General features: G+C 28.5%; 43 protein-coding genes, 3 tRNA genes, 1 pseudogene and 1 riboswitch. Of the genes and pseudogenes, 5 read left to right on the top strand and 42 right to left on the bottom strand.

Annotated features, from left to right (window positions below):
• From tig to BHW04_RS02090, 5 genes are all read right to left on the bottom strand, one after another.
• Window positions 1-822: trigger factor (gene tig, locus BHW04_RS02110; RefSeq protein ID WP_302698699.1), on the bottom strand; the 822-nt coding region annotated here is incomplete at its 3' end.
• A 107-nt stretch (window positions 823-929) separates the two neighbouring features.
• Window positions 930-1724: a hypothetical protein gene (locus BHW04_RS02105; RefSeq protein ID WP_022211185.1), complete on the bottom strand. Its 795-nt coding sequence runs from the start codon at window positions 1722-1724 to the stop codon at window positions 930-932.
• Between the two features lie 20 nt (window positions 1725-1744).
• A complete protein-coding gene (locus tag BHW04_RS02100; RefSeq protein ID WP_186835245.1) occupies window positions 1745-1945 on the bottom strand; it encodes a hypothetical protein in 201 nt (66 codons plus the stop codon).
• Between the two features lie 48 nt (window positions 1946-1993).
• On the bottom strand, window positions 1994-3223 hold the full coding sequence (locus BHW04_RS02095; protein WP_302698697.1) for a TcaA 3rd/4th domain-containing protein: 1230 nt from the start codon (window positions 3221-3223) through the stop codon (window positions 1994-1996).
• Complete coding sequence (locus BHW04_RS02090; protein WP_022211183.1) at window positions 3213-3557, bottom strand: hypothetical protein; 345 nt, start codon at window positions 3555-3557, stop codon at window positions 3213-3215. The genes BHW04_RS02095 and BHW04_RS02090 overlap by 11 nt, the downstream gene beginning before the upstream one ends.
• 200 nt (window positions 3558-3757) lie before the next feature.
• Between BHW04_RS02090 and BHW04_RS02085 the strand changes: the two genes are divergently transcribed.
• Entirely contained in the window at window positions 3758-4351 is a 594-nt protein-coding gene (locus tag BHW04_RS02085) for an ECF transporter S component (RefSeq protein ID WP_302630749.1), read from the top strand.
• A 106-nt stretch (window positions 4352-4457) separates the two neighbouring features.
• Here the strand turns inward: BHW04_RS02085 and BHW04_RS02080 are convergent, their stop codons facing one another.
• The 7 genes and pseudogenes from BHW04_RS02080 to BHW04_RS02050 form a co-directional block, all read right to left on the bottom strand.
• Entirely contained in the window at window positions 4458-4736 is a 279-nt protein-coding gene (locus tag BHW04_RS02080) for a hypothetical protein (protein ID WP_302630750.1), read from the bottom strand.
• Between the two features lie 34 nt (window positions 4737-4770).
• Window positions 4771-5657, bottom strand: a pseudogene (locus tag BHW04_RS02075) (PTS transporter subunit EIIC); the annotation flags it as partial.
• A gap of 25 nt (window positions 5658-5682) precedes the next feature.
• Window positions 5683-7344: a glycoside hydrolase family 13 protein gene (locus BHW04_RS02070; protein ID WP_302631957.1), complete on the bottom strand. Its 1662-nt coding sequence runs from the start codon at window positions 7342-7344 to the stop codon at window positions 5683-5685.
• Window positions 7345-7557: 213 nt separating this feature from the next.
• Complete coding sequence (locus BHW04_RS02065; protein ID WP_302698694.1) at window positions 7558-8565, bottom strand: LacI family DNA-binding transcriptional regulator; 1008 nt, start codon at window positions 8563-8565, stop codon at window positions 7558-7560.
• A 152-nt stretch (window positions 8566-8717) separates the two neighbouring features.
• Window positions 8718-8793, bottom strand: a tRNA-Lys gene (locus tag BHW04_RS02060).
• Between the two features lie 52 nt (window positions 8794-8845).
• Window positions 8846-8918, bottom strand: a tRNA-His gene (locus tag BHW04_RS02055).
• Between the two features lie 6 nt (window positions 8919-8924).
• Window positions 8925-9001 (bottom strand) — tRNA-Arg (locus BHW04_RS02050).
• A 472-nt stretch (window positions 9002-9473) separates the two neighbouring features.
• Here BHW04_RS02050 and BHW04_RS02045 point away from each other — a divergent pair.
• The gene (locus tag BHW04_RS02045; protein WP_302698692.1) at window positions 9474-10649 is read left to right on the top strand and encodes an MFS transporter; all 1176 of its coding nucleotides are present in this window, start codon (window positions 9474-9476) and stop codon (window positions 10647-10649) included.
• Between the two features lie 44 nt (window positions 10650-10693).
• Here BHW04_RS02045 and clpB read toward each other — a convergent pair whose 3' ends face one another.
• A complete protein-coding gene (gene clpB / locus BHW04_RS02040) occupies window positions 10694-13294 on the bottom strand; it encodes an ATP-dependent chaperone ClpB (protein WP_186835225.1) in 2601 nt (866 codons plus the stop codon).
• 196 nt (window positions 13295-13490) lie between these two features.
• On the opposite strand from clpB, the gene BHW04_RS02035 reads away from it, so the two are divergent.
• The gene (locus BHW04_RS02035; protein WP_302698690.1) at window positions 13491-15557 is read left to right on the top strand and encodes a helix-turn-helix domain-containing protein; all 2067 of its coding nucleotides are present in this window, start codon (window positions 13491-13493) and stop codon (window positions 15555-15557) included.
• 38 nt (window positions 15558-15595) lie between these two features.
• On the opposite strand, the gene BHW04_RS02030 is transcribed toward BHW04_RS02035, so the two are convergent.
• The 5 genes from BHW04_RS02030 to BHW04_RS02010 all read right to left on the bottom strand — a co-directional run bounded on the left by BHW04_RS02030 (window position 15596) and on the right by BHW04_RS02010 (window position 20564).
• Window positions 15596-16858: a helix-turn-helix domain-containing protein gene (locus BHW04_RS02030; protein ID WP_302698689.1), complete on the bottom strand. Its 1263-nt coding sequence runs from the start codon at window positions 16856-16858 to the stop codon at window positions 15596-15598.
• A gap of 17 nt (window positions 16859-16875) precedes the next feature.
• Entirely contained in the window at window positions 16876-18177 is a 1302-nt protein-coding gene (locus BHW04_RS02025) for a helix-turn-helix domain-containing protein (protein ID WP_022212957.1), read from the bottom strand.
• A 235-nt stretch (window positions 18178-18412) separates the two neighbouring features.
• Window positions 18413-18583: a hypothetical protein gene (locus BHW04_RS02020; RefSeq protein WP_022212958.1), complete on the bottom strand. Its 171-nt coding sequence runs from the start codon at window positions 18581-18583 to the stop codon at window positions 18413-18415.
• 82 nt (window positions 18584-18665) lie between these two features.
• Entirely contained in the window at window positions 18666-19580 is a 915-nt protein-coding gene (locus tag BHW04_RS02015; protein ID WP_302698687.1) for a ribonuclease H family protein, read from the bottom strand.
• Window positions 19581-19607: 27 nt separating this feature from the next.
• Window positions 19608-20564, bottom strand: a complete 957-nt coding sequence (locus BHW04_RS02010) for a YkvA family protein (RefSeq protein WP_022212960.1) — start codon at window positions 20562-20564, stop codon at window positions 19608-19610.
• Between the two features lie 218 nt (window positions 20565-20782).
• Between BHW04_RS02010 and BHW04_RS02005 the strand changes: the two genes are divergently transcribed.
• Complete coding sequence (locus tag BHW04_RS02005; RefSeq protein WP_302698685.1) at window positions 20783-22534, top strand: ATP-dependent metallopeptidase FtsH/Yme1/Tma family protein; 1752 nt, start codon at window positions 20783-20785, stop codon at window positions 22532-22534.
• Window positions 22535-22575: 41 nt separating this feature from the next.
• Here the strand turns inward: BHW04_RS02005 and BHW04_RS02000 are convergent, their stop codons facing one another.
• From BHW04_RS02000 to BHW04_RS01905, 20 genes are all read right to left on the bottom strand, one after another.
• Window positions 22576-23259 carry an N-acetylmuramoyl-L-alanine amidase family protein gene (locus BHW04_RS02000; RefSeq protein WP_186835231.1) on the bottom strand — a complete coding sequence of 228 codons (684 nt, stop codon included), beginning with the start codon at window positions 23257-23259 and terminating at the stop codon, window positions 22576-22578.
• A gap of 282 nt (window positions 23260-23541) precedes the next feature.
• Complete coding sequence (locus tag BHW04_RS01995) at window positions 23542-24354, bottom strand: MetQ/NlpA family ABC transporter substrate-binding protein (protein ID WP_186835232.1); 813 nt, start codon at window positions 24352-24354, stop codon at window positions 23542-23544.
• Between the two features lie 16 nt (window positions 24355-24370).
• Window positions 24371-25009, bottom strand: coding sequence for a methionine ABC transporter permease (locus tag BHW04_RS01990; RefSeq protein WP_302632094.1), 639 nt, complete (start codon window positions 25007-25009; stop codon window positions 24371-24373).
• Window positions 25009-25974: a methionine ABC transporter ATP-binding protein gene (locus BHW04_RS01985; RefSeq protein ID WP_022212965.1), complete on the bottom strand. Its 966-nt coding sequence runs from the start codon at window positions 25972-25974 to the stop codon at window positions 25009-25011. The genes BHW04_RS01990 and BHW04_RS01985 overlap by 1 nt, the downstream gene beginning before the upstream one ends.
• A gap of 94 nt (window positions 25975-26068) precedes the next feature.
• Window positions 26069-26274: riboswitch (SAM riboswitch) on the bottom strand.
• Between the two features lie 90 nt (window positions 26275-26364).
• Window positions 26365-26793 carry an RrF2 family transcriptional regulator gene (locus BHW04_RS01980; protein WP_302698682.1) on the bottom strand — a complete coding sequence of 143 codons (429 nt, stop codon included), beginning with the start codon at window positions 26791-26793 and terminating at the stop codon, window positions 26365-26367.
• 64 nt (window positions 26794-26857) lie between these two features.
• Window positions 26858-28231: a cation:dicarboxylate symporter family transporter gene (locus tag BHW04_RS01975; RefSeq protein ID WP_022212967.1), complete on the bottom strand. Its 1374-nt coding sequence runs from the start codon at window positions 28229-28231 to the stop codon at window positions 26858-26860.
• Between the two features lie 115 nt (window positions 28232-28346).
• Window positions 28347-29498 carry a putative lipid II flippase FtsW gene (ftsW, locus tag BHW04_RS01970; protein WP_186835244.1) on the bottom strand — a complete coding sequence of 384 codons (1152 nt, stop codon included), beginning with the start codon at window positions 29496-29498 and terminating at the stop codon, window positions 28347-28349.
• A gap of 48 nt (window positions 29499-29546) precedes the next feature.
• Window positions 29547-31763 carry a stage V sporulation protein D gene (locus BHW04_RS01965; protein ID WP_302631284.1) on the bottom strand — a complete coding sequence of 739 codons (2217 nt, stop codon included), beginning with the start codon at window positions 31761-31763 and terminating at the stop codon, window positions 29547-29549.
• A 129-nt stretch (window positions 31764-31892) separates the two neighbouring features.
• Complete coding sequence (locus tag BHW04_RS01960) at window positions 31893-32543, bottom strand: HAD family hydrolase (RefSeq protein WP_022212970.1); 651 nt, start codon at window positions 32541-32543, stop codon at window positions 31893-31895.
• Between the two features lie 147 nt (window positions 32544-32690).
• A complete protein-coding gene (locus BHW04_RS01955) occupies window positions 32691-33638 on the bottom strand; it encodes a siderophore ABC transporter substrate-binding protein (protein ID WP_022212971.1) in 948 nt (315 codons plus the stop codon).
• A gap of 87 nt (window positions 33639-33725) precedes the next feature.
• Window positions 33726-34481, bottom strand: a complete 756-nt coding sequence (locus BHW04_RS01950) for an iron ABC transporter ATP-binding protein (protein ID WP_186835234.1) — start codon at window positions 34479-34481, stop codon at window positions 33726-33728.
• A 37-nt stretch (window positions 34482-34518) separates the two neighbouring features.
• Window positions 34519-35487, bottom strand: a complete 969-nt coding sequence (locus BHW04_RS01945; RefSeq protein WP_302631342.1) for an iron chelate uptake ABC transporter family permease subunit — start codon at window positions 35485-35487, stop codon at window positions 34519-34521.
• The gene (locus BHW04_RS01940) at window positions 35487-36431 is read right to left on the bottom strand and encodes an ABC transporter permease (protein ID WP_302698679.1); all 945 of its coding nucleotides are present in this window, start codon (window positions 36429-36431) and stop codon (window positions 35487-35489) included. Before BHW04_RS01940 ends, BHW04_RS01945 begins: the two co-directional genes overlap by 1 nt.
• A gap of 94 nt (window positions 36432-36525) precedes the next feature.
• Window positions 36526-36969, bottom strand: coding sequence for an ATP-binding protein (locus BHW04_RS01935; RefSeq protein WP_302698677.1), 444 nt, complete (start codon window positions 36967-36969; stop codon window positions 36526-36528).
• 360 nt (window positions 36970-37329) lie between these two features.
• Window positions 37330-37851, bottom strand: a complete 522-nt coding sequence (locus BHW04_RS01930) for a phosphatase PAP2 family protein (RefSeq protein ID WP_022212976.1) — start codon at window positions 37849-37851, stop codon at window positions 37330-37332.
• Between the two features lie 120 nt (window positions 37852-37971).
• The gene (locus BHW04_RS01925; protein WP_022212977.1) at window positions 37972-38541 is read right to left on the bottom strand and encodes a hypothetical protein; all 570 of its coding nucleotides are present in this window, start codon (window positions 38539-38541) and stop codon (window positions 37972-37974) included.
• A 166-nt stretch (window positions 38542-38707) separates the two neighbouring features.
• Complete coding sequence (locus BHW04_RS01920; protein ID WP_022212978.1) at window positions 38708-39910, bottom strand: alanyl-tRNA editing protein; 1203 nt, start codon at window positions 39908-39910, stop codon at window positions 38708-38710.
• A complete protein-coding gene (locus BHW04_RS01915; protein WP_022212979.1) occupies window positions 39891-40628 on the bottom strand; it encodes a DUF975 family protein in 738 nt (245 codons plus the stop codon). The genes BHW04_RS01920 and BHW04_RS01915 overlap by 20 nt, the downstream gene beginning before the upstream one ends.
• A gap of 120 nt (window positions 40629-40748) precedes the next feature.
• Entirely contained in the window at window positions 40749-41102 is a 354-nt protein-coding gene (locus BHW04_RS01910) for an arsenate reductase family protein (RefSeq protein ID WP_022212980.1), read from the bottom strand.
• A 150-nt stretch (window positions 41103-41252) separates the two neighbouring features.
• Window positions 41253-41459, bottom strand: coding sequence for a hypothetical protein (locus tag BHW04_RS01905; protein ID WP_022212981.1), 207 nt, complete (start codon window positions 41457-41459; stop codon window positions 41253-41255).
• Between the two features lie 233 nt (window positions 41460-41692).
• On the opposite strand from BHW04_RS01905, the gene BHW04_RS01900 reads away from it, so the two are divergent.
• On the top strand, window positions 41693-42502 hold the full coding sequence (locus BHW04_RS01900; RefSeq protein WP_022212982.1) for a tetratricopeptide repeat protein: 810 nt from the start codon (window positions 41693-41695) through the stop codon (window positions 42500-42502).
• Between the two features lie 38 nt (window positions 42503-42540).
• Here BHW04_RS01900 and BHW04_RS01895 read toward each other — a convergent pair whose 3' ends face one another.
• The 4 genes from BHW04_RS01895 to BHW04_RS01880 all read right to left on the bottom strand — a co-directional run bounded on the left by BHW04_RS01895 (window position 42541) and on the right by BHW04_RS01880 (window position 47896).
• The gene (locus BHW04_RS01895; RefSeq protein WP_022212983.1) at window positions 42541-43704 is read right to left on the bottom strand and encodes an AI-2E family transporter; all 1164 of its coding nucleotides are present in this window, start codon (window positions 43702-43704) and stop codon (window positions 42541-42543) included.
• A gap of 237 nt (window positions 43705-43941) precedes the next feature.
• Window positions 43942-45369, bottom strand: coding sequence for a glycoside hydrolase family 32 protein (locus tag BHW04_RS01890; RefSeq protein ID WP_022212984.1), 1428 nt, complete (start codon window positions 45367-45369; stop codon window positions 43942-43944).
• Between the two features lie 4 nt (window positions 45370-45373).
• Entirely contained in the window at window positions 45374-46345 is a 972-nt protein-coding gene (locus BHW04_RS01885; protein ID WP_022212985.1) for a carbohydrate kinase family protein, read from the bottom strand.
• Window positions 46346-46564: 219 nt separating this feature from the next.
• On the bottom strand, window positions 46565-47896 hold the full coding sequence (locus BHW04_RS01880; protein WP_022212986.1) for an FAD-dependent oxidoreductase: 1332 nt from the start codon (window positions 47894-47896) through the stop codon (window positions 46565-46567).
• Window positions 47897-48248 lie beyond the last annotated feature (352 nt).

Genomic DNA, 48248 nt, shown 5'->3' with positions numbered 1-48248 from the left:
TAATTTCTTAGTAGTATCTTCTTTTAAAGCTTCTAAAGTTTCGAATTCTGAAACTTCTTTAGCAAATTCATCATCAAGTACTGGTAATTCTTTTGCTTTAACTTCTTTAACTTCTACTTCAAATTTAGCTGGCTTTCCGTTTAATTCTTCTTTTCCATAGCTTTCTGGGAAAGTAACATTAACTTCTACTTTATCTCCAGCTTTAGCTCCTACTAATTGTTCTTCAAAGTTATCTATAAATGAACCTGAACCTATTTCTAATGAATAGTCATGTCCTTCTCCACCTTCAAATGCAACTCCATCAATGAATCCTTTGAAATCTATAACAGCTATATTTCCATTTTCTATAGCACCTTCTTTAACTTCAACTCTTGCATTCTTTTCTTGCATTTCTTTTAACTTAGCAGAAACTTCTTCCTCAGTTACTTCGTAAGTTTTCTTTTCAACATTTAACCCTTTGTATTCTCCAAGTTCTACTTCTGGGTAAACAATTACTTCAGCAGTATATATTAAATCTTTTCCCTCTTCAGCTTGAACTACTTCAACTTTTGGGAAATCTACAGGTCTTACATTATTTTCTTTTAGTGCCTCTGCATAGCTTCCTTCTATTGAAAAGTTAACTGCATCTTCTAAAAGAACTTCTACTCCATAGTATTTCTTTACAACGTTCATTGGCACTTTACCTTTTCTAAATCCTGGCACATTGAATTTCTTAATATTCTTCTTATATGCTCTTGTTAAAGCTTCTTTAAATTTATCTGCTTCAACCTTTACTTCAAATTTAACAACGTTAACGTCGATTTTTTCCATTTTAGCTTCCATTGTATATTCCTCCTACAATTAGTATCTCTTGTTACATAATACAACTTAGTCATTATAACATATCTAAGCTAATATTTTCAAATATTTGTTCAATAAAATTCCTGTATCTATTGTACTAACTCTCCGTTTGAAGTAATATATCGTACATTGCCGTCAATATTTACCTCTAAACCTTTTTCCTGCATCTGTCCAAAAGTAATTTCTGTAGATTTAGAAGCCCATATAGTAAAGTGTGTATTCATATTTATGTCTATTATGGATATATATTTATTTAAATTGTAGCCAAAATACGGAATATTAGTAATATATGCAATTTTATTTTCACTTATTTGTACAGGTGTACTATGCCATATATATCCTTGATATAAAGCTCTTATATTGTCTTTAATATATATTTCTCCATCAGGCCCAACATATTGTGCTAATGTTACATTCTTAATCTCTCCGTTAGCATATACTATGTTAATATTTTGATTTGGATCTAATACCACTGCATCTTTACCATTGTTGCCTATATAAATATAATAATTTTCTGGAACTTCCTTAACAGATTCAATTAGTGTTTCTGAATTTTCTTCCTTTAACTTAAAACTTATAGGGGTATCTGAAATAGTTACATCTAAATACTTTTCTACAGGTGTTTCTTCTACCATTGGTTCTTGTACTTCTGAACTTTCATTAGTTTCATCCGTCTGCACCAACTGTTCCTTATCATCCGTTTCCTTATCTTCGTCAACCCATGCCTGAAGTCTATCCTTTAATTTAGAAAAATCATAATTAGCAACTTCTGTTACCAATATGCCTATAATACATATAGAAAGAATTCCAATAATAATTTTCTTTCTCTTTCTTTTCCTCATTATTTTTTCATAATCCTTACTAAATATGCTAGGCTTCTTCATAATACCTCTCCTCTAAATGATTACTTCTTAATTTCTAGTTTTGTGCTCTTCTTACAACATCCAGTTGAACAATTACATGTAGCACATTTTCCACTGCTTTTGCATCCTCCACATTTTATTATACCTAATTCTCTTAATTCTTGAACAGATAATTTAGCTTCATTTACATCATAATCTTCATATTCTGGTGTTTCTTTTAAAATTCCTTGTTTTTTTTCCATTTCCTCCTCCTGTTTTTTAATATTATCCTATTTGGTATTAATATATACTTATTGCTCATCTAATTCCAATTCTATTCTTTGGCTACTTTCAACTAACCATTTTCCTTCATCATATATTAAAACAATTAAAAAACGTTCTTCTTTTTCTTCCTTTATGAAAGGAAGTATTTTTTTAGCAACACTATAATTGATATCTACTAAGATATTTGCTACATACCTTTCATTCTCATATTTAAACTCACTATTGGCAATTTTTAATTCTAAATCATCTATGGTATAGTTATTAGAAAAAATCATGGTCTTTTCATAAATGGAATTGAAAATTTCTTCTCTTGAATTTTCTTCAACATTTTCCATTAATGATATATCTTTATTATTTAAAGCGTCAAATAAACTGTTATAAAATCCTCTTAATGTGTTTTCTATAGTTGCTAAAAGCTTATCATTAGCCATATTTATATCAAGTTTTAAAATATTATCTTCTTGAATCTTCACCTCTGGACTTTTAACCACTCCCCAAGGAAATTCTTTGGTAAGATAAATAATTATATCTTTATTATTTGGTATAGGTCCATATGTCTTAATTTCACTGACAGTTTTTTCAGTGTCTTTTCCATTAATATAAACTTTTGCATCATTGAAATTAGAATATAATGTAATATATTCTGCTGCTACTTCAACATTTATGTCTCCATCCTCTAAAAACTCCATGTCCTTACTTTCTGCAATATCACCATAATCTGTTTTTAATTTATATGAAACTTCATATCTTCCAGGTATTAAAGTAACAATTTCTTCATTCACTTCTTTTCCATTTATATATATAATGGCTTCTTTTATATCTGAAGCAATACTTATGCTTATAGTACTTATATTTAAATAATAATTTTCCCCAAAAAGCCCTTTTTCACTTTCAATGGTGAAAATTACACTTTTATTATTCTTTTTAAGATTATCAACTACTCTCTCAACATCTTCGTCATTAAGTAAAAAATAATCAATTAATGGTTTTAATTCATCATCATCTGCTTTTACTCCATCAATCTTTATATTTTTTTCTGCCCAGTTTTCTTTTCCTTTTAGTAAAGCCATTTCCAGCTGATTAATTAATTCTTTTTTACTCATAGGCTTAATTAGATTAAAAACACTGACCCCTATAGCTATAATCAAGACAACAATATATACTTTAACTCTTATAGTTTTTTCTTCACTCTTTATCTTATTAAGTATACTATAGAAAAACTCTTTTATAGTTTCCTTCATTTTGCTATATTTCATCCTCTAAAATTCCTAGTACCCATTTTCCACAATTTACACACATATGAATTGTAATTATAAATGTATCTAACATATCTTCATCAATATTGCCTAATGTCATTAACTCTTCCTTTGTAATAAACTCATCATTTGAATCTATAAATCCTTGTATCTCAACAACATAATTCTTATTTGTTTCATTACAACAATCATTTACTCCAACACATTCTATTTCTTCATATGACAATCCATCTTGTAATTCCTTTATTATAGGTAATATATCTTCAAATTCACTGATATCATCTAAGAAATCCTCTTTTCTAAATACTAAATCCTTTATTTTAAATAATTCCATATCCAGCTACTCCTTTGTTTATTATCAAGCTATATTTTATATTATATATATTATACTATTCAAGATATATCTGTTAAATAGTATTCAATAAATATTTTTCATTGTTTATTGACAGTTTTACAAAAAATATTGTTATTATTTACATTTAAAAATATAATTATATTGATTAAATCTAATACTAATAATCGTAGGAGGTAACTATGGACAATACTTTAAAAAATTATAGATCAAAAACTCGAAAACTAGTTATTATTGGAATGCTTGGTGGTATATCTATTTTCCTTGGACTTACCCCCTTAGGAATCATCCATCTTCCAGTAATGAATTTAACTATAATGCACATCCCTGTAATTATTGGAGCTATTTTAGAAGGTCCATTAGTTGGTGGTTCCATTGGTCTTATATTTGGATTATTTTCAATGTATCAAAATATAACTGCACCTAATTTAACATCTTTCATATTTATGAATCCTATGATTGCATTACTTCCAAGAATATTAATTGGTATAGTTACTTATTATGTATATGATTTTATTAAAAATAAATTTAAGAACAAAAGTATTTCAATAGGTGTAGCTTCAATTGCTGGAACATTAACAAATACCATTGGAGTACTTGGACTTACTTATATCTTATACCTTGATAGGTACGCTGCTGCAAAACAAATTTCAACTGATATGGTAGCTGGAGCCTTGCTTACAGTTGTGGGTACCAATGGAATAGCAGAAGCTATAGCATCTGCCGTTATTGCCATACCAGTGATAACAGCACTATCTAAAATTAGAAAATTCTAATAAATTATGAATTGTGGAATAAAATCCTTAATTCATAATAAAAAAAAGAGTTATCATATTGAAAAATTTCAATATGATAGCTCTTTTTTTGTGTGATGCTATATTTTTATAAATTTATATTTATTTCAACTCCAAAGTGATCTGATACAATGTAATTTTCTCTATTAAATATCACCTTTGAGTCTTTAACTTCTATCTTTTTATTACTTAATATTAAATCAAGTCTCTTATCTTCACTGCACTCCCTCCAGCCATCTATTGTGCCTTTAACAGTGATTCCAGAATCCTTTTCTTGTGCCATTATATACGTATCTATCATTCCTTTTGCAATAATATAATCATATCCTTCATTTCTTAACAATGCATTATTATTAAAATCTCCCATAAGGAATGAAAACTTATTATCATCAATATGATTAAGTTAAGAACATGAATAAAAATTCAATTGGTTCACTTACACCTGTTAAAAACACCGCTATTGCAGTTGAAATAAACATTGATTTATATTTGCTCTTTTTATCTGCATCAACATTTTTATACATTGCTAAAGCAACACCCATTAAGGAAGCTGTTGATAAAACAACTTGTCCTGCTTTAAATCTTGCTGGAACTACTGTTGAAATTATATTATTATAAGTTGTCATATTTCCTGCGCCTTTTAAGTTTATTAAGTCTGTAATCCACGCAAACCATAACGGATCTTGACCAGCAATTGTAACTCCTGCTGAAGCTCCAGTTAATGCTGTATAAACTCCACCAAGTTCTGTATAGTTTACTGGTATTGTAAGCATATGATGAAGACCAAATGGTAATAGTAAACGTTCTAAACAGCCATAAATAAAAGGTGCTAATACTGGTGCTGTATCTTTTGAATTAGCAAGCCACATACCAAAGCTATTTAAAGCTCCTTGTGCAAATGGCCATATAACAGATAACACAAGTGCTGTAACTGTAGACCATAAAATAACTACGAAAGGTACAAATCTCTTACCATTAAAAAAGTTTAATGCTTGTGGTAGCTTATTGTAATTATAATATTTATTATATATTACAGCTCCTAAAAACCCTGAAATTATACCAACAAATACACCCATATTAAGTGCTGGAGCTCCTAAAATATCAATAAAATAATCTGAAACTACTAACGTGCTACCAAAAAGTGATGTGAATACATCCCAATTAATTTCCCTAAAGAAATCATTAAACCTGCAGCAGGCATTACTGCAATAACCACCATTAAAGTTTTACCAAATTTTTGCCAAAAATCAAATGAAAATAACTTATCCTTGTTGTTCTCTCTTCCCATTTTATATTCCCCCTCAATAACTCTTTTATACCTTGTATAATCTAGCCTCATAAGGCTTTAATACCAACTCATTTAACATTCCATGCTCTCTTATCTTATAATTTGCAAGCATTAAGTTTTCATAATTAAGATTTAAATCATCATACTTATATAGTGCTTTTTCATCTGATAAATTTACTATCACAACATATTTATCATTATTTAAAGTCCTTGTATATGCATAAATATTTTCATCTTCATCAAGAATCATATCATATTTTCCATATACTAAAGAAAGATTTTCCTTTCTAATCTTTATTAAATCTTTATAGAAATTTAATACTGAATCTTTATTAGCCAGTTGTTTCTCAACATTTATTGTTTTATAGTTTTCATTTACATCAATCCATGGTGTATTTTCACTAAACCCTGCATAATCTGATGCATCCCATTGCATAGGCGTACGTGCATTATCTCTTGAAATACTTGAAACTGCTTTTAAAGCTTCATGGACACTAGCTCCTTCATTAATCTTTTCTTCATAAATATTTATACTCTTCACATCATTATATTTTTCAATAGAATCAAATCTAACATTTGTCATTCCAATTTCTTGTCCTTGATAAATAAATGGAGTACCTTTTTGCATGAAATACATTAATGCAAATGCCTTAGCTGATGCTTGTAAGTATTCGTTATCATTTCCCCATGAAGAAACCACTCTTGGAATATCATGATTTTCAATAAATAATGCATTCCATCTTTTTCCTTCTAAAGCATTTTGCCATTTTGTAAGGACATTCTTATACTCTTTAACATTAAATTTATTTTCTCCTACTTCTCCCCATAAATTCAAATGTTCAAATTGAAAAATCATATTGAATTTACCATTTTCTTCACCAACCCACATTTCTGACTCACTGGCATCTACACCATTTGCTTCACCAACAGTCATAATATCATATTTAGCAAAAGTATTTTTATTTAATTCTTCAAGATACTCATGTATTCCATCAACATTCATATGTTTTTCAAAGGATGATACATAATTTAAATTATGAGGATTTTCCATATCTATTAATCCTGGTTCCTTTTTTATATGACTAATGGCATCTACTCTAAACCCATCAATGCCTTTATCAAGCCACCAGTTTATCATCTTATATATCTCTTGTCTTACTTCCTCATTATCCCAATTTAAATCTGGTTGTCTTTTACTAAATAAATGTAAAAAATATTGTTCTGTATTTTCATCATACTGCCATGCTGATCCTTTAAATATACTTTCCCAATTATTAGGTTCAACACCATCTTTTCCATCTCTCCAAATATACCAATCTCTCTTTTTGCTATCTTTTGAAAGTTTTGACTCCATAAACCAAGGATGTTCATCGCTTGTATGATTAATAACTAAGTCAATGATAAGTTTCATCCCTCTTTTATGTACTTCATCAAGCAACAAATCAAAATCTTCCATATTTCCAAAGTCATCCATAATATCTTGATAGTCACTTATATCATATCCATTATCATCATTAGGTGATTTATACATAGGACAAACCCATATTACATCTATACCTAATTCCTTTAAATAATCTAGCTTAGAAATAATACCTATTATATCTCCTATACCATCATTATTTGAATCTTTAAAACTTCTTGGATAAATCTGATAACCTACAGCTTCTTTCCACCATACTCTCTCCATTTATATCTCCCTCCTGTGCAACCGTTTGCTTTTTCTTTAAAATATATATACAGTTTTTCAACTGTATATATTTAAGATTTTATATTACATTAATAATGTAACATTATTTGAAATTGTTTACAAGTACCAAATTCGCTGATTTTTAAAATCTATTCTCATTTCCCTCTATTTTTCTTTAATTTTTATCATTTGGCAACCGTTTGCACTAACATTTCACAAATCTACAAATAATGATTTTCTCTCCACTAGTTCTGTATCAATTATATAGAAGTTCTTTCCTATAGTTTTTCTTTCAAGCTTATCTATTAAAAGTTTTGCCCCGTAATAACCTAACTCTTCCGCCTTTACATCCACTGATGCCAAAGGAGTACTTCTATATTCTGCTAGAGGAGTATTATTAAATCCTACCACTGCTATTTGTTCCTTACCGCTGTCCTTCATCTTATCTTGTGCACCAAATGCTAGCAAATCATCAGTTGTTAGTATTGCTGTCACATCATCATTTTTTATAATATCCTCCATAGCAATATAACCACATTTTTCAGTAAAATCAGCGCATTCTATTATCAATTCTTCCCTAGCTTCAACACCTCTACTCCTAAGTGCTTGCTTATATCCCTCTAATCTATCCTTGGACATATTTAAATTTCCTTTTGCACCTATAAAGCCAATTGTTTCGTGACCCATCTCTATTAATTTTTGTGTCAGCAAATACATAGCTTGAAAATTATCATTATCAGCCCATAAAACTCCCTTCACTTCTTCAGGACGCCCTATTATAACAAAAGGAAAGTTTATTTTTTTTAAATACTCTATATCTTCATCATTATCTTTTGCATTAAAAAGACATAATCCATCTACTAAATTACTTTGAGTAAATTTTTTTATCCACCCATCACCACTACAATCTTCTTTAAAGCCATACATGATATAATAATTTTCCTTTTGTGCACAAACGCTTATCCCCTTTAAAGCTTGTGCAAAGAATGGATTAGAAAACATCTTTTCAGCTCCATCTGGCAGTACTACCGCTAGTATCCTTGTTCTATTATTAGCCAAACCTCTAGCCACCACATTGGGAGTATAATTTAATTTTTTTATAGCAGCGTTTACTTTCTTCTTAGTTTCTTCACTTATTCTCGGACTATTAGATAAAACTCTCGAGACGGTAGAAGTAGCAACATTAGCCTCTTTAGCAACATCTTTAATTGTAACTTTCATGTTATAACCCTCACTTATGTTAAAATAGCTTACTTATATCTCCAACTTTTAAGCATTTTCTTTATTTATATTCATAATATTACACTAATTTTATAAAAAAAAGAAGTACATATACGCATGTACTTCTTTTTATATAATCTCAGCATTGAATTTGGTGGCTTACCGGGGAATCGAACCCCGGACACCTTGATTAAAAGTCAAGTGCTCTACCGACTGAGCTAGTAAACCACATATGGCAGGGATAGCAGGATTCGAACCTACGAATACCACAGTCAAAGTGGGTGGACGATGGGACTCGAACCCACGACAACCAGAACCACAATCTGGCGCTCTACCAACTGAACTACGTCCACCATACATGGTGCGTGTTAAGAGATTAGAACTCCTGGCCCACGCCTTAGAAGGGCGTTGCTCTATCCAGCTGAGCTAAACACGCATGTGTCTGTCGACTACTTTTAATATTATATAGACAAGTTCGACACATGTCAACAGTTTTTTTAAAACTTTCCTCAAAGTTTTAAAAAGTTAACCAGTGAATATAGCTCCGCTAATTCACTTAATTAAGTCGTAACAAGTTACTAGTGAAACGCTTATATTGCTACGCTCATAAGCTAGTTAAATTTTCAAATGTAAGCATATGAAAAAATTAAGGATAGAATTTCTACGAAATTCTTTTAAATATACATTTTAGAAATTCCCTAAGGAATCTCATCCTTAATTCATCATTCATAATTCATAATTCATAATTCTAAAAAGGAATTCCCTTAGGAGTTTCATCCTCAATTCTTCATTTTTCATTCTTAATTTTTTAACTAGCCGAAGGCGACTTAACTAATTAGCATTTTCAATTGCCTCTCCATTATGGTAATATATCTCCATAAAATATATTCATTACACAGGAGGAAAAAATGAAAAACAAATCTTTAATATTTATATTATTACTTACCCTATTTAGTTCATTAACTTTCAGCATGGCACATCCAGTAACACCTATGCTTATGAAATCATTAAGTTTACCATCTTTTATGTTTGGTATTTTATTTGCAGTAATGGCTATTGGAAACTTTATTGGTTCTCCACTATGGGGAACATTATCCGATAATAAGGGAAGAATTAAATTTTTAATATTAGGTGCTTTAGGATATGGTTTTAGTCAATTGGGATTTGGATATGTAACTAACCCGTTAATAATTCTTCTTTTTAGATTTACAGGTGGTTTTTTTGTAGTAAGCTATCTAACTACTTCTATGGCTTATATTACTGATATAACCACTAAAGAAACAAGAGTTAAGTATATAACTTACTATTCAGCAACTAGTACAATTGGTTCTGCTCTTGGTTCTCTTTTGGGTGGTACTATTGGACGTAATAACTATAAAATTACATTTATTGTACAATTTATTTTCTGTATGATATTAGCTATATCTGTATACTTTTTATTGAGTGAAACTATAACACCTTCAAGTGAAAAAATATACTTTAAGAAAAATAAATCTAATACTAATTCAACTTTTACTAATAAAAACTTAATGTCAGTTTTTATCGTAATAATATTATTTTTCTTTGCTTCCACAAGTTATAATTCGACAATAAATTATTATATAGAAGATGTATTAAATTTATCATCAACATTTATAGGTGCTTTCTTAGCTATAGCTGGTATAGTTGGATTTACAGTGAACTTATTTTTCACACCACTACTTACAAAATACTTTAAAGAAATTAATGTTTTTAAAATAATTACTTTACTTTTAAGCTTAACATTATTACTTATGGTTTATTGCAATAATTTAACAATATTCTTTTGTGCAGCAATACTTTTTGCTTCATTAGCAAGTATGCATATTCCTCTTCAACAAACTTTAATAACCAAACTATCTAATGGAAACTATGGCTCATTGATGGGTATTCTTAATTCTTGTAAAGCTATAGGTATGGTTGCTGGTTCACTTTCTGCAGGATTTATATTTGAACTTGGAAATAAATTACCTTTCTTTATTTCAGCTATAATTATTGCCACTGGACTTATTATATTAGCTTTATCAACAAAAAAAAGTTTGTCAAATAAAATTAAATCATATTAATTACAAAAACAAGGATATGACTTATTCCATATCCTTGATATTTATTATTCACTTTTTATTACTATTTCATCATCATGGCCATCAACAATTACATGTGAACCATAATGTACATCTCCAGAGATTATCTTTCTAGCAAGGTTATTTTCTAGAGTATTTTGAATAAATCTCTTAAGTGGCCTTGCTCCATAAACTGGATCGTAACCTTCAACAGCCAAGATATGCTTAGCTGCTGGTGTAATTTCTAAAGTTATATTTCTATCTTTTAATCTATTGGCAACTTCACCAACAAATATATCAATAATCTTTGTGATACCTGATTCAGATAATGGTTTAAACATAATTATATCGTCAACCCTATTTAAGAATTCCGGCTTAAATCTCATCTTTAATTCATCCATAACGGAAGCTCTTATGCTAGGATCTATACTTTCTTCAGAAGTATTTTCAAGCAAATAGTTACTTCCTATATTAGATGTCATAATAATTATTGTATTTTTAAAATCTACAGTCTTACCTTTATTATCAGTAAGTCTTCCATCATCTAATATTTGTAGGAAGATATTAAAGACATCTTCATGGGCCTTTTCAATTTCATCAAAAAGAATTACACTATATGGTTTTCTTCTAACTGCCTCAGTAAGCTGCCCACCTTCTTCATAGCCAACATATCCTGGAGGAGCTCCAACTAATCTAGATACTGTATGCTTTTCCATATATTCAGACATATCAATTCTGATGATATTTTCCTCTGAATCAAAAAGATTTCTAGCAAGTGTTTTAGCAAGTTCTGTTTTACCTACACCTGTTGGACCTAAAAAGATGAATGATCCTATTGGTCTATTTATGTCCTTTAATCCTGCTCTAGCTCTTAAAATAGCTGATGTAACTGCGGTAACTGCTTCACTTTGACCAATAACCCTCTTTTCCATTTCATCTTCTAGTCTTAATAATTTTTCTCTTTCACCTTCTAGAAGATTAGATACTGGAATTCCTGTCCATTTTGAAAGTATTTGAGAAACTTCTTCCTCAGTTACTTCTTCCTTAAGAAGTGCACCTTCATAATTCTCCTTTACCTCTACTTCCATCTGCTTAATAGCTTCTTCTAATGATGGAATTTCACTATATTGTATTTCAGCTGCCTTATTATAGTCATAATTTCTTTGAGCTTGCTCTAAGTTTCCTCTAGCATCATCAAGCCTACTCTTCAACTCTTTAAGTTTATCTATGGCACCTTTTTCTCTTTCAAATTTGGCAGTCATTTCATCATTTTTACCCTTAAGCTCTGCATATTCCTTTTCAAGAGCTTCTAACTTCTTTTTAGAACCTTCATCCTTTTCCTTAGTCAATGCTTCTTTTTCAATTTCAAGTTGCATAAGCTTTCTTCTTACAACATCAAGCTCTGATGGTAGAGAATCTATTTCTGTTCTTATCATAGCACCTGCTTCATCAATAAGATCTATAGCCTTATCTGGTAAATATCTATCTGATATATACCTATCTGATAATTTTGCTGCTGCAACTAATGCTGAGTCATGAATTCTAACACCATGATGAATTTCAAATCTTTCTTTTAACCCTCTTAAAATAGAAATTGCATCTTCTACTGATGGTTCATCAACAATTACTGGTTGGAACCTTCTCTCTAGAGCCTTATCCTTTTCTATATATTGTCTATATTCATCAAAGGTTGTTGCACCTATACAGTGAAGTTCTCCTCTAGCTAAAAGTGGCTTAATTAAATTACCAGCATCCATTGCCCCATCTGTTTTACCAGCACCAACAATAGTATGGATCTCGTCAATAAATAAAATAATTCTTCCTTCACTATTTTGAACTTCTTTCAATACAGCTTTTAATCTTTCTTCAAACTCACCTCTATACTTTGCTCCAGCAATCAATGAACCCATATCTAATGAAAAGATAATCTTATCCTTTAGACCTTCTGGTACATCTCCTCGAACAATTCTTTCAGCAAGCCCTTCTACAATAGCAGTTTTACCTACACCTGGCTCACCAATAAGCACTGGATTATTCTTAGTTCTTCTAGAAAGTATTCTTACTGTTCTTCTTATTTCATCATCTCTTCCTATAACTGGATCAAGCTTATGCTTCTTAGCTAGCTCCACAAGATTCGTACCGTATTTAGCAAGAGCATCATATGTTCCTTCTGGATCTTGTGTATCAACTCTTTGGCTTCCTCTTACTTCCTGAAGTACTTTCATAAAGCTCTTCTTATTAACACCATATTTATTTAAAATCTCTTTAGTTGATCCTTTTTTATCTACATCTAATATAGCAAGCATAAGATGTTCTACACTTATATATGAATCTTTAAATTCTTTTGCTATTTCATCTGCTGCAATAAGCACCCTATCAATATCCCTTGTTATATATGGTCCTGCACCTTCAGAACCACTGCCTGATACCTTTGGCATTCTTTCTAAAGCTGATGCAACATCTAATTTCATCATTTTTATATTAATGCCCATCTTTGTGAAAATATTAGGTACCAATCCATCTTCTTGTTCTAATAAAGCAGAAAATAAGTGAATTATATCAATTTGTTGATGACTATATTTTACTGCTGTTAAATTGGCGTCATTTAATGCTTGTTGTACTCTTAATGTCATTTTTTCAACGTTCATTTATTTCACCTCGTTTATTTTTTCTTACTATATTATTATAGTAATATAAAAGTCAAAGAAAGTCAAAGTATATTTTTATCTTTTTTCTTTTTATATTATTACCAGTATTTTTGTTTTATAATAAATTAATTGATATAATATTTACCATAAGCTTAAGATAGTAAAAAAGATAATTTTAGATAAAAGAGGTGAAATTTTGAGAAAGCAATATATAAACTATCCTTTAAATCTACCAGTGAATATTTCGTATTATAATATTCATAATTATCCCACTCACTGGCATAGTTCCACCGAGATCATTTATGTACTGGAGGGAACTATCAATATTTCCATAGATACAGATAGTTTTATTTTAAAAGAAAATGAAGTTGAAATAATTAACCCTGATGAATGTCATTCATTCTCCAGCGAAAGTGATAATAAAGTGTTGATATTTCAAATCGATCCTGATTTCTTCGAAAAATATTATAAGGATATTAGAAATGTTTTCTTTTATACTAATTCTAACGATGAAGAGGATCAAAGTGGCGAAAAATATGATGAGCTTAAATCTCTTCTTTGCAAAATATTATGTGAATTTGTTCAGACTCTAGATGATTTCGACGAACAAATAGAAGATATTCTAATCAACTTGCTTTATCATTTAATAAATAATTTTCACTACCTTACTACCGATAAAGAGGAGCTTAAAGAAAAATCAGAACAACTAGATAGATATCATCGAATCTCTAAGTATATCTTTAATAATTATAACAATAATATAACCTTACAGGAAATAGCTAAAAAGGAATTTCTTAGTCCACATTATTTATCTCATGAAATTAAATATGCTACTGGCCACAGTTTTACTCATTTAATAAATCTTACTCGTATAGAGGAATCAATTAAACTTCTTTTAGATACTTCTATGAGTATAACTGAAATATCTGAAGAAATAGGTTTTTCCCATGTACGTTATTATAATAAAAACTTTAAATTATATTTTGGTTGTACCCCCCTTCAATACAGAAAGAAATATTATTTAAACGAAAAGGATTTTGATAATTCCAAAAATATTACTTCCTTAGATTTAAATAATGCTCTTAATTTATTATCATATAATTTAGAAAACTATGATAGGTTTAATTTTGAAAATAAACTTTGGAATATACATATAAACATGAATGAATCATTAAATATATTTGATAATAATTTCAAAGATATTTTAAATCTCGGTGAAGCTTTCGACCTGTTAATTGAAGATAATAAAGATATTTTAGAAGAGGTGCAAGAAGAAATACACTTTACTTATGGTAGACTGGAAAAGATGTTCCATAACGATATGGGGGTCTTCATAGATTCTGACTTTTATAATTGGAATAGAGCTAAATCTGTATTAGAATTTCTTTATGATATTGACATAAAACCATTAATAGTTATTGATAATTTAACCTTTACCACCGAAAAATATAGAAATGTTTTAAAAAGCTTTATTGAATATTTTTCAGCATTAGATTTTTCACCTATAGAACACTTAAAATTTCAATTTTCTTCTACCATAAACAAAGAAATTAAAAATAATCTTTTAGATTTTCTAAATAGTGAATTTAATTTCAAAATTTTGGATAATGATTTTATCATTGAAAACACTTTAAATCAAATATATGACACTTCTTACATGCTTCCTTATATAATACACAGTACTATCTTTAAAAAGGATAACCTTTCATTTTTAAGAAATTTTGATGTGTTAGAAAAAGCTACCAACATCACTAACGAAGTATTTATTGGAGCCTCTGGAATTGTTAATGATATGGGGATACGTAAACCATCTTATTATGCTTTTTATCTTTTAAGCAAGCTGGCTGATGAAATAGTATCCATTGATGATGGTTGTATCGTAACTAAATCTGATGACCTATGTGCTATACTTCTATATTGTCATAATAACGATATGGACTCTTTAGCTAAATATGAAACTATCTATAAAAATGGTATATTAAAAAAATCCTTTAAAAAGAAATACTCTTTAAATATAGCTAATTTAAAAAGTTCAACAAGGATAATCACTTATACCATCGATGAAAGCACTGGTTCTTCCTATAACTATTGGCTTTCTATGGGCTCTCCTAAAAGACTTAACAAAGAAGAAAAAGAAATACTCCATAAAGCTTCTTATCCTAAAATTGAATTTAAATACAGCAAAAAAAATTCTGTCTTAAATATAATTACTGAATTAAATGGATACGGTGCAAAACTAATAATTTTACGAAACATAAAATAACAATTATTTATAAAAAGATAAGCAGTTTTGCTTATCTTTTATAGCTTCTTTTCTAAATTCATAGCTAAAGTAAAATATTTTATACATTCTTTTGGTTCATTTAAATTATAATATAAATCAGCCATTTCCAGACATCTCTTATATCTCTCTTCTTTATTGGCAAATCTAAATAAAGAATCTGTAGATAAATTCATATACATTTCTGCTTCTCTATATTTATTATTTTTTTGTAAAAGCATTCCTTTAAAATAATATGCTCTTTCAATAAGATGTAAGTCATTAAAGCATATAGATAAATTCAAAGCAGTATCACAAATAGAAACAGCTAAATCAAGTTCATTATTATAATATAAAGTACAAATACATTTTATAAGAAATTTCACATATTCTCTTTCATTTTCCTTTGGGAAAATATCTATGGATTCTTTTATTTCATTTATTGCCTTAACATTATCCATTATGGCAAAGTAATATTTTCCATTTTCTGCTTTTGAATTTGCAACTTCAACTAAATCATTACCTTGATATCTTCTTGCAAGATTTATATATCTATCTGCCTCAACTTTATTTAACAATATATTTAAATTAGCAAACTCTTGATATATTTTTCCTTTATCCTTATTATCTTCAATATAATCTATATATTTTACGGCATTCATAAGTTTATTATATCCCTCTTGTATTTCATTAGTTTCTTTGTAGCAAAGCCCCTCTCTGAAACAAGTATATACATACCTCTTCTTATCTCTTATTCCATTTTCTTCAATTACTTCCCTTATCTTTGAGAAATAATTAATTGCTTCATTATACTCTTTCATCTTCATAAAAAATGAAGCCATATCATTATAATAAATCAAAGTATTTTTATCACTGCTACTTTTTTGATATAAATCATAATATTGCGAAATAAGAAGCTGTATATTTTCAATTTTATTATTTTCAACATAAAAATTTAATAATCTATGAATTAACTCAAATGCTAAGTCTAAGTATGAATAATCCATAGCATACTCTAAATTATAATTTATAAATTCATCTATTTTATTAAGTGGTACTTTATTATTTCTTAATAAATTAAGATTTTCTTCTATTTGTTCATAAACATCTTGAACTAGATAGTTATAATCTATATCAATTTTTTTAGAAATATACTGTAATACTTCACTATCTGCCTTTATTTTTCCATTTTCAATACAGCTCATTTTAGAGATAGATATTTCATCACTACATAGTTCCTTAAGTGTTATCCCTTTATAAACTCTGGCTCTTTTTATTTTTTCTCCAGTTGATAATATTTCCATTCTTACCCCCAAATAACTTAATTATTTAGAATACCTAACTCCTTAAATATTGTAACTCCTTGATTTAAATATTCAGCTGCTTCGCCATCTTTTTTTAGATCTATATATAATTTACCAATAATTATAGCAACTTGTGCTGCTCTCTTCTCTAGTCCATTGTTTTTTGCTAGATTAAATGTATCTATTAGTATATTCTCTGCTTGCTTGTACATTTCTCTAATCATATAAATTCTATACCATAAAAGATTATATTCAACTAATTGAGGAATACTACTTTCATTCATTAAGCTACGTATTTCATCTAAAACCTCTTCACATTTGTCTAAGTTTTTAAGCTTAATATAATTTTCGCAAATATTAATAAGCGTTTCAATAATGCTTCCATCTTTACTCTTTAATCTTATTTCCTTAGCTATTTCAAAATGTTTAAATGATTCTTCTAAATTATCAAATTCATAGAATAACTTCCCTAAATTATTTTCTATATTTGATATACTCTTTTCTTGCTGTAATTCCTTGTAAACTTCCAGTGTCTTTTGAGAATATTTTATGGCATTAACTAAATCGCCTTTCTTATTATAGTCTTCTGATAATAATAATAATGCTTTTGCATACTCTTCTCTATTATGTATCTGTTGGAACTTCTGCTTAGCTAGGAAAGAATAATTTATTGATTGCGAAATATTTTCTACCTTATAATAGGCATCTGCCATTTGATAATATATTTCTCCAAGTAAAAAATCATTTCCTATATTATTATCAATATATACTTTTTCAGCTTGACGTAAATAGCTAGTTGCTGAATGGAATGCTTTTAGCTTCAATGTTATCTTTCCTAAATTCAAGAATGTCTTAATAACCTCTTCATAATTATTATTCTTTATAAATATAACATTAGCTGATAGGTAAAATTGTTGAGCTAGAACTAATTCATTTTTACTCATACATATATTAGCTCTCAAGAATAATTTCTTAGCTTTTCTATATTCTAAATGAAACTTTTCATCATAATACAAAGCATTTTCTATATATTTTTCTGCTGTTATATATCCACCATTTAATATATATGATTCTGCAATCTGTTCGTAATAAATACTTATTTTTTCAGCTTGTGTTTCCTCTGACTCCATTAGATATTCCACAGATGTATTAAGAGCTCCAGCTAAGTACTCCAATAAATCCATTGACGGATTAGATCTTCCAGACTCAACTAAACTTATTTGCCCAGGTGTTATTCTATCACCTGCTAAGTCTTTCAATGTCATATTTAATTCTTTTCTTATTCTTTTGATTTTTTCGCCTAATGATAGAATTTCCATGTAATTATTCATCCTTTACAGTAAATTTATATAAATATATACCAATTTTCCCTATATATATTAATTATATCATAAATTTATCCAAATATATATTTTTTTTTACTTATTCTAATATAAATACGATATTAATAAAAAAAAACTGCTACATTTTTTGAGGGCACTGAAAAACATTAAATTTTTCAATGCCCTCTATTTTTATAGCAGTTTTTTATTAAAATAAATATAGTTATAAAACTCACTTCATATAACACATAATATTGTCATATGTATCATTAGCCATACATCTAGCTCTTTTCTTAGCTCTCTTTATGTTTCTTTGTGTTTTTCTATCGAATTCTGGAAACATCACAATTCCCATAACAGTTCCAATGGCTAATCCCAACATCATTGATTTAACTATTTTCATTATTAACACCTCACTTATTTCACCATAAATATTATATGTAAAATAAATAAGATCTAATCAGCAAGTTAAAATGTAATTTTTTCTATTTCTTTAATGTATATTGAAGAAGATATTCAATAAAATCTTCTTTCTTTTCTTCACTTAATTTAGATATTTCATTCATAATTCTATCTTTATTTTCAGCATATTCTTTCATTAGAACTTCAAAACTTTCTTCTTCAGCTTCTTCTTTTCTTTCATCACCAACCACTATAATATTTTCACTATATTTAGTAATTAATTTAGAAAGCTTTTCTTTTACTTCTTCACTTACCACTTTAATTTCATTACTACTTAGCCATTTTTCTACAATTTTATCAGAAGCTATTCCCAACTTTTCCTTACATATCTCATCTGCTAGTTCATTAAATAAATCTCCAGTATGACTATCTACCTTTACAAATATGATTTCCATACCGCTATTTATGAAGTTTTGCATCTTTTCATAATATATTTTTGATGATTCTTCTTTCCTTTCCCAGAACCCTGTTGCATGATAGCATATGCCTATATAATCATGGAAAATAACAACTTTTTTCTCATGATTTTTCTTGGCATACTCTACACCTCTAACAGTAGCATCTAATTCTCCTGCTATCTGCCTTATATTTCTACTAGAATCATTAATTCCAATGCCTCCATCAATATATTCTATGATATTATTCTTCATGGCAACAAGACCATATGAGTATTGCTTCGTAGCTATATTATAACTTCCATCCACATATATATGCAAACAGTCCATAGGATAGTTATTATCTTCTTTCTTTAATACATCATTGGAATTATATAGGAATTCATTGGCATCTACCATACTTTCAAAACTTTTATATTTTGCTCCTTTAACACCTTTAACATACTTTAAACATTCAGCCCATGTATTAACTACAATATTTTCTACTTTTTTATTATTTGTTGAATCAAAACCTTCTTTTATTGCATATACTTTTTTTGCCATCAACATCTGCTCCCTTAATTATCATCTTTATATTGAAACTATTTCATCTATTATACCATAGATAGTTTCTACATTTTTCGCACCAGTAAAATCTGTAACATATTGTGCAGCAGTTTTTAATACTATCACTATATTATTTTTTCCACCCCAATTTTCCAAGATTACTTTTGCTGGAACATCTTCAATTATCTTATTTAAGGCAAAAAAAGCCATAGCAATATCATCAATCTTTCCAATGAAAGGAATCTTATCCGGTATTATATCACTTGGTACTGCCATATAGCATATCACTGAAGATATAATTACCTTTGTCTTAATAGGCACTCTCTTATCCTTCAAAAGCCTATAAATCAATGCTATAATATCAGGTATTATAAGTATATAATCACTATATTTCTTAATCTTTATAGGCATTTTTTCCTTAACTTTTTCCCTTCCTACAGTATAGCAATCTTCTACTTTTTTAATTTCTTCTTCTTGGTAAACATCATTTTTTACACTTCTATCTATAAGCTGTACATCTTTCTTAATCAATCCTGCTGTAGAAACTTGTACATTACTTACTTCCACATTTACACATCCTAAATAGCAAAAAATATTTTCTATATCAAAATCCACATATGACACATCTTTTAATACATACTTATACTCTATTTCAACTTTCCCTTTATTATAAGTGATTCCCTTTTCCTTAAAAGATTTTAAAAGATACTTTATAGCCATATTTTTAATAAATTTTAAAATTCCAATATTTAATACTTTTATTTTTGTTATCTCTATTTTTATTATGTTATTTTCATAAGATTCAAATTTTAAATTTACTAAAAAATCAATATTAAATCCTTTATTAAGCCTTCCTGTAATATTTATTCCATCACTTATTTCAATATTTTTTACTTCAAGCCCTTCAACAGATACAAATTCACTATAAATACTTAATAAATCTTCTCCTGTTAAATTCACTTTTATTTTTGTAATATTCATTCCTTCAATCCCCCGAATATAGTTATAATTTTCCACTTACCGAAACATATATAAAAAGTATACTTCATTTAAATAAATTTTTAAAGTTACTTCTAACTTCTAACCTCTAAACCTTTTCCAGTAATTTCATTGGTAAATAATATGTCTTTTATTAGACTTTTTATTTCTTAAGTCTATAATAAAATTAATTTAAGGTTATTTACAAAGGAGGACTATCATTGAAAAATAATAAATTTAAGATAATTTTAATCCCAATAATCACCGCTGTACTCTCTTTAATAGTGTTGGGCTTTTCCTCTTTATATCCCAAAACTAAAAATAGTAAAACTTATTCTAATTTTCTTGAAGATTTAAATAACGAGGAAATTTCACAGGTATCCTTTAATTCATCATCAAAGATTTTAGTTACTTTAAAAGATGGATACACTTACCTAACAGATAATCCTAATTCTGAAAATTTTAAAGAAAATTTACTACTTAATAATATAGATGTTGTAGAAGAACCTGTTGCTCCTCTTAGCAAAACTATACCAGCAACTATTTTGATAATATCAATTTTTGCCATAGTGTTTCTTAAAGTCAACAAAGGCTTTACGTCAAAATCATCCTTTGGTGAGTTAAATCTACAGGATTTTAGCAATAAAGATTTAAATAGCTATGACTTTAGTAAAGTAGCAGGAAATGCTGAAGCTAAAGAAAGTTTAAATGATATCGTAGACTTTTTAAAAACACCTGAAAAATATAGCTCTTATGGAGCAAAAATGCCTAAAGGAATTATTCTCTATGGCCTTCCTGGTACAGGGAAAACGCTTTTAGCAAAAGCTGTAGCTGGTGAAGCTGGTGTACCATTTTATGCTTTAAGCGGCTCAGACTTTATACAAGTTTATGCTGGTGTAGGAGCCAGTAGAATAAGAAGCCTATTTAAAAAAGCTAAATCTCATGGAAAAGCTGTTATTTTTATCGACGAAATCGATGCTATAGGCAAAACAAGATCTGGTGGAAATGCTTCTTCTACAGGTAATGATGAACGTGATCAGACTTTAAATGCACTACTTACTGAAATGTCAGGTTTTAATGATTCTGATGGAATAATTGTAATAGCTGCTACCAATAGGTTAGACACTTTAGATTCTGCTTTATTAAGACCTGGACGTTTTGATAGGCATGTGGAGGTATCACTTCCTGATTTGAAAGCACGTGAACAAATATTAAATCTTTACCTAAAAAATAAACCTCATGAAACAATAAATATAGAAAGCCTAGCTAAGAAAACAGCTTATTTTTCTGGTGCCAAACTAGAAAGTTTAATAAACGAAGCTGCCATTCTAGCTGCTAAACGAAATAAAGGCTCCATTACTTCCAATGAAATAAATGATGCTTTCTCCCTTGTACTAGCTGGAGCTAACAAGAAAGAACGTTCACATTTGAAGAAGGAAGATTTATTATTAACAGCATATCATGAAGCAGGTCATGCACTAGTATCGTTAATTGTACTACCTGAAGAAACTATCTCAAAGATAAGTATAATCCCTACTACTAAAGGTGCTGGTGGCTATACAATCACCATTCCTCAAGATAGTAGCTATCAACGAATTAATTATTTAAAATCAAAAATAATGGTTCTTTTAGGTGGTAGAGCTTCTGAGGAACTTATTTTTAATAAAAGTCAGATTTCAACTGGTGCTCAAGGAGATTTAGGGCAAGTAACTGATATTGCCATTGCTATGATTGCTGAATATGGTATGGGTGAAAGTTTAGGGCTATTAAAAATATCCAACCTAGGTAATCTTACATCAGGCTATGGTAATATAATTGTGGAAGAAGCAAAACTTCTTATAAATAATTTATATCAGGAGACTATAGATTTATTAAATAATAATAAATCATCTCTTGATAAGCTAGCTCTTCTACTTTTAGAAAATGAAACTCTTCATGAAGAAGAAATTGAAAACTTTAAGAATACTATTTAAAAGGAATTCCTCCAGGAATTCCTTCATTAATTTTCTATTATTTAATTTCCTTCATAAGGTACTACATAAGCATCTTTTACACCATCTTCATTAAGTTGTAAAACTTTATCCATTGCTGAATCATAATCCTTATAATATCCTACACATACTCTATAGGCTCTTTTCTGCATTTTTTTAGGAACCATTCTTTCACTGCTTAAAAGCACCTTATCCTTATATGCTAAGCATGCTTTAGCCACCATATAACCATATTTTTTACTATCAAAATTCTCCATAACTTTAATATTGCTAATGTACTCACCATAAACAATTACTGCATTGCAATTAATATCCTTATATAAATTACTTTCATTTATTACTCCACAATCTGCTGTATTTAACTCACTTTGTATTTCACACTTTATAAGTTGTGCTAAATATTCCATATCACCTGTTCTATTTACATAAGCTACTTTTACACCTTTTATGTTTATATCATCACTACTGTTCATGCGAAAAATAACTAATATTTCTATTTCACTATCTTTTATTATACCCTTTCTCTTACTGGCACTTATATACTCATCCATTTCCCTTGTAATTATAGTTTTTTCCCCATTTCTCTCCAAATGCCTTTGAGCCTCTAATACTGCTTCTAATGCAATAGTACTCTCCCTTTCGCCATATGCTCCTATGTGTCCTATTTCAGCTCCTCCACCAAATGGATATAATCCCCATAATGACATAACTTTATCTCCTTATACAAAAAAATCTCATTATACTATATTTTATTTTATATAATCTTGTGTCATTTTAGCTAAGAAAATATACTGATGTAAATATTTAAACACAAATTAAAACAGCATGCTTTGCATGCTGTTTACATATACGTTTCCCTATATTTATTGCTTATATTTATTACTGTTTTTTATTTTTCTAAACCATCTTTTTTCCATTGATGATTAGCAGATTTCTTATTAATCCTCCTTAATTTTAGCCCCTTTAGGAGGAAATATAAAATTTCTTATTTAGAATACTGGTACTACTGCACCTTTATATTGCTTTTCTATAAATGTTCTAACATCATCTGAAGTTAAAACTTCTATTAAATCTTTAATTTTTTCACTACTTTCATTTCCTTCTTTAATAGCTAATACATTTCTTCTAGCTTTCATTTCTTGTGAATTTTCATCTTCAACAAATAAAGCATCCTTTGTTACATCTAAATCAGCATCTAAAGCATAGTTTCCATTAATAACTGCTATATCAATATCATCAAGTGCTCTAGGTAACTGAGCTGCTTCTAATTCTTTAAATTGTAAATTCTTTGGATTTTCAGTTATATCTGCCACCGTAATAAGCTCTCCATCTTTAACCTTTATAAGTCCTGCTGAAACTAATACATTAAGTGCTCTAGCCTCATTACTTGGATCATTAGGTATCGCTACTGTTGCACCATCTTCTATATCATCAATACTTTTATATTTATATGAATATGCGCCCATTGGCTCCACATGTATTTCTGATGCACTTACTAGATGAGTACCATTTTTTTTATTAAATTCTTCTAAATAAGCTAAAGTTTGAAAATAGTTAGCATCTAATGCACCATCTTCTAATGATGTATTTGGTTGAACATAATCTGAAAATTCCACAATTTCTACTGTGTATCCCTTTTCCTCTAATGCTGGTATTACATGCTCAACAATTTCCCTATGCGGTACTGGTGTTACTCCTATTTTTATAGTCTTATCATCTGCTGTATTTTTGCTGCCACACCCAATTAACCCCATTGTTAAAACACCTGCTAGTGCTAGTGATAAAATTGATTTTTTCTTCATATTAATTCCTCCTAAATTATTTGTTTAACTTTTTATATAAATAATTACCTAGCATTTGTAACGCTTGTACTATTATTATCAATATTATTACTGTTATAATCATCACATCTTTTTGGAATCTTTGATAACCATAGCTAACCGCTAAATAACCAAGTCCTCCCCCACCAACTGTTCCTGCCATTGCTGAATACCCTATAATGCTAATAATTGTAAGAGTAAGTCCTGACACTATAGAAGGCACTGCTTCTTTTAACATAACCTTAAAAATAATTTGAAAATCTGATGCTCCAAAAGATTTTGCTGCTTCAATAACTCCTTTATCTACTTCTCTAAGTGATGATTCGATAATTCTTGCTACAAAAGGTGCTGCAGCAAAGGTTAATGGAACAATGGCTGCTTCTTTGCCAATGGAAGTTCCCACTATAGCTCTAGTTAACGGAATTATAAATACCATCAAAATAATAAATGGAAAACTTCTTAATATGTTTATTATCACATCAAGGATTTTATAGACAACCTTATTAGGCCTTAAACCATCTTCTGCTGAAATTGTCAATATTACAGCTAAGATAAAACCAAAAATCACTGAGAATATTGTTGAATAAAATGTCATAAATACTGTTTCATTAAATGCTTTTAATATTATATCATCCATTACTTTAGCACCTCCAAAATAATATCTTTATCTTCTAAGTATGATAAAACCATATCTTTTTGACTTTTATCAATATTAATTACCAAACTTCCTAATACATCCTCCCTGAATTTTTCAAGTTTTCCTCCAACTATAGAAAAATCTATTTCTAGTTCTCTTGCCATCCTAGTTATAATTGCACTTTCAGAACATTTGCTTGGAAATAAAATTCTTATATTTACTCCACTTGTTGGTAATGTATCATTTTCTTCTTCACCTAAAAATTTCTTTATGGATATTCCTGGTTTTAAGAATACTTCTTCCACAGCACCTTTAGCAACCAATATTCCATCTTCAAGTAACGCTACCTTTTCACATATCTCTTTTACAACTTCCATTTGATGAGTAACCACTACAATGGTTATTCCTAACTCTTTATTTATCTTGTTTAATAAAGCTAAAATATCTTTTGTTGTTTTAGGGTCTAAAGCTGATGTAGCTTCATCACATAAAAGAATTTTAGGATTTAAAGCAAGGGCTCTAGCTATAGCTACTCTCTGCTTTTGTCCACCACTTAATTGCCCTGGTTTACTATTTACCTTATCTTCTAAATCAACTAATTTTAGTAGCTCCAACACTCTGTCTTTAATCTTATCTTTATCATAGTTCCATACTTCTAAAGGTAATGCTATATTTTTATAGACAGTCTTTCGATTTAGCAAATTAAAGTTTTGAAAGATCATTCCTAAGTCTTTTCTAAAGGCTCTTAATTCATTTTTATTTAAATTTTTAATTTCCTTGCCCATAACATTTACTGAGCCATCATCATAGCTCTCTAAACCATTTATACATCTAAGCAAGGTTGATTTACCAGCTCCACTGTGCCCTATAAGCCCATAAATTTCACCTTCATTTATCTCAATTGAAATATCCTTTAACACCTCTACATGACCAAAATTCTTCTTTACGCTCGTTAATTTAATCATAGTTATCCCCACCTATCGTCTACTTTACTTACTGTAAAACAAAAAAACGTACTGGAGAATAAATCCAGCACGTTAAAAACATTACTCATTCATTCTCTCATCTATCAGCTAAAAGCTGCAGGAATTAGCACCACAAATTCAATTGATACTTAATTATAAAAATTCTCTTAAGTTTCTATAAAATACGATTGTAAAAAAGTCCCTTAAGACTTTTATACATAATCATAAACTTTTAATTTTCAATTAAAAATAGGTTGCTGGGTTTCACAGGGCCAGTCCCTCCACCACTCTTGATAAGATTCGATATTTAATTTTCATAAAACTTTATGCTTAAATGATAAATTATTTAAACATATATGTCAATATTTTTTTATATTTTTTATAGCAAGCTTAAATATAATACATTATGGCAATTTTTCCTTCTATATAGTCTTTTACTAGCGCCTCTAAAGTTACTGAATTGAAGTATTCCTCTATTTGCCTATTAATATTATTCCAAATATTCTTCTGCATAAAACATTCTATATCATTTCTCTCTTCACTGGGAGATACTATTTTCAAATCTCCTTCTAAAATATTTAAAATTTCACCTACAGTTATATCTGCTGCAGTTCTAGCTAAAAAATATCCACCTTGTGCTCCTTTTTTAGATGTTATTATACCACCTTTTCTAAGTATAGAAAAAATTTGTTCTAAATACCTTTCAGAAATATTCTGCCTTTTCGAAACACTTTTTAGCGTAACAGCTTCACTTCCTGAATACAAACAAATATCCATTAAAGCTACTAATCCGTATTTTCCTTTACTTGAAATTATCATTTAAAATCACCATTCCTATAGTAAAAGCCCTTGTAATATAAATTACAAAGACTTTTGATTCTAATTATTCATTAAATTTATCTTTATCTATATCACCAAATGAATTTGCTACAGTTACAGCTGTAACCATAGTACCATTTACATTAAGCATTGTTCTTCCCATATCTAATATAGGATCAATTGCTATTATTCCTCCTAATAGAGGGAAGTATGATCCCATTCCCATACCAGATATAACTACTGATACTGCCATAGTAGCTGTTCCTGGAAGTCCAGCTATTCCTAAAGAACTTATTACTATAATAACTAATAACATTCCATAGAAACTAAAATCCATTGGTGTTCCTGACATATTAGCTACGGTAATTGCCATTAGAGCTGGATATATTGCTGCACAACCATTCATTCCTGCATTCGATCCCAAACTTCCTACAAAGCTAGCAACACCATTATCAACTCCTGCTTTTTCTGTTAAAGTTTCAATTGTTACTGGAAGAGTACCTAAACTTGATCTTGACGTAAAAGCTAATATTAAAGGCTCCATAACATTTTTTACATATTTAATTGGATTTAATCCATTTAAAGCTATAATAATTAAATGAATTATAAACATTATAGCCACACTTACATATAAGGCAATAATGAAATCAACTACTCCTAAAATTGCACTTACACCTCTAGCTGCTATTGTATTTGCTAATAAAGCTACTACAGCATATGGCATAAATTTAATTACTGTCATTGCCACACTTGTTATTATTTTATAAGATGCTTCAACTAAATCCCAAGCTGGTTTAATAACATCACTATATTTTTTATTTAATCTCTTCATAGAAGTTCCTATAAATGCTGCAAAGATAACAACTGCAACTATATTCCCTTCAGCCATTGCTTGTACTGGATTAGAAGGCAATAATCCTCTTATGGTATCCACTATAGAAGTTATTTCTCTAATATCTGTATTAGATGTTGCTACTACTTCTCCCACTCCTAAGTTAAATAAATTTCCTACAACTAATCCTACTATTGTAGCAAGGGTTGTTGTTCCTAATAAAACTAATAATGATTTTGATGTAAGCTTCCCTAAATTTACACCATCTTTCATGTTTATAATAACTCTTATTATAGATACAAATATTAAAGGTACAACTAGCATCTTTAAAAGATCCATAAATCCATTACCAACTAGTCCATACCATTTGCTAACTTCCTCAATCCATCTTACTGAAGACGGCTTTTCTGGAAATCCCGCTACTAACTGAATAATAAATCCTAACACAAGACCTATACCCATAGCAGAAATCATCCTTGTAGAGAATTTAATCTTCTTCTTCTCCATTTTCCTAACTAAAATAAATATTGCCACTAAAATCGCAATAAATGCTATGGTTTTTATATCAGTTATAAATAAAAATTCACTTAAAAACGTACTTTCCATATTCTCCTCCATCATTTCTTAGTATTCCTACCGTTTTAGTATATTTTATATAATATATTATTGTCAATATAAAAAAACTGCAGTATGGCAATATTATTTGCCTTACTACAGTTTTTTATGCCAATTCATTTTTTTCTAAACTCTTACTTACTTTCGATATATTAAGTAGTATACCCATTGCTGCCATAATAAACACCATAGAAGTACCTCCATAGCTTATGAAAGGCATTGGAATTCCTGTAACTGGCATACTACCAGTTACAACTGCAACATTTATTATAAGCTGTATTGCCACAACTGATATTATCCCGGTGGATAAAAGTCTACCATACATATCTTTTGCTTTAATTGCTACATTAATACCAGCAGCAATTAATACAATAAATAATGCTATTATCAGCATACCACCTAAAAATCCTGTCTCCTCAACTATAATTGAAAAAATAAAATCATTATATGGTTCTGGAATATATAGTGCTTTTTGCTTAGATTGACCTAACCCCACACCAAAAAATCCACCTGATCCTATGGCATATAAAGAGTGTATAAGTTGGTACCCAACATCAGTTGCATCTTGCCAAGGGTCAAGAAAGTTTAAAAATCTAGCTCTTCTAAATGATGTACTAAATATAAAACCTATAGCTCCTATTACTCCCATTACACCAACAGTAAATACATGACTAAACTTTCCTCCTGCCACATAAATCATTATAAGTGTCACTGCCATTATTATTATGGTAACACTTAAACTATTTTGTAACAATACTAACCCTGCCATAAATGCTCCTACACCCAAATAGACTAATACTCCAGATTTAAAGTCTACTATTTTACTTTTTCTCTTATCCATTAATGTTGCTAATGCTATAACAATAGCATATTTAGATAACTCTGAAGGTTGTATTGATAGTGGTCCTAAATGTATCCATCTTGTAGCTCCTTTTATATTAGGAACTAAGCTAGTAAATCCTAGCTTTGCTCCTACCATAACACCTAACAAAAGTAGAAAAACACTTATATATATTGGTTTGGCTAATTTTTTATAATAATGATAATTAAAATTCATAGTGATATACATTGAAACAAATCCTATAATTGTCCATAAAATTTGCTTTTTAACAATTTTATATCTATCGCCATTATATTCAAAATATGCTGAATAGGAACTTGATGAAAATATCATTATAAAACCAATTGCCACTAAAACAACTATTGTCCAGAATATTACTAAATCACCAATACCCTTCTTGCTTTTTTTTCTGCTTATTTTCTTACTTCTTTTTTTAGCTTTCTTCTCCTTCACTTATTTCCTCCACTAATATTCAGATTCTTCCTTAAATACTAATTTCACTTTTGTACCACTACTTATTAATTCTCCGCTAGAAATACTCTGCTCAACAACTTTTCCACTTCCTTCATATTCATATTGAAGTCCTAAATTATCTAAAAGGTTAATGGCAAATTCCACTGTTGTTCCAGCAAGATCTGGCATAATTATTTTATTGTCTATTGAAGATTTAGCAGATGCTGTTAATTTTATCTTTGAACCAGCTTTTACAGTAGTTCCTGGATATGGGTTTATAGAAACAATAGTATTTCCCTCTCCCTCAACTTCACATCCTAAATCATTTTCTTCTAAAATAGTTTTAGCCTCTTCTACTGATTTTCCTCTTATTTCAGGTATAACTACATCTTTTGAAATTGAGTAACTAGCTTTACCTGTCGGAGACTCAATATATGAGAATATATAAGAAAATAATTTTTTCATCAGTGGTGATGCTACTTGTCCACCATAATACACACCTGTACTTGGCTCATCAACTGATATATATACCGTTAATTGAGGATCATCTACTGGTGTCATTGCAACCATTGATGCAATATATTTATCAGCTGAATATGCTCCTGTAGTTGGATCAACCTTTTGAGCTGTTCCTGTTTTTCCTCCAATATCGTATCCTTGGACAAAAGTCCCTGCTCCAGCATCTTGTGTAGCAGTCCTTTCAAGATACTCTCTTAAAGTTGCGGATGTTTTCTCTGAAAGCACATTTTCTGTACTCTTTCCTTCTATTGTCTTATCAACAATAGTATTTCCATTAGAATCTTTATGAGTTATTTCTTTTACAATATGAGGCTGTATTAAAGTTCCACCATTAGCAACTGCATTAACTGCTGTTAAAAGCTGAAGAGCATTTAATGTATTAGTTTGTCCAAATGCTATTGTTGCTAAATCAATATCACTGATACTATTGGTACTTTTCACAATACCTTCTGCTTCACCTGGTAAATCTATTCCTGTAATACTCCCAAAACCTAATTTTTTAATATACTCATTTAACTTTTCAGCACCTAATCTTGCACCTAATTCCATAAATCCAACATTACATGAATTTTTAAGTATTTCTGCTGCTGTTTGTGCACCATGCCCTGACAAGTTCCAACAATGAACCTGAACATCTCCAAAGGTCTTACTTCCATTACAAACAAACACATCATCATCATGAATTAATCCTTCTTCCATAGCAGCAGCCATGGTAATTATTTTAAATGTAGATCCTGGTTCATAAGTATCACTTACAATAGAATTTCTCCACATATTTTGAATTTTATCATTTTCAGTGTCTCCTTCAAAGTTTTCATATTCTTCATATGGGCTATTGGGATCATATCCTGGTGCATTTGCCATAGCTAATATTTCTCCATTATTAGGATTCATTATTGTTATGGATACTCGCTTTGCTTTATGTGTTTCAAGGCCTTCTTTAGCTACAAGTTCTGCATAATATTGAAGATTTTCATCAATGGTAGTAACAATGTCCTTCCCATTTATTGCATTAGTTTGTTTTCCACTTACAAATGGAAGATCATTAGAATAAGCATCAATACCTCCTATACGTATTCCTGATAGTCCACTTAAATAATCATCATATTGAAGCTCTAATCCTGTTAATCCTACACCTTCTGAATTGATTGTACCTAAAACTTGAGATAAATAATTACCATTAGGATAATATCTTTCTATTTCATCATAATAAACTAACCCAGCAATTTCTAAAGCTTTTACCTTATCTATAGCATCTTTTTCAAGTCCTTTAGATAAAATTATAAATTTATTTTCTTTATCACTGAGCTTTTTATAAATATTATCATAGGAAGTACCTATCGCTTCAGCTATATTGGCAGATACTTTCTCTATAGTGGTTTTTTCATCATCAACATATGCTCTTAATGTATCCATATCTACTTCAATTCTATAAACATTAGTTGATGTAACTAGAATAGAACCATTTCTATCTACTATATTACCTCTCATAGCCGTTAAATTCATTTCTGATTTCCATTCTGTTTCAGCTTTCTCTGCTAACTCTGAACCCTTTATAATAGTAAGATATAACATTCTTAAAAGTAAAACTACTATTACTACACCTATAGATATGCCTACAAGTATTAATCTATCAATGGACTGTTCATTGATTTTTTTTAACTCAAAAGGCTTTATTTTTTTCCTTTTTTTCTTTCTTAATTTATTCATTTTTCTACCTCTATAATATTAATAAAAAATTATACATTATTGTTTACCCTTTATTTTTAATAAAAATTGTTTATAATCTACATTTTTATTTACTACTGTTATATTAATGTACCTACCTTAACTTTAATACTATTTGATAATTTCACTTAATAATTCTTCTGAAGTATATACTATTTTATTTGCCCCAGCAGCAGATAATTCTCTAGCACCTCTAAATCCCCACGCAACACCAATGGAAAAAAGACCGGCATTTTTTCCTGTAAACATATCAACATCGGAATCTCCAATATAAACTGCTTCTTCTTTTTTACATTTAAAATGATTTAATGTCTCTATTACAGTTGTTGGATCTGGCTTTGCCAAGTATCCTTCTCTCTTTCCAAAAACTATATCAAAAGATTTACCAAAATATCTTTCTACTATTTCAACTGCAAATTCATGTGGTTTATTGGAAACAACTGCTGTTTTTATTCCTATTTCTTTTAAAGCTATTAATAATTCTTCTATACCATCATATGGCTTAGTAAAATCACTCTTATGCTTTTCATAGTATTTTTTAAATTCTGTTAAAACTTTATCTACCGTTTCACCATCTTTTTTATCCATTGGCAATGCTCTTTCCACTAGCTTATATACTCCATTTCCAAGAAAATATTTATATTCATCAATTTGATGTTCTGAAAAGCCATGCGACCTTAAGGCAAAATTACAAGCATCAGCCAAATCTTTCAAAGTGTTTAATAACGTCCCATCTAAATCAAAAATTGCTACCTTATACATTAGATCACCTTTTATATAATATTTTTCTATTCATTATCTCATAAATATTTAAATAAATCTATAACTCAACAAATGTAATTTTTACATATATATCTTTATATTATAAAAAGTCTTTGCTATTAATTGCAAAGACTTTTTATATTTATATTATGCTTTTACTGCTGATAAAACTTCTTCTATCATATTTAAAGTTGAAGTATATCCACCTGATACTGTATACCAGTTAACTGAATTTAAATACACTATATTTCCATTTTTATAAGCATCTGTTTGTTTTGTTAATTCATTTTCAATAATTGACTGAGCTGTTATGTCTTTAGAACCTGTAATTGAATTTCTGTCAATTACAAATATATATCCTGGATTTTTTTCAACTAAATATTCAAATGTAACTTCTTGTCCATGTGTAGAGTCATCAATATTTTCATCTGCTGCTTTAATTCCTAATTCATTGTGAATAAGTGCAAATCTTGATTTTGCACCATAAGCACTGATATTTCTTCCATTAACCATTATTATTGATGCATTAATATCTTTCTTTGCTATTTCAGCATTCGCTTCTTTAACTTTTTGTGCTACTTCTTCAATTATTTCTGTAGCTTTTTCTTCTTTATCAAATATATCACCAAACATTGTTGCCGTTTTATTAAAACTATTTATATAATCTGCACCATCACTTTCTACATATACAGTTGGTGCTATTTCAGAAAATTCTTCATAATAATCAGACATTCTTCCAGCCATTACAATTAAGTCTGGATTTAATTCATTAATGGCCTCTAAATCTGGTTCTTTTACACTACCAACATTAGTATATTGTTCTCCTGAAAACTCTTCTAAATATTCAGGTAAAGTTCCTGATTTAGGTAAACCAACTATATTTACATCCATTTCACTAAGTACGTCTAATGCTCCAAAGTCTAATACTACTACATTTTTAGGTGCTTCATTTAAAACAGTAGTTCCTAATTTATGTGTAACCTCTATAGCTCCTTCACTATATTTACTTTCTACTTTATTCCCCTTAAGTAAATATGCTCCTCCAGCTATTACTACAGCCGCTGCTGCAACTATTGCTAAAACTTTTTTATTCATTATTATTCCTCCTAAAATTAACTTTAATATTTTATAATGAATTTCATTATCAATAAATTCTTTTAAAAAATAAGCAAGGCTTATTTTTTAGAAATAAATACATATTTTTTTATCTTCAATATCTTGTATTTTAAATTCTGTATTATATAAATCTTCTAATACTTCATTATTAATGATGGATAAAGTTTCACCTTGCTTATACATTTTTCCATTTTTTAAAGCTACAATTATATCTGAATAGCATGATGCAAAATTAATATCATGTAACACAGTAACTACTGTTTTTCCTAAATCATCTACAAGCCCTCTAATAACCTTCATCATTTGTACACAATGCTTCATATCTAAATTATTTAATGGTTCATCTAGAAATATATATTCTGTGTCTTGTGCAATTACCATTGCTATATACGCCCTTTGTTTTTGTCCACCACTTAACTCATCTAAATATCTATGCTCAATATCTTCAAGCTGCATATATTTAATGGCTTTATCTATAAACTCATTATCTACTTCTGTTATATTACCTTGAGAATGTGGAAATCTTCCAAACTCAACAAGTTCTCTTATTGTTAAACGTAAATTAACATCATTTGCTTGTTTTAATATTGAAATTCTTTTTGAAAGTTCTCTATTATCCCATTTAGATAATTCAACATCATCTATAATAACTTGTCCTTCATCCATATCCATTAATCTTGTTATCATTGATAAAACCGTACTTTTACCTGCACCATTTGGTCCAATTAACGAAATCATCTTTCCCTTTTCTATGTTTAAAGATACATTATCAACTACTTTTGTATTTCCATATTTTTTAGTTAAATTTCTTACTTCTATCATAGCGATTCTCCCTTACTTTAAAAATTTTTCTTATTCTCTAAAGTTTTGATTCTTTAAGCAATAGATATAAGAAATATAATCCTCCTATAAAGTTTATTATTACTCCTAATGTTGTAGTGAATCTAAATATTCTTTCAACAAATATAAGTCCCACTATTATGCTACAAACACTTATTAATATTGAAGTAATAATTAAATATTTATGTTTAAAACTTTTCACTATTTGATATGTTACATTTACAACTATAAGTCCTAAGAATGTTAATGGTCCTACTAATGCTGTAGACATTGCTGTCATAACAGCAACTACTATTAAAAGCTTTTTCATAACTTTATCATAGTTTACCCCTAAATTTATAGCTTGTTCTTTTCCCAATGCCATCACATCAAGTAGTTTTAATTCATCATATATAAAAGGAAGTATACATAAAATTATCAGAATACATAAAATAATTATATCAGTATTTACATTATTAAAACTTGCTATAAGCTTACTTTGTAATGTTAAATACTCATTAGGATCAATAATCACTTGCATAAATGATGTAAGACTGCTAAAAAATGTTCCCAATATTAATCCCACTAATAATAAATGCATTATTCCATTATTATTTCTTCCAAAAACAAACTTATATAGTAAAGTTGAAATAATCAACATTCCTATTAACGATAAAATAAAATTTAAATTTTTATTGGTCATTACAATACTTGTACTACCAAATGCAAAAACAACTATGGTTTGTATAAAGCTATATACTGAGTCTAACCCCAATACACTAGGTGTCAAAATTCTATTATTGCATATTGTCTGAAATATGATTGATGAAAATGCAATTGCTCCACCACTTAAAGATATTGCTATGAGCTTTGGAATTCTTTTTGATAAAAGATAATCCATATTATTTTTATTCATACCAATAACAACAAAAACTATAGATGCTATTATTGTAAGTATTAATAATACAATTATCTGATTTTTTGCTTTTTTGTCCCTGCTAATTTGCATTATTTTTTCCTCCTCATAACTAAGTATAAGAACATCGCACTACCTATAACTCCTACAGTAAGTCCAATTGAAACTTCATATGGAGCAATAATAAATCTTCCAATTATGTCACATAGAAGTACAAAACTTCCTCCAAAAAGGCATGTCTCAACTAGCGAATTTTTTAGATTGTCTCCTTTAGATATACTTACTAGATTAGGAACAATAAGTCCTAAGAAAGGAATATTACCAACCATAACTAACGTTAGTGCTGATACTGCTGAAACTAATATCAATCCTATATTTACTATTCTTTCATGATTTAAGCCTAAATTGGTAGCAAAACTCTCTCCCATTCCTGCAATTGTAAACTTGTTTGCATATATAAAAGCTAATATAATTGCTGGTATACATAAATAAAGCAACTCATAATTTCCCTTCATTACAGTAGAAAAGCTTCCTTGAAACCATGCATTTAATGATTGATTCATATCTTTATAGTAAGATATAAATGATGTTATGGAGCTAAAAAGATTTCCAAACATCATACCTACTAAAGGTACAAAGATTATATTCTTTACTTTTAACTTTTTTAATATGGTCATAAATATTAAAGATCCTAATAATGCAAAGACAAATGAAAAAATAGCTTTTGATATTACTCCTGCCTTTGGCATAAATAACATAGCAAACATCAAGCCCATTTTAGCTGAATCCATAGTCCCTGCCGTTGTAGGTGATGTAAACTTATTTCTACTTATCTGCTGCATTATAAGACCACTTATACTTAGTCCCATACCAGCAATTATTATACTGATAAGCCTTGGCAATCTACTTATTAAAATTATCTGCACCTTACTGCTGTCACCAGCTAATATGTCTTTAATACTTATATTGCTTACTCCTATAAACAACGAAATAAACGATAATATTACTAAAGCTATTGCTAAATATCTTTTTTTCATTTTATCCTCCGCATTTTATTTATATATATATTGATAATCATTATCATCTACTTCAGTATAATACAATATCATAGTATTTTTGTCAACATTATTTTTACAAAAACATAAAAAAACAACCATTTTTTCTAATAATGGCTGCTTTTTGGAATTCTATCGAAAACTCTACAGAATTTTCTTTTGAATTCATATTATATTTAATATTTTTATTTTTATCAAAAATAGTTTTTACTATATATAAACCAAGCCCTGTTCCACCAGTCTTTCTATTTCTCGATTTATCAACTCTATAAAAAGCATCAAATACTTTTTTAAGTTCAGCTTCTTCAATAGTTACCCCTGTGTTTTCCACAGTAATTTTGTGAAGTTGTTCTTTTATTATTATATTTTCTCCATTTGGCGTATGAGTAATTTCATCTTGACCGTCAACTTCGATATAATTATCAAAATCAAGTTTTGCCATTTTCTTAGCTGCTTCATTTATTTTTATAAGTGGCTTACTGATAGCTCTTGAATAATATGTGGATATTACCAATGCCATCACAAGTCCCACCAATATTGCAAATAGTAAAAATAAAGATACTATTGTTGTTGCTTCATCTATTGGTTTTACAGATACATGTACCCTTAAAACACAATACTTATCTAAGCTTTTAATATATAACTCATTGACAATATTATCAGCTAAATTTATGATAATAATTATATTACCTCATTAAAAATTATCCTGTTTTCATATATGAAAATTGGATATGGAAAATATCTTTATCCTAAAGAGACTCTTGATGAAATCAAAGAATTTTTTACCAATAAATTTAATGATCTTTTCCCCAATAAGCTTGTTAAATATATAATTTAAAAAAATAGGAACATATTAAGGTAAACCTTAATATATTCCTATTTAACTAAACATAGTGACTATTATTGTTCCTGAAAAAACTCCCAGTATTATTCCACCTATAACATCAGATAAATAATGAACTCGTAAATATAATCTTGAAAAAGATATTAAAACAGCTATAGCAACTATTAAAGATGTAAGTCTCATATCAGTTCTTATAAATACAGTAGCTGCTGCAAAAGAAGATGCTGTATGACCTGAAGGAAAAGAGTATGTTCCTGGATGAGGAATCAATAATTTTGCTATTTTATTTTTTATAAATGGTCTCCTTCTCTTTACTATATGTTTAATTATTCCTTCACCTAATATAGACGCTAATACTATGGCCAATAATAGCATAATGGCTACATTAGTATACTTCTTTCTACTAAACAAGAAAAAAGAAATTATAATCCATATAATACCTAAATCGCCACTTAAAGTAATTGCTATCATTAATTTATCTAGAAATTTGTTCTTATTATAGATAAATCCTATGATTTTTTCGCCAAAAGCATCTATCTTATAAATTAAATCTTTCATTTATACTCTCCTGATAAATATACATATATATTTTTACCAAATATGCTGAAAGTATACTATAATTATAAACTAAACAGAAAAGTTGAAAAATTCAACTTTTCTATTTAAAAGAATATATGACTATCTGCATTGAAACATATTATACATATACATTATCCTTCTTCTAAATTCTTGCTGTGCTTTCATATACCCCATCCTATATCCTACCTGCATGCCCTTTTGATATTCCATACAAGGCATCTTCCTTGGTTTTTTATGGTGCTTCTTTGGCTTACATTCATAATTCTCTAAGCAATTTTCTTTATTATAATAATTATAATTTTCTTCTACATTACATTTTTCTTCTATATTATATTTTTCTTCTGCATTACATTTTTCTTCTATATTATATCTTTCTTCTGCATTACATTTTTCTTCTACATTACATTTACACTGCTCAATACAAGGCTCTTCTTCATAACACTCTTGAAAACTGCTTATAATGAATTCTGCATGATTATTACAACATCCTTTAGAATATGAAGTTTGATCTATATCTACACAATCAACATTATCATTGGTACTACAACATTGTATATCATCTTCACCAATTCTGCAATCAAATTTCCCACTGTCTTCAGCCTGTTCAAAACCTCTTACATCACATATATCTTCAAACTCTTCATATTCTCTTGGTTTCTCATAGTACATAATTATATCTCCTTTGTGATATATTTTTTATATTTTATTATATGAAAGTTAAAAATAAATGTTATTATTTGTTTCATTATGAAAATAAAATAGACAGTACTAAAATATATTAGTGCTATCTATTCATACTGATATTCAAAGTAATAAATCTAAGTATTCAATTTAATTATTTTAATTGTTTATTTATTTTCATCACTGCATATTCCATTGCAGATTTAAGATTGCTATTATTCTTTCCACCACCTTGGGCTTGATTGTGACTTCCACCGCCTCTACCATCAATTAAACTTATAGCGTCTTTTAAAAGGTCATTCATAGAAACATCTTTAACTTGGGCAGAAGATTTAAATATCATATTAGCTTTATCATCTTGTACTAAAGCAAATAATACAATAGCTTTACTTCTTTCTGTAATTCTATCTGCTAATTTAATAAGATTTTTCATATCTGTATCTTTATATATATTTTTTATAATTGAAATATCCTTTATTTTTTCTGAACTTTCTAGCATTTCAATAATCTGATAATCCGATAACTTAATATTTAAGCTCTTATTTTCATCACTTAACTCTTTTATATGGTTTGATAAATTGTTAATAGTATTAATAACATCATCTTTTCCACAGCTTAGATATTTACAAATATCATTGCTAAAATTATCAACTTTCAAATAATCATTAAAAGCTCTATTTCCTACTAGATATTCAATTCTTGTATTTCCTTTATGCTTTTGCCATTTTTTTATTTTTATTATTCCTAAATCTAATGTTGAAGAAGGATGTACTCCACAACAAGCATTAATATCTAAATGACCAATTTTAACTATCCTTATCTCTTCATTAGTATTTGGTAAATCTCTTCTAATTTTAATTTTTTTCAATTCTGACTTTGTAGGCGTAAGCATTTCTACTTTAATATTTTCTCTAATGCAATCATTTGCTTTAATTTCTGCCTGCCTTATTTGTTCTTCTGTCAGTATTCCTTGAATATCTACCGTTGCAATTTCTTTTCCAACATGAACACTGACAGTATTAGCATTAAATAGCTGATAAAAACATCCTGATAAAACATGCTGTCCTAAATGATGCTGCATTCCATCTAATCTTCTTGCCCAATCTATGGAACATTTTACTCTATGTATTTTAATAAGTTTTTTCTCTAAAACATGATATACTTCCCCATTTTTTTCATATACATCTACTACTGGTATTTTTTCAATAAATCCTAAATCATTTTGCTGCCCGCCTCCGCCAGGAAAAAAAGCAGTTTCATTAAGCTTAACATGATATTTATCATCTATTTCTTCAATTGCTTCTACTTCAGCTACAAATTCCTTCTTATACTGATCTTCATAATATATTTTTCTCATGCTGCACCTCCACATTAATATTTTTTACTTCTTCATAGAAGTTTGCATTTGCAAGCATTGAATAAGGATTTACCCATAAAGTAGCTATACCTAAAGTAAATATTGAAAATATCCACCAACCAATAAAAGAGATTTGTAGTTTAAAATACTTAAATTTAAATCCCTTCATCATCTTTCTACTTTTCTTCATGCATTCAATTACTTTTATTTCCTGTTCTTCAACCATTATATAGTTAACTTGTGAATAAATTATATCAATAAAAAATAAAAAAATTGATATTGCTAATAAAATCATAAATATTAAAGTAATACTACTAACTGATAACTTTGTGCTCATTACATCTGCTGGTAATAAGCCTTTTATAATTAAAATTGATATTAACATGATTAAAGATTGAAAAATAAATATTATTAAGCTCATGGTAAATACTTTTAAAAATATATTAAATTGTGAAAATAAATCTGATATCTTTGGTTCTTCTTTTCCTTGAACCATATTTAACAAGAACTTACATCTTCCTGCTTGTATTGGGGCAGAAATAAATAAGTACCCTATTGCAAATAGTAAAGAAAACAGTAATATATTATCATCTGTAATATCCAACATTACATTTACTATATTAAGTAAAATTGTCGAAAGTAATATTGTTCCAACCGCTAGTCCCATTCTATCCTTAAGCTGTCTTCTAGCTTTACTTCTTATGATGTAGTTTTCCATATAAATGTCTCCTTCCACTTAGTATTTTAACATATTACTGAAATATTGTATATTAATGCTAATCTTATCTTACCTTTAATTTAAAATAGAACTGCCATATATACAGTTCTACTACTTCTTTTATATAATTTCTTTATAATTTTCTTCTTTAAATCCTACAAGCACTATATCTTCTGTAACTAATAGCGGTCTCTTTACTAGCATTCCATTAGTGGATAATATTTCAATCATCTCTTCCTTTGACATAGTCTTTATCTTATCTTTTAAATTCATTTCTCTGTATAAAACACCAGATGTATTAAAAAACTTTCTTGGTTCTAAACCACTTTTATCCATCCATAAAGATAATTCTTCCGCTGTTGGATTTTCTTCTACTATATTTCTATTAACAAATTCTACATTGTTTTCTTTTAAAAACTTTTCTGCCCTTTTGCATGTGCTGCACTTAGGGTAATTAACAAATATTTTGCTCATCTTCCTATGTCCCTTCTAAAAATGTAACTTTTACTATAGTCTATCAATTTTTTTTATGATAGTAAATATTTTTTAGCAAGTACTTTTTAATATTTATATTTCAAATAAGTTAATCAATAAATATTTTCTATAACTTTATGGATTAACTTATTAATTCATCTGCTCAATCTTAGATATTACATTCATAAAACCAAAGTTTTTAAAGAACTTTTCTACTGCTTCATGTTTATCCTTAGCATAAACATAACCTAATTCATCTTGAAAGTAAAAATCATTTATAATATCACCTACTGGATTACTCTTCTTCTTTTTGATACAATAATATACTTTAAACTTATGTTCTAAATTATTAATCATAAATATATAGATAAAATTTATCTATTTTTCACCTCACATAATATATTTTATAATTAATTATCGTAATATTATCTATAAAACTTCATAAAATCAGCATAAAAAAATATTGTTTTTTTATTTGAAAATTATTCCGCTACATTTATCAAAAATAATCTAAAAAATATTTTCTTTAGTATTTTTGTAATTTATTGTATAATATTCTTTAATAATTATTAAATATATAGGTGGTTAAAATGGGAAATATAAAACAATCTACAATTTATATCTTATTTTTTATTATAATATTTTTAGTAACATTGTCTATTAATAAGATTCTAGCCATAACCTTGTTATTAGTAGCTCTATGCATACTTCTTGGTAAAAACATCTATTTACGAAAAATTATAAAAGCAAACAAATTATATTCTGGCAAAAATTACTCAGAAGCTTTAAAGCTTTACCGCCAAACTGTAAATAGAAAAAATATTCCTGGCTTTATTGTTAACAATTATTTAATTATGGAACTTAAATATGGAGATTGCACTATAGCCCAAAACTATATTAACTCTCTATCTTTGAATAATTCTAAAATTAAATCTGCTGATTTACTATCTATTAAGATATCTAAATCATTAGTTGCTTGGAAAAATAACAAATCAGATGAAGCTATAAATTATCTTAAAGAACTTTTAGAAGAAAGTGAAACAACTTATCTTTATGAAACACTTACTTCTCTACTTATTGTAAATAATAAATTAGATGATGCCTTAACTATTATAGATAAAGGCCTAAATTATAACGATACTAGTAATGTTCTTAAATCAAATTTTGCTGAAGCTAATTATTTATTAGGAAACTATAATGTGGCTGAAGTAAAGTTTAAAGAGCTTGTTGATAGTAATGTATCCTTTATGGAACCTTATTATTATTTAGGATTAATTCTACTTAATAATAATGAAAATGATGCTGCCTTAGAAATATTAAAAAAGGCTACCTTATTTAACGATTCATTAGTATCACTTGTAAACTGTGAAAAAATTAAAAACTTAATTACTTCTATATAAATAAAAAGATAGTTCATTCACTATCTTTTTATTTATATCTATTTATATTTTTCTGTTTCAACTGGCAATCCTTTTGCCTTTAGTCTTCTCTCTACGTTTTCTTTAATTATTGAATAAATTATTGCAAATATAGGTACACCTATTATCATTCCTATAAGTCCTAGAAATTTTGCAAATATAAGTAGTGAAAATAATATCCAAAATGCTGATATTCCAATGGAATCTCCTAATATTTTAGGTCCTATTATATTACCATCAATTTGTTGTATAACTAATATTATTCCAATAAACCATAATGCTTTAATTGGAGATACACATAAGATTATAATAGCTGATGGAATCGCTCCAAAGAACGGTCCAAAGAATGGTATTATATTAGTTATACCAATAACAACTGATATAAGAAGTATATATGGCATCTTAAATATTGTTAATATTATAAAAGTCAGTATACCTATTATTAATGAATCTAAAATTTTACCACTTAAAAACTTACCAAAAGTCTCATTACTTCTTTGAGCTAATTCTACTATTCTCTTTGATCTTTCTGCTGAAAAAATACTGAAAGTGACCTTTCTTGATAAAGCTATAAACTTTTCCTTATCTATCAATATATAAATTGATACTATTATTCCAATTATTACATTTAAAATACTTGAACCTAGCGTCATAATGAAATTACCTATAACAGGTATAAGGTTTGTCAGTAAAGTAATGATATAGTTTAATAGTTCATTCCATTTTTCAACTATCATATTCATATATTTGCTTTCTAAATTAAATTTTTCACTGATTTCTGTAATAACATGGCTTGCATCATTAACATATTGAGGAATGTTATTAGCTAACCCTACTATACTGTCTACTAATTGCGGCAATACAAACTGCATGAATAAAGATATCACTATAATAGCTGTTAAATAAGAAAGTAATAACCCTATTCCCCTTCTATATTTTCTATTTAGTTTATTTAGATATTTTAATTCAAAAACTACTTTTTCATAAAAATTCAATATAAAATTAATTATATATGCTATTGCTGAACCTATTATAAATGGCTGCATTGTTGCAATCATTCCACTAAACTTAATTTTTAAGTCTTCTGCTTGAGATGCCATAAGATATACTATTATGCTTGATGATATTACTAAAAATGCATAAATAGCTATGGTCGTATATTTTTTATTCCATTCTACTTTCATTTTGCCCCTCCATATAGTCTTTAGTATTATTTCCAGTATATCATAAAAAAACTGCTATAGACATTTTTTTATCTTTTTATTATTGATTATTTTTATGATGATTATAAATATAAAACGGAATCCCTGCAAGCATCAAGACGAATCCCCACATTACTATTTCTACACCTGAGCCACTTATTTCCTTATTTTTTTTATAGTAATAAAGAGTTGATTTAATATCAACTCTTTATTACTATACTAAATATTCCATCTTTTTATTACAGCTGTACCTTTACCTGAAAGAATAATATCACTATCTAAGCTCTCATTATAAACTCTAGTAGTGAACACTTCTTCACCATCATTAATGAATATTTCCATAGATGAATTGTCACTAAATATATCTATGCTTCTAAGATTACTTATATAAGCAGCTCTTTCATCTCTACCATATCCACTGTCTCCTTGTATAAGTTTAAATACACCTTCTGTGAAAGATACTACACAATCTTCTCTAAGCTTCATACTAAACTTGCTACATTGCTCTAAATCAATTCTTAACTCAAAGGTATTTCTATCTATGATATTTAAAACATTGTTATTATCTAAGTCTACTTTACTTTCAATTAAATCTTTTCTTAAAGTTTCTAATTCCTTTAATGGTAATTGATACAGTTTATTATTTATTATCTTTAATTCTCTTGGCAAAGTCAGTTGATGTTGCCAATAGTTTTCCACTGTTGGATTTTTATGTTCTATTGCATCAGGAACACCCATCCAACCAATCATTATTCTTCTTCCTTTTGCATCTTCAAAAGTTTGAGGTGCATAGAAGTCAAAACCTCTGTCTAGTTCTACAAAGTTTCCTAACTTTAGTTCTTTTTTATCATTTACAAAGTTTCCAAAGGCATATCCACTTTGATAAACATTATTATATTTAAATCCATCAGCTTTTAATCCTTGTGGTGAAAACATAAAGACAGTCTTGCCATCTACATAGAATAAATCAGGGCATTCCCACATATATCCCATATTTTCTTCTCCACCAGCTGGTACTGAATGTAACGTCCAATTATAAAGATCTGATGATTTATATAATAATACATATCCTTTATCATCCTTACCTCTTGCTCCAAGAACCATATAGTAAGTTCCATCTTCTTCCCAAACTTTTGGATCTCTCACATGAAGTGACATATTTTCTGGAAAGTCTGAATTCCTTAAAAGAATCTTCTTTTCTGAAAACTCTATTCCATCTTTACTTGTAACTAACATTACATTTTGCTCTCTTCCTGTAAGTATATAATCATGCTCACCATCATGTTTAACATTCCCTGTATAGAAGAAATACATTGTATCATCTTTTACAAATGCTGATCCAGAGTATACTCCATCCTTATCCTCCTTCACATCTGGATATATGGCAATATCTCTTTCCTGAAAATGCACTAAATCCTTAGATACAAAATGTCCCCAAAATTTCATACCACCTTTAGCTTCTAAAGGTGAATATTGATAAAAGACATGATATTCATCATTAAATTGACAAAGTCCATTAGGATCATTTATCCAACCAATTGGTGCCATTATATGATATTTACTTCTCCACTTATCTGAAAGAATCTTTGGCATATTATTATCTATATGCTCTTTAATTTTTTGCTCATATTCCGCTCTAGTAATCATATACTTACCTCTCACTGATTTTTGCTAAAACTTCTTCTTTTAATGGTAATGCACCTATAGCACCTTTTTTACATACAGTTAAAGCTGCTGTAGCATTAGAAAAAGTTAATATTTCTTGTACTTTTTCTTCTGATAAATCTACTAATTGCTCTAATGAATATTCCCCTTCTGCCACTTGATATAATAATGAGCCAATAAATGAATCTCCTGCTCCTGTTGTATCTTGTGCTGAAACTTTAAATGAAGGTGAGAAAATAACTCTTTCCTTAGTTATAAATTCTGCACCATTAGTTCCTTTTGTATATATTATCACCTTTACATCACCAGTTAATAAAAAATCTAAAGCTTCCTTCTCATCTTTTATACCAGTTATAAATTCTAATTCTTCATCACTTATCTTAACTATATTTGATAATGGAAGGAATTCTAGTATTGCCTTTCTGCAATCTTCAGGATTTTTCCATAATGGTAATCTTACATTAGGATCAAAGCTTATTAAACACCCCTTTTCTTTAGCTATTTCTATAGCTCTTCTATGTGCTTCTTTAATAGGTGCATCTATTAAACTTACTGAACAAAAATGCAATATATCTTTTTCATTAAAGTCTTCTACACATATTTCTTCAGCACTTAATAACATATCTGCACTTGGATTTCTATAGAATGAAAAATCTCTTTCTCCATCTTCTCTTAATGATACAAATGCCAGAGCTGTATTAGCTTCATTTGTTCTTGATATTCTTGAAACATCTACACCTAAAGGTTTTACTTCATTTAATATTGCATCACCAAATCCATCTTGTCCAAGCTTTGTAAGCATTTGTGATTTTCCACCTAACTTAGCTACTGCTGCCGCAACATTTAATGGAGCTCCGCCAGGTACTCTTAAAAAGTTTTCTACATCATTTAATGCTCTTCCTTTTTCATGTGGTATAAAATCAATTAATGCTTCACCTATAGCTATTACCTTTTTCATATTATTAATCCTCCTCAATAATCATTTATAAATGTTAATTCTTTTTAACATTTATACAGTTAAGGGAACGTTCCCATTATCCCTAAAAAATATATTAACTTTAAAATATATTATATATTGTAAAATAATTTTAGTCCACCTTTAAAATTTAAAAATCAATTTTAGTTAAAAAGTACATAGCCTTTAACTAAAAAAGGACTCGCTATCCGAGTCCTTTTTTTATAAAGCCTTAAGTGCTACTGCATTTAATAAGCTCCATGGTTTATTGTAGTGTGGTTGGAAGAAGAAATCTGTCATTGCTAATTCTTCTATTGTCATATCATTTTGTATAACAACTGATAAAGTATTCATAAATTGAGTTAAATCTACTTTAGAAATTATCTGTCCACCTAAAACTCTTCTTGTATCTGCATCATAAACAATCTTTATTGTTGCTGGTTCATAAGTTGGCATAAACTCTGGTCTATAATTATCAGTTAATGAAACTGTAGCAATATTCATCTTTGTTGTCGCCTTAGCTACTTCTTCAGTCATTCCTGTTGAAGCTATATTTTGCTCATATATCTTTATTCCTGAAGTTCCTTGAGTTCCCATATACTTAAGTGTTGGTTTAACTATATTTCTAGCAACTAACGTTCCCATTCTTACCGCATTGGTAGCAAGTGGAATATATCTTGTATCCTTAGCAGGGTTATATGTTACAACACAGCAATCTCCAGCTGCAAATACATCTTCTTTGCTTGTTCTCATATATTCATCTATTATAATAGCTCCATTTGGTAATGTATCTAATTTACCTTGAACCAACTTAGTATTAGGAGCAAATCCTATACATAATACTACTAAATCACCTTGATATGTTCCATTTTCAGTAATAACTTCTGTTACTTTACCATTTTCACCATTAAACTTTTGAACTTTTTCTCCAAGTACTAATTTTACTCCTCTATCTGAGAATTCCTTTTCAGCTACATCTGTAAAGTCCTTATCTAAATATTTTGCCATTATTCTCTTTTCAGCATCTATTAGTGTTACGTTTTTACCTTGCATTTCAAATGCTTCAACAAGTTCAACACCAATGTATCCAGCACCAATAATAACAACATTTTTTGCATCTTTTGATTTTTCTATTATATTTAGTGCATGATCATGATTTTTACATAAAACTATATTTTCTAATTCTCCACCTTCAAATCTTGGTACTATTGGCCATGACCCTAAAGTCAATACTAATTTATCGTAATTGTCTTCAAAAACTTCTTCTGTGATTAAATTTTTAACTTTTAAAGTTTTATTTTCAAAGTCTATATCTAATACCTCATGCTTCATATTAGTTACAACACCTAATTTAGCTAAGTTTTCAGGAGAGTTATAAAAAAGACTCTCTGTATCTTCTATTACCTTACCAACATTTAATGCAATACCACATGATAAAAATGATATATTATCATTCTTTTCATATATTGTAATATCACTTTCTGGATAAAGTTCTTTTAAATTAACTACTGATGCTGTTCCTGCATGAGTACATCCAACTACTACTATTTTCATTTAATTCTTCCTCCAAATAAAAAATTTTAATAGATTATGTTTATTAATTAACAATAATTATTCTTTAGATACAGATTACTCTTTTTCTTTCATTTTGTAAATACCTATTTTTAGTTTTTTATTAAAAAATTTTTTTATACATTTCCTTGATTTTTTAAGGATTTAAATAATTATATGTATTTTTTATAACAACTAACTTTTATGTTAATTAATTATCATTTTGGCATTATTTATCTGAACATTTTTTATAATTTCATAAAAAAGTGGCTTTCGCCACGCTCCCTTCGGGAATTTAATTTTAAGTATTCTAAAAGGCATAGAACTAACATCGGTTCTATGCTATATTTTTCCT

This window comes from Clostridium sp. 29_15 (genome assembly GCF_001916075.1).
In the GTDB taxonomy this organism is placed as follows: Bacteria; Bacillota; Clostridia; order Clostridiales; family Clostridiaceae; genus Clostridium; species Clostridium lentum.
This window is presented reverse-complemented; position numbering and strand designations above follow the sequence as displayed.

What these genes read in the sequence shown, in the direction of transcription:
- BHW04_RS02105 (WP_022211185.1), bottom strand. Translation starts at nt 1,724, where the DNA reads ATGAAGAAGCCTAGCATATTTAGTAAGGATTATGAAAAAATAATGAGG.
- BHW04_RS02100 (WP_186835245.1), bottom strand. Translation starts at nt 1,945, where the DNA reads ATGGAAAAAAAACAAGGAATTTTAAAAGAAACACCAGAATATGAAGAT.
- BHW04_RS02095 (WP_302698697.1), bottom strand. Translation starts at nt 3,223, where the DNA reads ATGAAATATAGCAAAATGAAGGAAACTATAAAAGAGTTTTTCTATAGT.
- BHW04_RS02090 (WP_022211183.1), bottom strand. Translation starts at nt 3,557, where the DNA reads ATGGAATTATTTAAAATAAAGGATTTAGTATTTAGAAAAGAGGATTTC.
- BHW04_RS02085 (WP_302630749.1), top strand. Translation starts at nt 3,758, where the DNA reads ATGGACAATACTTTAAAAAATTATAGATCAAAAACTCGAAAACTAGTT.
- BHW04_RS02080 (WP_302630750.1), bottom strand. Translation starts at nt 4,736, where the DNA reads ATGGGAGATTTTAATAATAATGCATTGTTAAGAAATGAAGGATATGAT.
- BHW04_RS02070 (WP_302631957.1), bottom strand. Translation starts at nt 7,344, where the DNA reads ATGGAGAGAGTATGGTGGAAAGAAGCTGTAGGTTATCAGATTTATCCA.
- BHW04_RS02065 (WP_302698694.1), bottom strand. Translation starts at nt 8,565, where the DNA reads ATGAAAGTTACAATTAAAGATGTTGCTAAAGAGGCTAATGTTGCTACT.
- BHW04_RS02045 (WP_302698692.1), top strand. Translation starts at nt 9,474, where the DNA reads ATGAAAAACAAATCTTTAATATTTATATTATTACTTACCCTATTTAGT.
- clpB (WP_186835225.1), bottom strand. Translation starts at nt 13,294, where the DNA reads ATGAACGTTGAAAAAATGACATTAAGAGTACAACAAGCATTAAATGAC.
- BHW04_RS02030 (WP_302698689.1), bottom strand. Translation starts at nt 16,858, where the DNA reads ATGGAAATATTATCAACTGGAGAAAAAATAAAAAGAGCCAGAGTTTAT.
- BHW04_RS02025 (WP_022212957.1), bottom strand. Translation starts at nt 18,177, where the DNA reads ATGGAAATTCTATCATTAGGCGAAAAAATCAAAAGAATAAGAAAAGAA.
- BHW04_RS02020 (WP_022212958.1), bottom strand. Translation starts at nt 18,583, where the DNA reads ATGAAAATAGTTAAATCAATGATGTTGGGATTAGCCATTGGAACTGTT.
- BHW04_RS02015 (WP_302698687.1), bottom strand. Translation starts at nt 19,580, where the DNA reads ATGGCAAAAAAAGTATATGCAATAAAAGAAGGTTTTGATTCAACAAAT.
- BHW04_RS02010 (WP_022212960.1), bottom strand. Translation starts at nt 20,564, where the DNA reads ATGAATATTACAAAAATAAAAGTGAATTTAACAGGAGAAGATTTATTA.
- BHW04_RS02000 (WP_186835231.1), bottom strand. Translation starts at nt 23,259, where the DNA reads ATGTCATTATGGGGATTATATCCATTTGGTGGAGGAGCTGAAATAGGA.
- BHW04_RS01995 (WP_186835232.1), bottom strand. Translation starts at nt 24,354, where the DNA reads ATGAAGAAAAAATCAATTTTATCACTAGCACTAGCAGGTGTTTTAACA.
- BHW04_RS01990 (WP_302632094.1), bottom strand. Translation starts at nt 25,009, where the DNA reads ATGGATGATATAATATTAAAAGCATTTAATGAAACAGTATTTATGACA.
- BHW04_RS01985 (WP_022212965.1), bottom strand. Translation starts at nt 25,974, where the DNA reads ATGATTAAATTAACGAGCGTAAAGAAGAATTTTGGTCATGTAGAGGTG.
- BHW04_RS01980 (WP_302698682.1), bottom strand. Translation starts at nt 26,793, where the DNA reads ATGATAATTTCAAGTAAAGGAAAATACGGATTAGTAGCTTTAATGGAT.
- BHW04_RS01975 (WP_022212967.1), bottom strand. Translation starts at nt 28,231, where the DNA reads ATGGAAAGTACGTTTTTAAGTGAATTTTTATTTATAACTGATATAAAA.
- BHW04_RS01965 (WP_302631284.1), bottom strand. Translation starts at nt 31,763, where the DNA reads ATGAATAAATTAAGAAAGAAAAAAAGGAAAAAAATAAAGCCTTTTGAG.
- BHW04_RS01960 (WP_022212970.1), bottom strand. Translation starts at nt 32,543, where the DNA reads ATGTATAAGGTAGCAATTTTTGATTTAGATGGGACGTTATTAAACACT.
- BHW04_RS01955 (WP_022212971.1), bottom strand. Translation starts at nt 33,638, where the DNA reads ATGAATAAAAAAGTTTTAGCAATAGTTGCAGCAGCGGCTGTAGTAATA.
- BHW04_RS01950 (WP_186835234.1), bottom strand. Translation starts at nt 34,481, where the DNA reads ATGATAGAAGTAAGAAATTTAACTAAAAAATATGGAAATACAAAAGTA.
- BHW04_RS01945 (WP_302631342.1), bottom strand. Translation starts at nt 35,487, where the DNA reads ATGCAAATTAGCAGGGACAAAAAAGCAAAAAATCAGATAATTGTATTA.
- BHW04_RS01940 (WP_302698679.1), bottom strand. Translation starts at nt 36,431, where the DNA reads ATGAAAAAAAGATATTTAGCAATAGCTTTAGTAATATTATCGTTTATT.
- BHW04_RS01935 (WP_302698677.1), bottom strand. Translation starts at nt 36,969, where the DNA reads ATGGCATTGGTAATATCCACATATTATTCAAGAGCTATCAGTAAGCCA.
- BHW04_RS01930 (WP_022212976.1), bottom strand. Translation starts at nt 37,851, where the DNA reads ATGAAAGATTTAATTTATAAGATAGATGCTTTTGGCGAAAAAATCATA.
- BHW04_RS01925 (WP_022212977.1), bottom strand. Translation starts at nt 38,541, where the DNA reads ATGTACTATGAGAAACCAAGAGAATATGAAGAGTTTGAAGATATATGT.
- BHW04_RS01920 (WP_022212978.1), bottom strand. Translation starts at nt 39,910, where the DNA reads ATGAGAAAAATATATTATGAAGATCAGTATAAGAAGGAATTTGTAGCT.
- BHW04_RS01915 (WP_022212979.1), bottom strand. Translation starts at nt 40,628, where the DNA reads ATGGAAAACTACATCATAAGAAGTAAAGCTAGAAGACAGCTTAAGGAT.
- BHW04_RS01910 (WP_022212980.1), bottom strand. Translation starts at nt 41,102, where the DNA reads ATGAGCAAAATATTTGTTAATTACCCTAAGTGCAGCACATGCAAAAGG.
- BHW04_RS01905 (WP_022212981.1), bottom strand. Translation starts at nt 41,459, where the DNA reads ATGATTAATAATTTAGAACATAAGTTTAAAGTATATTATTGTATCAAA.
- BHW04_RS01900 (WP_022212982.1), top strand. Translation starts at nt 41,693, where the DNA reads ATGGGAAATATAAAACAATCTACAATTTATATCTTATTTTTTATTATA.
- BHW04_RS01895 (WP_022212983.1), bottom strand. Translation starts at nt 43,704, where the DNA reads ATGAAAGTAGAATGGAATAAAAAATATACGACCATAGCTATTTATGCA.
- BHW04_RS01890 (WP_022212984.1), bottom strand. Translation starts at nt 45,369, where the DNA reads ATGATTACTAGAGCGGAATATGAGCAAAAAATTAAAGAGCATATAGAT.
- BHW04_RS01885 (WP_022212985.1), bottom strand. Translation starts at nt 46,345, where the DNA reads ATGAAAAAGGTAATAGCTATAGGTGAAGCATTAATTGATTTTATACCA.
- BHW04_RS01880 (WP_022212986.1), bottom strand. Translation starts at nt 47,896, where the DNA reads ATGAAAATAGTAGTAGTTGGATGTACTCATGCAGGAACAGCATCAGTA.